This window comes from Kitasatospora sp. NBC_01266 (assembly GCF_036242395.1).
GTDB lineage: Bacteria > Actinomycetota > Actinomycetes > Streptomycetales > Streptomycetaceae > Kitasatospora.
In genome coordinates, this window is the sequence record NZ_CP108458.1 from 7,148,111 (window position 1) to 7,203,849 (window position 55,739).

General features: G+C 73.9%; 51 protein-coding genes and 1 pseudogene (1 of these 52 cut by a window edge). 30 read left to right on the forward strand and 22 right to left on the reverse strand.

Annotated features, from left to right (window positions below):
- Positions 1–680, reverse strand: the 5' portion of a protein-coding gene (locus OG403_RS30780) for an alpha/beta hydrolase (protein ID WP_329570179.1). It extends 463 nt beyond the left edge of the window; 680 of the gene's 1,143 nt are visible here — the first part of the coding sequence; the start codon lies at positions 678–680; its stop codon lies beyond the left edge, outside the window.
- A gap of 321 nt (positions 681–1,001) precedes the next feature.
- On the opposite strand from OG403_RS30780, the gene OG403_RS30785 reads away from it, so the two are divergent.
- Positions 1,002–2,063 (forward strand): ROK family glucokinase, encoded by a 1,062-nt coding sequence (locus OG403_RS30785; protein ID WP_442911097.1) that lies wholly within the window; start codon positions 1,002–1,004, stop codon positions 2,061–2,063.
- Between the two features lie 21 nt (positions 2,064–2,084).
- Here the strand turns inward: OG403_RS30785 and qcrB are convergent, their stop codons facing one another.
- Positions 2,085–3,659, reverse strand: a complete 1,575-nt coding sequence (gene qcrB, locus OG403_RS30790; protein ID WP_329570183.1) for a cytochrome bc1 complex cytochrome b subunit — start codon at positions 3,657–3,659, stop codon at positions 2,085–2,087.
- A gap of 248 nt (positions 3,660–3,907) precedes the next feature.
- On the opposite strand from qcrB, the gene OG403_RS30795 reads away from it, so the two are divergent.
- The gene (locus tag OG403_RS30795) at positions 3,908–4,711 is read left to right on the forward strand and encodes an exodeoxyribonuclease III (protein ID WP_329570184.1); all 804 of its coding nucleotides are present in this window, start codon (positions 3,908–3,910) and stop codon (positions 4,709–4,711) included.
- Between the two features lie 9 nt (positions 4,712–4,720).
- On the opposite strand, the gene OG403_RS30800 is transcribed toward OG403_RS30795, so the two are convergent.
- Positions 4,721–5,419, reverse strand: coding sequence for a lysoplasmalogenase (locus OG403_RS30800; protein ID WP_329570186.1), 699 nt, complete (start codon positions 5,417–5,419; stop codon positions 4,721–4,723).
- 100 nt (positions 5,420–5,519) lie between these two features.
- Between OG403_RS30800 and OG403_RS30805 the strand changes: the two genes are divergently transcribed.
- Complete coding sequence (locus tag OG403_RS30805; protein ID WP_329570188.1) at positions 5,520–7,190, forward strand: DUF2398 family protein; 1,671 nt, start codon at positions 5,520–5,522, stop codon at positions 7,188–7,190.
- An 81-nt stretch (positions 7,191–7,271) separates the two neighbouring features.
- Here the strand turns inward: OG403_RS30805 and OG403_RS30810 are convergent, their stop codons facing one another.
- From OG403_RS30810 to OG403_RS30825, 4 genes and pseudogenes are all read right to left on the reverse strand, one after another.
- Complete coding sequence (locus OG403_RS30810) at positions 7,272–7,517, reverse strand: hypothetical protein (RefSeq protein ID WP_329570190.1); 246 nt, start codon at positions 7,515–7,517, stop codon at positions 7,272–7,274.
- Positions 7,518–7,725: 208 nt separating this feature from the next.
- On the reverse strand, positions 7,726–8,820 hold the full coding sequence (locus tag OG403_RS30815; RefSeq protein WP_329570192.1) for a hypothetical protein: 1,095 nt from the start codon (positions 8,818–8,820) through the stop codon (positions 7,726–7,728).
- Between the two features lie 153 nt (positions 8,821–8,973).
- Positions 8,974–9,195 (reverse strand): annotated as a pseudogene (locus OG403_RS30820) (BCCT family transporter); the annotation flags it as partial.
- A 28-nt stretch (positions 9,196–9,223) separates the two neighbouring features.
- Positions 9,224–10,174, reverse strand: coding sequence for an acyl-CoA thioesterase (locus tag OG403_RS30825; protein WP_329570194.1), 951 nt, complete (start codon positions 10,172–10,174; stop codon positions 9,224–9,226).
- A 73-nt stretch (positions 10,175–10,247) separates the two neighbouring features.
- Between OG403_RS30825 and OG403_RS30830 the strand changes: the two genes are divergently transcribed.
- Complete coding sequence (locus tag OG403_RS30830) at positions 10,248–11,195, forward strand: DUF389 domain-containing protein (protein ID WP_329570196.1); 948 nt, start codon at positions 10,248–10,250, stop codon at positions 11,193–11,195.
- A gap of 3 nt (positions 11,196–11,198) precedes the next feature.
- On the opposite strand, the gene OG403_RS30835 is transcribed toward OG403_RS30830, so the two are convergent.
- From OG403_RS30835 to OG403_RS30845, 3 genes are all read right to left on the reverse strand, one after another.
- Positions 11,199–12,401 (reverse strand): MBL fold metallo-hydrolase, encoded by a 1,203-nt coding sequence (locus OG403_RS30835; protein WP_442911015.1) that lies wholly within the window; start codon positions 12,399–12,401, stop codon positions 11,199–11,201.
- Between the two features lie 217 nt (positions 12,402–12,618).
- Positions 12,619–13,071, reverse strand: a complete 453-nt coding sequence (locus tag OG403_RS30840; RefSeq protein WP_329570198.1) for a MaoC family dehydratase — start codon at positions 13,069–13,071, stop codon at positions 12,619–12,621.
- Positions 13,072–13,157: 86 nt separating this feature from the next.
- A complete protein-coding gene (locus tag OG403_RS30845; protein WP_329570199.1) occupies positions 13,158–13,628 on the reverse strand; it encodes a pyridoxamine 5'-phosphate oxidase family protein in 471 nt (156 codons plus the stop codon).
- 183 nt (positions 13,629–13,811) lie between these two features.
- Between OG403_RS30845 and OG403_RS30850 the strand changes: the two genes are divergently transcribed.
- From OG403_RS30850 to OG403_RS30915, 14 genes are all read left to right on the forward strand, one after another.
- Positions 13,812–14,693, forward strand: coding sequence for a hypothetical protein (locus OG403_RS30850; protein ID WP_329570200.1), 882 nt, complete (start codon positions 13,812–13,814; stop codon positions 14,691–14,693).
- A gap of 310 nt (positions 14,694–15,003) precedes the next feature.
- A complete protein-coding gene (locus tag OG403_RS30855) occupies positions 15,004–15,501 on the forward strand; it encodes a hypothetical protein (RefSeq protein ID WP_329570201.1) in 498 nt (165 codons plus the stop codon).
- Between the two features lie 5 nt (positions 15,502–15,506).
- Positions 15,507–16,523, forward strand: coding sequence for a hypothetical protein (locus tag OG403_RS30860; RefSeq protein ID WP_329570202.1), 1,017 nt, complete (start codon positions 15,507–15,509; stop codon positions 16,521–16,523).
- A gap of 67 nt (positions 16,524–16,590) precedes the next feature.
- Positions 16,591–17,439, forward strand: a complete 849-nt coding sequence (locus tag OG403_RS30865; RefSeq protein ID WP_329570204.1) for an SAF domain-containing protein — start codon at positions 16,591–16,593, stop codon at positions 17,437–17,439.
- A complete protein-coding gene (locus OG403_RS30870; protein ID WP_329570206.1) occupies positions 17,439–18,824 on the forward strand; it encodes a hypothetical protein in 1,386 nt (461 codons plus the stop codon). Before OG403_RS30865 ends, OG403_RS30870 begins: the two co-directional genes overlap by 1 nt.
- 4 nt (positions 18,825–18,828) lie before the next feature.
- Positions 18,829–20,625 (forward strand): CpaF family protein, encoded by a 1,797-nt coding sequence (locus tag OG403_RS30875; RefSeq protein ID WP_329570208.1) that lies wholly within the window; start codon positions 18,829–18,831, stop codon positions 20,623–20,625.
- Positions 20,625–21,650: a type II secretion system F family protein gene (locus OG403_RS30880; RefSeq protein WP_329572652.1), complete on the forward strand. Its 1,026-nt coding sequence runs from the start codon at positions 20,625–20,627 to the stop codon at positions 21,648–21,650. Before OG403_RS30875 ends, OG403_RS30880 begins: the two co-directional genes overlap by 1 nt.
- Complete coding sequence (locus tag OG403_RS30885) at positions 21,647–22,534, forward strand: type II secretion system F family protein (RefSeq protein WP_329570210.1); 888 nt, start codon at positions 21,647–21,649, stop codon at positions 22,532–22,534. Before OG403_RS30880 ends, OG403_RS30885 begins: the two co-directional genes overlap by 4 nt.
- Positions 22,535–22,581: 47 nt before the next feature.
- Complete coding sequence (locus OG403_RS30890; protein ID WP_329572742.1) at positions 22,582–22,851, forward strand: hypothetical protein; 270 nt, start codon at positions 22,582–22,584, stop codon at positions 22,849–22,851.
- A gap of 56 nt (positions 22,852–22,907) precedes the next feature.
- Entirely contained in the window at positions 22,908–23,258 is a 351-nt protein-coding gene (locus tag OG403_RS30895) for a TadE/TadG family type IV pilus assembly protein (RefSeq protein ID WP_329572654.1), read from the forward strand.
- Positions 23,255–23,719: a TadE/TadG family type IV pilus assembly protein gene (locus OG403_RS30900; RefSeq protein WP_329570211.1), complete on the forward strand. Its 465-nt coding sequence runs from the start codon at positions 23,255–23,257 to the stop codon at positions 23,717–23,719. The genes OG403_RS30895 and OG403_RS30900 overlap by 4 nt, the downstream gene beginning before the upstream one ends.
- A gap of 45 nt (positions 23,720–23,764) precedes the next feature.
- A complete protein-coding gene (locus OG403_RS30905; protein WP_329570213.1) occupies positions 23,765–24,223 on the forward strand; it encodes a hypothetical protein in 459 nt (152 codons plus the stop codon).
- A complete protein-coding gene (locus tag OG403_RS30910; protein WP_329570214.1) occupies positions 24,223–28,083 on the forward strand; it encodes a LysM peptidoglycan-binding domain-containing protein in 3,861 nt (1,286 codons plus the stop codon). Before OG403_RS30905 ends, OG403_RS30910 begins: the two co-directional genes overlap by 1 nt.
- Before the next feature lie 135 nt (positions 28,084–28,218).
- Complete coding sequence (locus tag OG403_RS30915; RefSeq protein ID WP_329570216.1) at positions 28,219–28,659, forward strand: nuclear transport factor 2 family protein; 441 nt, start codon at positions 28,219–28,221, stop codon at positions 28,657–28,659.
- A 38-nt stretch (positions 28,660–28,697) separates the two neighbouring features.
- On the opposite strand, the gene OG403_RS30920 is transcribed toward OG403_RS30915, so the two are convergent.
- On the reverse strand, positions 28,698–30,713 hold the full coding sequence (locus tag OG403_RS30920; protein WP_329570218.1) for a putative Ig domain-containing protein: 2,016 nt from the start codon (positions 30,711–30,713) through the stop codon (positions 28,698–28,700).
- A 203-nt stretch (positions 30,714–30,916) separates the two neighbouring features.
- Here OG403_RS30920 and OG403_RS30925 point away from each other — a divergent pair, with 203 nt between their 5' ends.
- Entirely contained in the window at positions 30,917–31,411 is a 495-nt protein-coding gene (locus OG403_RS30925; RefSeq protein ID WP_329570220.1) for a GNAT family N-acetyltransferase, read from the forward strand.
- Positions 31,412–31,451: 40 nt separating this feature from the next.
- On the opposite strand, the gene OG403_RS30930 is transcribed toward OG403_RS30925, so the two are convergent.
- From OG403_RS30930 to OG403_RS30945, 4 genes are all read right to left on the reverse strand, one after another.
- Entirely contained in the window at positions 31,452–32,273 is an 822-nt protein-coding gene (locus tag OG403_RS30930; protein ID WP_329570222.1) for an AfsR/SARP family transcriptional regulator, read from the reverse strand.
- A 147-nt stretch (positions 32,274–32,420) separates the two neighbouring features.
- Entirely contained in the window at positions 32,421–33,401 is a 981-nt protein-coding gene (locus tag OG403_RS30935) for an AEC family transporter (protein ID WP_329570223.1), read from the reverse strand.
- A 176-nt stretch (positions 33,402–33,577) separates the two neighbouring features.
- Positions 33,578–34,384, reverse strand: coding sequence for a hypothetical protein (locus OG403_RS30940; protein WP_329570225.1), 807 nt, complete (start codon positions 34,382–34,384; stop codon positions 33,578–33,580).
- Positions 34,385–34,418: 34 nt separating this feature from the next.
- The gene (locus tag OG403_RS30945; protein ID WP_329570226.1) at positions 34,419–35,090 is read right to left on the reverse strand and encodes an NAD(P)-dependent oxidoreductase; all 672 of its coding nucleotides are present in this window, start codon (positions 35,088–35,090) and stop codon (positions 34,419–34,421) included.
- A gap of 227 nt (positions 35,091–35,317) precedes the next feature.
- On the opposite strand from OG403_RS30945, the gene OG403_RS30950 reads away from it, so the two are divergent.
- On the forward strand, positions 35,318–37,450 hold the full coding sequence (locus tag OG403_RS30950) for a hypothetical protein (RefSeq protein WP_329570227.1): 2,133 nt from the start codon (positions 35,318–35,320) through the stop codon (positions 37,448–37,450).
- A gap of 78 nt (positions 37,451–37,528) precedes the next feature.
- On the opposite strand, the gene OG403_RS30955 is transcribed toward OG403_RS30950, so the two are convergent.
- A complete protein-coding gene (locus OG403_RS30955; RefSeq protein ID WP_329570229.1) occupies positions 37,529–38,917 on the reverse strand; it encodes a S53 family peptidase in 1,389 nt (462 codons plus the stop codon).
- A gap of 486 nt (positions 38,918–39,403) precedes the next feature.
- Here OG403_RS30955 and OG403_RS30960 point away from each other — a divergent pair, with 486 nt between their 5' ends.
- A complete protein-coding gene (locus OG403_RS30960) occupies positions 39,404–41,494 on the forward strand; it encodes a hypothetical protein (protein WP_329570231.1) in 2,091 nt (696 codons plus the stop codon).
- A 67-nt stretch (positions 41,495–41,561) separates the two neighbouring features.
- Complete coding sequence (locus OG403_RS30965; RefSeq protein WP_329570232.1) at positions 41,562–41,744, forward strand: hypothetical protein; 183 nt, start codon at positions 41,562–41,564, stop codon at positions 41,742–41,744.
- A gap of 82 nt (positions 41,745–41,826) precedes the next feature.
- Here the strand turns inward: OG403_RS30965 and fabG are convergent, their stop codons facing one another.
- The 3 genes from fabG to OG403_RS30980 are packed head-to-tail and all read right to left on the reverse strand — an operon-like array spanning position 41,827 to position 44,976.
- Positions 41,827–42,585 carry a 3-oxoacyl-ACP reductase FabG gene (gene fabG / locus OG403_RS30970; RefSeq protein WP_329570233.1) on the reverse strand — a complete coding sequence of 253 codons (759 nt, stop codon included), beginning with the start codon at positions 42,583–42,585 and terminating at the stop codon, positions 41,827–41,829.
- Positions 42,586–42,599: 14 nt separating this feature from the next.
- The gene (locus OG403_RS30975) at positions 42,600–43,787 is read right to left on the reverse strand and encodes a thiolase family protein (RefSeq protein ID WP_329570235.1); all 1,188 of its coding nucleotides are present in this window, start codon (positions 43,785–43,787) and stop codon (positions 42,600–42,602) included.
- 40 nt (positions 43,788–43,827) lie between these two features.
- Entirely contained in the window at positions 43,828–44,976 is a 1,149-nt protein-coding gene (locus tag OG403_RS30980; RefSeq protein WP_329570238.1) for an acyl-CoA dehydrogenase family protein, read from the reverse strand.
- A 152-nt stretch (positions 44,977–45,128) separates the two neighbouring features.
- Between OG403_RS30980 and OG403_RS30985 the strand changes: the two genes are divergently transcribed.
- The gene (locus OG403_RS30985) at positions 45,129–45,755 is read left to right on the forward strand and encodes a TetR/AcrR family transcriptional regulator (RefSeq protein WP_329570240.1); all 627 of its coding nucleotides are present in this window, start codon (positions 45,129–45,131) and stop codon (positions 45,753–45,755) included.
- Positions 45,756–45,771: 16 nt separating this feature from the next.
- Here OG403_RS30985 and OG403_RS30990 read toward each other — a convergent pair whose 3' ends face one another.
- Positions 45,772–46,884 carry a nitric oxide synthase oxygenase gene (locus OG403_RS30990; RefSeq protein WP_329572656.1) on the reverse strand — a complete coding sequence of 371 codons (1,113 nt, stop codon included), beginning with the start codon at positions 46,882–46,884 and terminating at the stop codon, positions 45,772–45,774.
- A gap of 352 nt (positions 46,885–47,236) precedes the next feature.
- Positions 47,237–48,043 carry a TIGR03084 family metal-binding protein gene (locus OG403_RS30995; protein ID WP_329570241.1) on the reverse strand — a complete coding sequence of 269 codons (807 nt, stop codon included), beginning with the start codon at positions 48,041–48,043 and terminating at the stop codon, positions 47,237–47,239.
- A 216-nt stretch (positions 48,044–48,259) separates the two neighbouring features.
- On the opposite strand from OG403_RS30995, the gene OG403_RS31000 reads away from it, so the two are divergent.
- The gene (locus tag OG403_RS31000; RefSeq protein WP_329570243.1) at positions 48,260–49,081 is read left to right on the forward strand and encodes an SDR family NAD(P)-dependent oxidoreductase; all 822 of its coding nucleotides are present in this window, start codon (positions 48,260–48,262) and stop codon (positions 49,079–49,081) included.
- Between the two features lies 1 nt (position 49,082).
- On the forward strand, positions 49,083–50,174 hold the full coding sequence (locus OG403_RS31005) for an S-adenosylmethionine:tRNA ribosyltransferase-isomerase (protein WP_329570245.1): 1,092 nt from the start codon (positions 49,083–49,085) through the stop codon (positions 50,172–50,174).
- A gap of 53 nt (positions 50,175–50,227) precedes the next feature.
- Here OG403_RS31005 and OG403_RS31010 read toward each other — a convergent pair whose 3' ends face one another.
- Positions 50,228–51,448, reverse strand: coding sequence for a serine hydrolase domain-containing protein (locus tag OG403_RS31010; RefSeq protein WP_329570247.1), 1,221 nt, complete (start codon positions 51,446–51,448; stop codon positions 50,228–50,230).
- 198 nt (positions 51,449–51,646) lie between these two features.
- Here OG403_RS31010 and OG403_RS31015 point away from each other — a divergent pair, with 198 nt between their 5' ends.
- The 5 genes from OG403_RS31015 to OG403_RS31035 all read left to right on the forward strand — a co-directional run bounded on the left by OG403_RS31015 (position 51,647) and on the right by OG403_RS31035 (position 55,543).
- Positions 51,647–53,038 carry a methyltransferase gene (locus tag OG403_RS31015; RefSeq protein WP_329570248.1) on the forward strand — a complete coding sequence of 464 codons (1,392 nt, stop codon included), beginning with the start codon at positions 51,647–51,649 and terminating at the stop codon, positions 53,036–53,038.
- A 367-nt stretch (positions 53,039–53,405) separates the two neighbouring features.
- Positions 53,406–53,951 carry a hypothetical protein gene (locus OG403_RS31020; protein ID WP_329570250.1) on the forward strand — a complete coding sequence of 182 codons (546 nt, stop codon included), beginning with the start codon at positions 53,406–53,408 and terminating at the stop codon, positions 53,949–53,951.
- A gap of 2 nt (positions 53,952–53,953) precedes the next feature.
- A complete protein-coding gene (locus tag OG403_RS31025) occupies positions 53,954–54,352 on the forward strand; it encodes a tail fiber domain-containing protein (RefSeq protein ID WP_329572658.1) in 399 nt (132 codons plus the stop codon).
- Positions 54,353–54,404: 52 nt separating this feature from the next.
- Positions 54,405–55,097 carry a 2OG-Fe(II) oxygenase gene (locus tag OG403_RS31030; RefSeq protein WP_329570252.1) on the forward strand — a complete coding sequence of 231 codons (693 nt, stop codon included), beginning with the start codon at positions 54,405–54,407 and terminating at the stop codon, positions 55,095–55,097.
- A gap of 65 nt (positions 55,098–55,162) precedes the next feature.
- On the forward strand, positions 55,163–55,543 hold the full coding sequence (locus tag OG403_RS31035) for a hypothetical protein (protein WP_329570255.1): 381 nt from the start codon (positions 55,163–55,165) through the stop codon (positions 55,541–55,543).
- Positions 55,544–55,739 lie beyond the last annotated feature (196 nt).

Below are 55,739 nucleotides of genomic sequence, written 5' to 3' on the forward strand. Positions count from 1 at the left end.
CAGGTGTCGGCGTTGACCTTGCCCGGCACGTTGGCGCAGCCGGTGTCGACCGTGGTGCTGATCAGCTGGGTCCGCGGCGAGACCAGGATGAACGGCGTGACCTGGCCCGACTCCATCAGCGGCTTGAGCTGCTCGGAGACCTTCAGCGAACCGAACCAGGTCTTCGAGGAGCCCGGGAAGCCGGGGAACAGCTCGACCACCGGGAACTTGGTGTTCTTGTACGCCGGGTCGTTGTACTGCGGCGGCAGCCAGACGTTGACCTCGCCGTCCACCCCGGAGACCTGCCCCTTGAGGTCGGTGGTCTGCACGTCGCTCGGCACCAGCGGGTCGTTCACGCTCTTGAACTGCTGCAGCGCCTTCGCACTGGCCGGCTTGCTGTCGTTGCCCGGCTGCCCGGCCACCCCGCCGTCGGCCGAGGCCGGGATGTTCGGCACCGACTGCACGTGGCTGTCGGAACCCAGCAGGTCGCCCCAGCTGCCGTAGATCAGGTTGGCGTTGTTCACCATCACGAAGACCATGACCACGGCTGTCGCCTGGCAGAAGAGCAGCATGATCAGCCGCACCAGGGCCCGCAGCGGCTTCGGCCCCCGGACCCGGCCCCAGAGCAGCATGGCGACCGCGATGGAGACCGGGACCAGGATGATCGTGAGAATCAGGAACGGCTGACCTGTCAGTTGCATGAATGTGTCTCGTATCCGGTTTGCTGGCTTGCCCGGACCCCGCTTGCCCGGTGCGTAACGACAATGAAGAACGACGGCATGAACACGTTCCCGGGTTCCGCCGATGCTCAGGGAAACCTGAGAGGAAGATCACCCGCAGCTGGGAGCTTGCTGAGTGTCCGCACCCTAGTGTGTCACCTGCTCGGGGGTGCCCCCGAGCACCTGCCGGAACGATCAGTGCGGCGTATCGTTCCCGTCGTGACCCAGCCCAACAGCCGCACCGGCCAACCCGTCCTGCCCGCACTCCTGGGCCTCGGCCAGCGGGGCCTCGGTCAGCGCGGCCTGGCCCCGCGCGGGGTCGACCGGTACGGCGCGGACCGGCGCCGGCGCACCCTGCCGGCCGGCGTGCTGCGGCTGCCGACGATCGGGATCGACATCGGCGGTACCAAGGTGGTCGCCGGCGTGGTGAACGGCGAGGGCCGGATCGTCGAGCAGCTGCGCACCGAGACCCCGCACAAGAGCAAGAGCCCCAAGGTGGTCGAGGACGTCATCGTCGAGCTGGTGCTGGAACTGGCCGACCGGCACGACGTGCACGCGGTGGGCATCGGCGCGGCCGGCTGGGTGGACGCCGACCGCTCCCGGGTGCTCTTCGCCCCGCACCTGAACTGGCGCGACGAGCCGCTGCGCGAGGCGCTGAGCGACCGGCTGAAGTTCCCGGTGGTGGTCGAGAACGACGCCAACGCCGCCGCCTGGGCCGAGTGGCGGTTCGGCGCGGGGCGGGGCGAGGACCTGCTGGTGATGATCACCCTGGGGACCGGGATCGGCGGCGCGGTGGTGCGCCACGGCTATGTGGACCGCGGCCGCTACGGGCTGGCCGGTGAGTTCGGCCACATGCAGGTGGTCCCCGGCGGGCACCGCTGCCCGTGCGGCAACCGCGGCTGCTGGGAGCAGTACTCCTCCGGCAACGCGCTGGTCCGCGAGGCGCGCGAGCTGGCCGTCGCCGAGTCGCCGGTGGCCCAGCCGCTGCTGGCCCGGGCCGGCGGCGAGGTGGCGGCGATCACCGGGCCGCTGGTCACCGAGGCCGCGCAGGCCGGCGACCCGATGGCGACCGAGCTGCTGCACGACATCGGCACCTGGCTGGGCGTGGGCCTGGCCAACCTGGCCGCCGCGCTCGACCCCGGGCGCTTCGTGGTCGGCGGCGGCGTCTCGGCAGCCGGCGACCTGCTGCTCGCCCCGGCGCAGGACGCCTTCCGGCGCACCCTCACCGGGCGCGGCTTCCGTCCCGAGGCGCAGATCGTGCCGGCCGCCCTGGGCAACGAGGCGGGCCTGATCGGCGCCGCCGACCTGGCCCGCGCGGTGGCCCGGCGCTTTCGCACCGTCAAGCGCAGCCGCGTCGAGCGCTGACGGCAGAGCCGCTCGCGCCCCTCAGACCTGCTCGCGCTCCTGCTCCGGGTCCGGCGCGGGCTGCGGCAGCTCGACCCGGTCGCGGTAGAACCAGCGGCTCAGCGCCGCCCGCAGCCGCTGCGCCCGTGAGCCGTTCGCGGCGGTGAGCGGTTGCGGACGGTCGTAGCGCGTCAGCACGTAGCGCCGCACCACCGGCAGCGGCTCCCGCTCACCCTGGTAGCCGCCCTCGACCGACTGGCGGACCCAGCCGGTGGGCGTCGAGCCGGCGGTGAAGCGGTCGCGGTCCCGCGCCTGCAGCGCCAGGCAGATCCGGCGGGTGAGCCAGAAGGCCAGCGCCGGGGCGACGAAGAGGGCCACCCGCAGGGTCCAGTCCAGCTGGTTCACCGAGAGGCCGAAGACCAGCGCCAGCACGTCCTGCCCGCCCGCCATCAGCAGCACCGCGTAGGCCGTCACCCCCGCCACGCCGATCGCGGTGCGCACCGGGCGGTCGCGCGGCCGGTCGCACAGGTGCCGCTCGGAGTGGTCGCCGGTGATCCACTGCTCCAGGAACGGGTAGGCGTAGAGCGCGGCGAACAGCACCATCGGGAAGAGCACCGCCGGGACCAGCGGGTTCCAGGCGATGGTGTGGCCCCACAGCCGGGTCTCGGTGCCCGGCATCAGCCGCAGGGCGCCTTCGAGGAAGCCCATGTACCAGTCCGGCTGGGCGTCGGTGGAGGCCTGGTCCGCCCGGTAGGGGCCGTACTTCCAGATCGGGTTGATCTGGGCGAGGCCCGCCAGCAGCGCGATCAGGCCGAAGACCATCCCCGCCAGGCCCGCCGTCTTGGTGATGAAGTGCGGGAACTGCGGCCGGCCGACCACGTTGCGCTGGGTGCGCCCGGGCCCGGCCCACTGGGTGTGCTTCAGGTAGTAGACCAGGATCAGATGGGCCGTCACCAGGCCCACCAGCAGGCCGGGCAGCAGCAGGATGTGGGTGGCGTACAGGCGCGGGATGATCGCGGTGCCCGGCCACTGGCCGTCGAAGGCGAAGAAGCTGAGGTAGCTGCCGACCAGCGGGACCGACAGCATGAACCCCTGGGCGGTGCGCAGCCCGGTGCCGGAGAGCAGGTCGTCGGGCAGCGAGTAGCCGGCGAAGCCCTCCACCAGGGCCAGTTGGAAGAGGGTCAGGCCGATCAGCCAGTTCACCTCGCGCGGGCGGCGGAAGGCGCCGGTGAAGAAGATCCGCAGCAGGTGCACGCCGATCGAGGAGACGAAGACCAGCGCCGCCCAGTGGTGGATCTGCCGGACCAGCAGTCCGCCGCGCACGTCGAAGCTGATCGCCAGCGTGCTGGCGTAGGCCTCGGTCATGGTCTGGCCCACCAGCGGCGCGTACGAGCCCGCGTAGACCACCTCGCTCATCGCCGGGTCGAAGAAGAAGGCCAGGTAGACGCCGGTGAGCAGGAGCAGGGTGAAGCTGTACAGGGCCAGCTCGCCGAGCAGGAAGGACCAGTGGTCGGGGAAGACCTTGCGTACCTGCCCCTTGGCGGCGTCCAGGAACGGCAGCCGGCCGTCCAGGGCGACCGCGGCCCGCTCCATCGCCGCTGCCCGCGAACGCCGCATCCGACCCGTCCCTCTCGTCCGCCGCCACTGTCGCCCCCGCACCGTCGCCCCCGTGCGGAACAGCCTTATCGCGGGCGCGCCGGGCCCGGCGCCGTACGGCCGCGCGCGGCGCCGGGGTTCACCCCCTCGCGCTAATCGGCCTCGTCGCCCGTCAGGCCGGCGCGGCCCGGAACCGTCAGTGGTGAGCGGTATCTTCGGGACGGGTGCCAGGGCCGGCATCCGTCCCCGTACCGCTGGAAGGCCTGGTCGTGACCGTCCGCATCGCCACCTGGAACATCAACTCCGTCACCGCGCGGCTGCCCAAGCTGCTGGAGTGGCTGGAGAGCGCCCAGCCCGACGTGCTCTGCCTTCAGGAGCTCAAGTGCGCCTCGGACGCCTTCCCGTACGAGGAGGTCCGCGCGCTCGGCTACGAGACCGAGGCCTACGGCACCGGCCGGTGGAACGGGGTGGCGATCCTCTCCCGGCTCGGCTTCGCCGACGTGGTGCGCGACCTGCCGGACCAGCCCGGCTACCTGGCCGACGACGCGATGCTGCCCGTCGTCGAGCCGCGCGCCATCGCCGCCACCTGCGGCCCGGTGCGGGTCTGGTCGGTCTACGTGCCCAACGGCCGCGAGGTCGGGCACGCCCACTTCCGCTACAAGCTCGACTGGCTGGCGGCGCTGCGCACCTCCGTGCTGGAGGACGCGGCCGGTGCGCGCCCGTTCGCCGTGCTCGGCGACTTCAACGTCGCGCCGACGGACGAGGACGTCTACGACGTGGCCGACTTCGTGGGCGCCACCCACGTCACCGAGGAGGAGCGGGCCGCGCTGGCCGCGCTGCGCTCGGCCGGCCTGGCGGACGTGCTGCCCCGCCCGCTCAAGTACGACCGCCCCTACACCTACTGGGACTACCGCCAGCTGGCCTTCCCGAAGAACCGCGGCATGCGGATCGACCTCGTCTACGGCAACGCGGCCTTCGAGAAGGCGGTCACCGACAGCTACGTGGACCGCGAGGCGCGCAAGGGCAAGGGCACCTCGGACCACGCGCCGGTGGTGGTGGACCTGGCGCTCTGAAGCGGCCCGCTACTCGCCCGCCGCCGCGTTCAGCGCGGCGGTGGCGAGCAGGTACTGGGCCAGCAGATAGGTCGACATGATCCAGAACTCGTGGCCCGGCAGCTGCTTCCAGCCGGCCAGCCGGGTCGCGATCAGCGTGTCGGAGAGCAGGAAGAGCGCACCGCCGAGTCCGCCGCGCCGGCCCAGTCCCGCCGAGGTCACGGCGGTGGTGGCGAGCAGCAGGCTGTAGCCGGCCACCGGCCCCTTCAACTCACCGAGTCCGGGCCAGAGCTGATGGATCATCACCGCCCAGGCCAGCGCGTACCCGGCCGCCACCAGCGCGGTGCGCCGACGGTCGGTCAGCGCGCCCTGCTTGGCGAACATCGTCACGTAGCAGATGTGGGCCGCCGCGAAGGAGCCCATGCCGGCCAGGAAGGCCCGCTCGTCGTCCACCTGGAGCAGCGCGTCGCCGGCCGCACTGGTGAGCAGCGCCGGGGTGAGCAGGCGCAGCGCGGGGCGCTCGGTGGCGGTGCTCGTGGCGCCCGCGATCCGGCCGGCGCTCGCGGCGCTGCGTACGTGCCCGGCCAGCAGCGGCATCAGGGCGGGTTTGGTGACCTGCTCGATCACCTTCGAGTCCGTCAGCAGCGAGCCCAGGTGCGTGGCGGCGGTTGCCGTGAAGGCGGTCAGCAGGCCGCGGGCCCGACGGGCGGTGGTGATCGTGTTCAGCATGTCCGGCACGATAGGCGACGGGGACGGGGGACCGGAAGGCCAGCCCCTTTTCCTCCTTTAGGCTGTCCCCGACACGGTGGGCAGCACGGCGGAGGGGTGCGTGAACGGGGGCGGAGCGCTGGGCGGCAAGCTGGCCGCGGTCGCCCTGGCCGCGGACGGCGAGGTGACGCTGACGCTGACCTCCTGGGACCCGTCGGCGGTGGTCCCGCCCGCGGAGCCCGCCACTGCTGACGGCACGACGGACGACACCGGGGCGGTCACCGCGCGCACCGTCGACCGGCTGCGCGAGCTCGCCGGCCGGTTCGCCGCGGCCACCGCGGACGAGGCGCACGACCTCTTCGCCGATGCCTTCGGCCTCTACGGCGCGCGGCACTTCGGCATCGCCCCCGAGCCGCACCGGGCCGACCTCGGCGAGGTCAGCTGGTGGCACGGGCCGACGGTCGGTCAGCGCTCGCTGCCCGGCGCGCGCCGCGCCCGGCGCGCCGCCCGCGCCGTCCGGGGCGCCGCCGCCTCCGCCGTCGCCGGGCGGCACCGCAAGCCGGAGCCGGCCGCCGCGACCGGTCCCGCCGCGCTCGCCGCCGAACGGCGCGCCGCCGCCCGGATGCTGCTCGCGCACCCGCTGGTCACCGCCACCGGCCCGCACGCGCAGGCCTTCCCGTTGATCTGCCGTCACGCCGACTGGCTCACCGGCCGGTTCGCCGAACTGCTCGGCTACCCGCTCACCGTCACCGGCACCTTCGCCCGGCTGACCAAGGCCGCGCTCGGCCCGACCGCGCCGCGCCGCCTCAGCGTGGCCGGCACCCCGTGCACCCCGGGGCAGTACGCGGCCCTGGCCGGGGCCCTGGCCACGCTGCTCACCGGGCCGATCCGCCGGCCCGGCACCGAACTGGCGGCCGAACTCACGGCCGAACTCACGGTGCGGCCGGCGGCCGAACCCGCTGACGAGGCCGAGTCGGCGGCGTCGGGGGAGCGGGCCGATGACACGGTCAGCGCGGTGCTCGAGGTACTGACGCGCTGGCAGGTGCTCACCGAGGAGGCCCCCGCCGGGGTGTTCGTGGTGGACCGGGAACTGCTCGGGGCCGTGCTGGCCGGTTGCTGCCCGGCCCGGCCGCAGGATCCACCGCCGCCGCGCACCACGATTCCGGTGGCGGTGCGGCGCCGGCTGGTCGAGACCCCGGTGGTGCTCTTCGAGGAGCTCACCGGGCTGGAGCGGGAGTGGCTCTGGGAGTCCCGCGCGCGGGAGGCGGGAGTGTTCGCGGACTTCCTCGGGCTCACCACCGAGATCCGCCGCGAGGGCATCGCGCTGCTCGACCCGGCCGGCGAGCTGACCGACCTGCGGCTGCCCGGCCCCGGCCCGCTCGCGCACGCGGCGCTGCTGCTGGTCGAACGGCTGGTCGACGAGCTCCGTCCGCTGCCCGCCGAGGAACCCGGCACGCGGGCCCAGCAGCCCACACCGCCCAGCGGCGTGCCGATCGCCGAGGCGCTGATAGACGGCATCCTCGGCGATCTGGCCGACCAGTACGACACCGACGACCGGGTCAGGGAACAGCACGTCGCCCACTGGCGCCGCGCCCACCTGGCCGACCGGGCCGCGTTCCGGCGCGAGGTGCTCGCCCTGCTGCACGCGATGCGGTTGATCGCCCCGAGCACGCCGGACGGCGGCTGCGGGACGGCCAGGGGCGGTTGGCGCCTGCTCGCCCCGGCGGCCCGCTACGCGGCGCCGCTCGAGCTGGGGGAGACCGGCGGCACCGGTCGGCACTCGCGGCGCTGACCGGGCGGGCGGCGGGGGGAAACGGCACTGACGGTCCGTCGGTCGACGAACCGTCAGGTCGGTGGAGGCCGGAGCGTCAGGTCAGTGGAGGCCGGCTTCCGCCGTGACACTGGTCCGGTGCTGGACGGTCTCCACCGTGGCGCCCACGCCGAGGCTGCCGAGCGCCACCGAGGCGGCCACGGCGGCACAGGCCAGGTAGCGGCGGTGTCGCTTGGGCAGCGGGAAGCGCGGCGCCTCCGCGGCGGGGTCCGCGAGGTCGAGCGTGCCCGGGGTTTCCGGGGTGAGGGGCTCCACCGGGCGGCGGAGCGGCGGGAGCGATTCGTCCATGATGGTCAGCATTCCAGTCAGGTGTTAAACGATGACTACACAGGGGTGAACTCCGTACCCGCGGGACACGGCGATTCGGAACGGCCCACGGGGGTCGCGACCTGGGCCGATCCGCTGCCCAGGTGCCTGGCCGAGGGTCCACCCGGGACCTAGCGTCCGGCTTGAGCGAGGCTTTGGCGCCCCTCAAGCGCTCGCCGTGGATCCGGGCTCAAGCGGTGCGCCGCCGCAGCATGGTGGGCACGGCGGCGGCCAGCAACTGCTGCGCCATGCCGTAGAAGAAGATCGGCAGCAGCACCGCCGGGTGGCCGCCGAACTGGCTGCCGGCCAGGGCCGCGGCCGCGCTGGTGTTGTTCATCCCGGTGGCCAGGGTCAGCGCCGCCGCTTCGCCGGGGCGGGGGTGCGCGCGCCGGGCCGCGAACCAGGCGCACCAGCCGACCGCGAAGGGTGCCGCGCAGACCGCCGCGCCGGCCACCAGCGCCAGCGTGACCAGGGCCGGGTCGGGCTTCACCGCGATCTCACCGAAGACACCGGCGGCGTTCAGCGCGGTCAGACCGAGCGCGTTCAGCAGGCCCAGCAGCCGCACCCAGGGCAACGCCCGGGCCCTGGGCCGCCCGCCGCGCGGCCGGCCGGTGATCCGACGGGCCGTCAGCCCGGCCAGACACGGCGCGGCCACCCACAGCAGCATGAACCGGCAGGTGCCGTCGGCGAGCGCGAGGCTGTTGAGCACCGCGCGCGGACCCGGCGTCTCCGGCTCCTCGGCCAGGGCCAGGCCGAGCGGCACGGTGAGCGGGCTGAGCAGCGTGGTGGCCAGCACCAGGCCCAGGCTCAGCGAGGCGTCGGCCGCCGCCTTGGCGCCCCAGGTCTGGGCGGCACCGGCCACCGGCATGGTGGCGGTCAGCGAGAGCCCGACCACCAGCCAGAGGGCCTGGTGCTGCTCCGGCCACCAGTCGGCGGCCCGCTCGGCGCCGAGCAGCACCACCATCCGCAGTACCAGCGCCACGCCGAGCCCGGCCATCAGCAGTCCGGGCCGCAGCAGCGCGCGGGCCAGGTCGGCCAGTCGCACCTCGAAGCCGCCGATGAACATCGCGGTCACCAGCATCAGCATCGGCGGTGTGATGCCCGGCAGCGGATGGCAGTGCCGCAGCAGCGCGACCGGGCCGTGCAGCACGCAGCCGGCCACGCAGGCCAGCACGGTGACCGGGGCGAGCCTGGCCCGCACGGCGCGGTCGGTGGCGGCTCCGCGCCGCCCGTAGGGGAGCAGCAGGGGGCGCGGGGCGGTGACGTCGACCGGCGGGACGGACATGGCTGAGGGGCCTTCGGCTGGACAGAAAAGCGTCTGCCAGCATGCCACGGATCTGACGTTGCGTGATATCTGAATGACGCTGCGTCATGGTCTGCGAGGCGCTGCCGTCCAGCGCTGCCAACGGAATCGGTGGCCGGGCGGGGCGCCGCCCTTTCACCCGGACGGTGGAGTCTCGCCGTTCGCCGCCACCGGCGCCGGTGCGCCGCCCGACGGGGGTGCCGCGTCGCCGACCGCCACCCGCACCGCCTCCCGCAGCCCGTGCGCGGAGTGGAAGCGCGGCGGCCCGGCGGCCGGGTCGGTCCGCAGCTCCTTGACCAGCGCCACGCAGAGTCCGAGCATCACCACCACGAACGGCAGCGCGACCAGGATGGTGGCGAAAGCCACCCCCGGGCCCGACGCGCCGTCAGGCGGACGGGTGCCGGGACGGGCGCCGCTCGCGCAGCAGGGTCTCCTGCACCGCCGAGGCGACCAGCTGTCCGTCCCGGCTGTAGAACTCGCCGAGCGACAGCCCCCGCCCGTCCGAGACCGACGGGCTGCGCTGGGCGAACAGCAGCCACTCGTCCGCCCGGAACGGCCGGTGGAACCACATCGCGTGGTCCAGCGAGGCCATGGTGAGCAGCGGCGGTTCGCTGCGCTGGAACCGGTGCGGCTGCAGGTGCAGCGCGCTGGTGGCGGCCAGCGTCAGGTCGGAGAGGTAGGTCAGGGCGCAGACGTGCAGCAGGCCGTCGTCGGGCAGCGGCGAGCCGGTGCGCAGCCAGACGAACTGCTGCGGCACTCCCTCGACCTCGGGCGGCAGGCCGGGGGCGTCCGGCGGGATGAAGCGGATGTCCAGCGAGTGGAAGCCGGCCGCCCGGTCGAAGTCCTCCGGTGCGGCCCGGGCCCACTCCGGCAGCGGGTCGGGCAGGTCCTCCGGGGCCGGCACCGGCGGCATGGTGCGCTGGCGCTCGCCCGACTCCTCGGCCCGCTTGACCGAGGCCGACAGGGTGAAGATCGCCTCACCGCGCTGAACCGCCGTCACCCGCCGGGTGGCGTAGGAGAGTCCGTCCCGGATCCGCTCCACCTGGTAGATGATCGGTCTGGTCGGGTCGCCGGGCCGCAGGAAGTAGCCGTGCAGCGAGTGCACCGCGCGGCCGGCGGGCAGCGTGCGGCCGCTCGCGATCAGCGCCTGGGCCGCCACCTGGCCGCCGAAGGCCCGCAGCGGGGCGCCGGCGTGGCACCGGCCCCGGTACAGGTTCTCGTCGAGCTCCTCGACCCGCAGCAGGTCGAGGAAGGAGCGGACCCCGGCGTCGGCCGGCTGCTCGCCGGCCTGCTCCGGCTGGTCCGTCCGGTGGTCCCGTGTCGGTGCGTCTGCCATCCGCTCATGGTGGCAGAACGCGCCCCGGGGCACTGTGAACGGGGTTACCCGCCGTACCTCCCGAGAGGTCCCCGTGCTGCACCTGCGCCTGATCGTCCCCACCGGCCTGCGCCGCGCCGTGCTCGACGTACTGGACGACAGCGTCGGCGTCACCCACGTCGCCCGGCTGCCCGACGCGGCGCTGCGGCCGCCCGGCGACCTGGTCCTGTGCGACGTGGCCCGGGAGGCGGCCGACGAGCTGCTCGGCCGGCTGCGCGCCACCGGGCTGGCCGAGCACGGCGCGATCGACGTGGCGCCGCTGGAGCTGACCATCTCGGCGGCGGCCCGGCAGGCCGAGCTGGCGGCCCCGGGGGAGAGCTCGGACGCGGTGGTCTGGGAGTCGGTCACCGAGATCACCAACGAGGAGTCCGCCCTCTCCTACACCTACCTCGCCTTCATCGTCACCGCGACCATGCTCGCCGCCTGCGGGGTGGTGCTGGACAGCTCGGTGCTGGTGGTCGGGGCGATGGTGGTGGGGCCCGAGTTCGGCCCGCTGGCCGGCCTGTGCGTGGCGATCGTCCAGCGCCGCGGCCGGCCCGCGCTGCGGTCGCTGGACGCGCTGATCGGCGGCTTCGTGCTGGCGATCGCGCTGACCATCCTGTTCGCGCTGATGATGGACGGCCTGGGCCTGTTCACCGAGGCGGAGTTCGCCGCCCAGCGGCCGAACACCGCCTTCATCTGGCAGCCGGACGCGCTCTCCTTCGTGGTGGCGTTCCTGGCGGGCATCGCCGGGCTGCTCTCACTCACCTCCGCCAAGTTCGGCGCGCTGGTGGGGGTGGCGATCTCGGTGACCACGGTGCCGGCGGCGGCCAACGCGGCGGTGGCGCTGGCCTACGGCAGGTTCGCGCAGGCCCGCGGGTCGAGCCTGCAGCTGCTGATCAACCTGCTGGGCATCGTGCTCGCCGGGGTGCTGACGCTGCTGGTGCAGCGGGCGGCGTGGCGGCCGGCGCGCCGCCGCCGCGCCGCCGCGCGGGCCGACTGACCGTCAGGCCGGCACCTCGTCCTCGTGGGTCGGGACGGGCTCGGCCGCCGGGGTCTGCGCGAGTTCCTCGACCGGCTCGGGCAGGGCCGCCACCGCCCGCCACCACAGGCGCGGGGCCGGCGGCTCGGCGGGCTCGAAGGGCGCGCCGGGCAGCGGCACCGCCACCGTGGCGCCGAGCTCGGCGGCGGCGGCCAGGGTGCGCTCGGCGGGCTCCTCCCAGGGGTGCGGTGCCAGGTTGAAGGTGGCCCAGTGGATCGGCAGCAGCACCCCGCCGCGCACGTCCAGGTGGGCCCGCACCCCCTCCTCGGGGGTCATGTGCACCTCGGGCCAGAACCTGCTGTAGGCGCCGACCTGGGTCATCGTCGCGTCGAACGGGCCGAGCAGCTCGCCGATCCGCTCGAAGCCGGGGAAGTAGCCGGTGTCCCCGCTGTGGAAGACCCGGTGCCCGGGGCCGGCCACCGCCCAGGAGGCCCAGAGCATCATCGGGTCGGTGCGCGGGCCGCGGCTGCAGTAGTGCCGGGCCGGGGTGGCGGTCAGCGTCAGCCCGGCCAGCTCGGCCGACTCCCACCAGTCCAGCTCGGTGATCCGCTCGGCCGGCACGCCCCAGTGCTCCAGGTGCGCGCCCACCCCGAGCGGGGCGGCGAACCGGGCGCCGGAGCCGATCAGTGACCGGATCGTCGTCATGTCCAGGTGGTCGTAGTGGTCGTGGGAGATCACCACCACATCCACCGGGCCCAGGTCGGCCAGCCGGATCGGCACCGGGTGCAGCCGCTTGGGACCGATCCCGGGGAACGGCGAGCAGCGCACCCCCCAGACCGGGTCGAAGAGCACCCGGCGGCCGTCCAGCTCCACCAGCACGGTGGCGTGGCCCAGCCAGGTCAGCCGCAGGCCCGAGGCGGGCGGGGTGGCGAGCTCGGCCGCGTTCAGCCGGTGCACCGGGATCGGGCGGGCGGGCACCCGGCGGGCCTTGTCGGCGGCGAGCTGGGCGCGGGTGATCTCCAGCGGGGAGCGCTCGTAGACCAGCCGCCGGGTCGGCACCGGGTTGCGGAAGGCGCCGTCCGTGAAGTTGGGGCTGCGCAGGATCCGCTCCAGGCGGGCGCCGGCGGGGTAGGCGCCGAAGGCGTCCGTCCGGATCCGTCGCCAGCCGGCGGCCGTCAGACCACGAAGGTCGGTGAGTCGGGACGTGCTGGGGGCGGGGCCGGGCACGGCACCTCCTAGGAGCGGGACGTCAACGGCGCCGCTGTGCCGGCGGCACCACGTCGGGCGGGCACCGGTGTGGCGTGGTGCCCGCCCGATACGATCAACACCTCATCGGGAGACTACCGGGCGCGCGGTGGGCGAGCGCGGTGGATCGCTTGAACGGCCCGCCGTTCGGGGCCGGTCGACAGTACGTCAGGTCGCCCCGGGGCCGGCGGCGGCAGTGTCAGAGGTAGAAGCGGGTGATCGCCTCCGCGACGCAGTGCGGCTTGGCGCTCGCCTCGCTGGCGATGGTGAACCGCACCACGGCCTGCTGCCCGCCGGTCACCTCGGTCACCGAGAGCAGCTCGGCGGTGGCCCGGATCGGCGTGCCGACCGGCAGCGGGGCGGGGAACCGCACCTTGTCCGAGCCGTAGTTGATGGCCATCTTGATCCCCTCCACGCCGTAGCACTCCTTGGCCAGCAGCGGGATCAGCGAGAGGGTCAGGTAGCCGTGCGCGATCGGCCCGCCGAACGGGCCCGTCTTGGCGCGCTCGGGGTCGACGTGGATCCACTGGTGGTCGCCGGTCGCCTCGGCGAACAGGTTGACCTGCTCCTGCGTGACGGTGTGCCAGGCGCTGCGGCCGAGCTCGGTGCCGACCGCCGCGGTCAGCTCGTCGAGGGTGGCGAAGATCGTCATGCTGCGCTCCTGAGGTTGGTCGGGGGCTCGGGCGGGCCGTGGCCCTGGGGCCCGGCCGCCCCCGGGAGCGTAGTCCTACCGGCCGGTCACCCGGCGTCGGGGTGGTGGTGCCCGGGCGGCGCGCTGTGCGCGTAGTGCGGCTGGCCGCCGGGCGGCGACAGGCGGCGACCGGAGACCAGCTCGGCGCTGAGCAGCACGAACATCGGCTCCTGGTCGGTCACCCAGAGTCGCGGGCCGTCGCGCAGCAGCGCGGCCCTGCGCTCGGCGTCGCGGACCAGCTCGACGGGCCCGTGCACCACCACGCTCCAGCCGGTCCGGCCCTGCGCGTCGAGGTGATCGGCCTGGAAGGCGGCCACCGTGCCGTCCAGGGCGCGGGCCAGGCTGCTGACGGGCAGCATCGCGAGCGCCAGCCGGCCGTCGGCGGCCAGCGTGAAGGGGACCGGGAGGACTCTCAGCAGCGCGTGCTCGGTGTACACCACGCGTCCGATGGGCACGGTGCTGAGCAGCCGCAGGCATTCTGCCTCGCTGAGATCCTCGATACGGTCGACCAGGTCCATACACCCGATGGTGCGCCCGTCGCGGGCCGGCCAGTAGGGCCCATGGTCCCGGAGCCGGCAGGAGAGCCCCCCCTGGAGACCAGGGGGCGGCTGGCTGTACCTCGCGGTGGACGGGTGCGGCAGAGTGGCGACCAACGGGGACGAGTACGGCGAAGAGGGGTGCGGGCAGTGACGGGTGTGGGCGTGGGTGTCACAGGGAGGGAAGCGGCCGCGACCGGGCCGGTCGGTGGAGTCGACCTGGTGGTGATCGGTGCGAACGGCGGACCGGAGCGCAGCTACGGCGGTTCCGCCCAGGCCGCGTACGGGGCGCAGGTGCTGGCCCAGGCGCTGCCGCCGGTCTGCTTCGACACCGGCAACCGGGGCTGCCGGGTGACCGTGGTGCCGCCGGAGGCCGATGCGAACGCCATGCTGACCGCGCTGCGCGAGGCGGCCCGGCAGGAGAGCCGCTGGCTGGTGGTCTGCCTGCTCGGGCAGCTGGTCGTCGATCCGCGCGGCCGGCGGCTGGCGTTGGTCACCGGCGGCAGCACCCCGGAGAACGCCTACCGGCGCGGGCTGGCCTGGGACTGGGTGGTGAGCTGCATGGTGCACGGCGCACAGGAGGAGGTCCTGCTGCTGGTCGACGCCGTGGCCGCGCCGGAGACCTGGGCCGCGATCGGGGGCCTGGACGGCGAGCAGGGGGTGGCCGAGCTGCTGGTCCACTCCCGGGTGCCGCTCTGGGGGCGGATCGGGCTCTACCCCGGCGGCAGGCGGGGGCGCTCGGCGGTGCTGCCGGGTGGTGAGGGGTCGTTCAGCTGGGCGCTCGGACGGGTCCTGGAGCGCGGGGTGCCGGCTGCGCCCCCCGCGCTCGCGCCCGCTGAGCTGCAGCCCGCCGTGGCGGCCGAGCTGGCCTGGGGTGAGTTGGCGTCAGGCGTGGAAGCACGGCTGCTCGTCCCTCCTTCGGGTGGCCGGTTGTTGCTGCGGAATCGGGCCGCCGTGCGCGGTGCGCTGGCCGGATTGTCGGTTTCCGAAGAACTGTTGGCTGTTCTGTGGCGAGAAAGTGCCCCAACGGATCCGCCTTCCGCGTAAGGTCAGGGGCCCGAGGTGTTGCCGTATGCGGTTGGGTTGGCGAAGAATCGTGCCCCACACCGCACTTCGGCAACCGGTAGGTGTTTTCTGCCAACTTCGGGGCCGGGTCGGATGGTCGCGACTAGGTGGGGCTATGCGCCGTTGCAAGGCTTTCTTACGCCCACGGGCGGTCGGGGTCGGTGCGTCGGTACTGCTCACGCTTTTCGCGGCGGGCTGTGCGGGGAGTTCACCGGGGGTGGCGCAGCGGCTTTCAACTGCTGCGCCTGGCGGGGCGGATGGGATCAGCGCGGGATTGCTGCCGAGCGCGGGGGTGAGCACCGCTCCGGCCGGGGGTTCCGATGGTTCGGCGGGCACCGCTTCGACGGCGGGTCCGGCGCCCACCACGGGGGCGCCGGGGGCGGTCGGCCGGGTGGTGCTGAGGACCTATCAGGACTGGTGGGCGGCCCAGGTGTCGGCCTACTCGGGAGCTGATCCCAACGGTGCTCAGGTCAGGGCCTATTCCAACGGAACCGCGTTGGGGAACGTCCTGCTGAGTCTCCATTCGCTGCGCGAAGCCAAGTTGGTGATGACCGGCAAGCCGGTGCTTTCCCCGGTGGTGCAGAGCCTCGAGCTGAACGGCTCGTCGCAGAGCGCGGTGATCGAGGACTGCGTGGACGTCTCCGGCTGGCACCAGAGTGATCCGAGTGACGGGTCGCTGAAGGACCCGCCGCAGCGGCTCACCCGATATCCGGCGCAGGCGGTGCTGCGGCTGGACGGCAGTATCTGGATGGTGTTCGAGTTCAATCGCGAGGCAGGCCGGACATGCTGAGCACAATGCGTCGATTCCTTGGTCAACTCCTGTTGCTGACCGGCCTGGTGGCGGCGGTGACGATCCCCGCCCAGGCCGCCACTCCCACGGGGGGGCTCAATCCCTGCGTGGTCCAGGCTATTTGCGTGGTGGTCCAGACACCCGGCAGCTCGGGTTCGCCCGGCGGTACCGGGGGGACCGGCGGCGGCACGGGGGGCGGGTCCGGCGGTGAGCCGAACTGCGGCTCGCACCCGTGCTGGGATCCGGACCTGGGGTGGTTCGACACCGACGACGGCTGCTACTACATGCAGGAGGACCCGCAGCCGCCGGCCAGCGACCCGGACTGGAAGGGGAACTCTCCCAACGACGGTGCGCTCTACCTGCTGACCTGCTACGACCCGAACGACAACGCAACCACTTCCATCCGGTTCCTGAAGAAGCCGCCGAACATCGGCGCACCACCGCCGACCCCCGCGACGGCGGGCGAGATGGCCTTCAAGAAGCTCGTGTTCACGCAGCCGACGGCGCACAGCGCGCCGAAGGGCCAGGCCCTGGTCGGGGTGCCGGTCTGGCTCTGGTACGACGCCCCGGGCGCCCCGTCGGACGAGATCGTCGGGCCGCAGACCGTCAACGTCTCGCTGAACGGCGTGTCGGTGGACGCCACCGCGACCCTCACCGACGTGGTCTGGGACCTCGGCTACCGCGACCCGGCCACCGGTCAGGAGGCGACGGTGGACTGCCAGGGCAAGGGCGCCGGGCAGCCGTACGCGACCGGGCTGGAGCAGAACCCGCCGGCGGACGCGTGCCTCGCCACCTTCAACACCATCTCCTCCGCCTCGCCGGGCGCACCCACACCGTCGGCCGCCGCCTCGCCCGCCGCCTCCGGGGCTCCGGCGGGCGGGCTCGACGTGGTCGTCACCGAGTACTGGACCGTCACCACCCAGGACATGATCAACGGTGGTGAGCCCTGGGGACCGCTCCAGGTCCAGGTCTCCAGCGCGCCGATGGCCCTCCAGGTCAACGGCTTGCAGGTCCTCAACTAGCAGCTCAGCCAGTCCCGTTCACCGTGCCCGCCGGGCCGGCGCAGTTCGTCAGGAAGGCCGAAGTCCGATGGAGAACCGCACCTTCTCGTCGCCGACCCTCGGCGCGCCGGGAGCCGTCGGCCGCGGCCAGGAGCAGGCGGCCGGCACACCCGCCACGGTGCGCGCCGAGGCCCGCTCGGGGCCCGTCGCGCCCTCGCGCTCGCTGCGGGCCCGGCGCCGCCGGCCCGCCGTGATCGCGATGGCGGCCGCGCTGATCGCGGCCGGCGGGCTCGGCGGTGCGGTGCTCTACAACAGCACCGGGCAGCGGATCGCGGTGCTGGCGCTGGCCCGGGACGTGCCGTACGGGCAGCCGCTCACCGCCGACGACCTGGTGGTGGCCCGGATCGCCAGCGACCCCGCGCTCGCGCCGGTGACCGCCGCCGACCTGGACCTGGCGGTGGGGCAGCGGGCCACCACCGACCTGCACCGGGGCGCGCTGCTGCTGGCGGCCGACCTGACCCGGGACCTGGTGGTGCAGCCCGGCATGCAGGAGGTCGGCCTGCCGGTGCGCACGTCCCAACTGCCTGCCGCAGGAGTCCAGGTGGGGCAGCAGATCGAGATCGTGCTGATCGGCGACCAGTCCGGGAGCGGCTCCGGGTCCGGGTCCGCCGGGCCGGTGACGATGGACGCGGTGGTCGCCCAGCTCGGCAAGGCCGACGGCGACGGCAGCCAGGTGATCGACGTCGCGGTGCCGCCCGGCCAGGCGGCGACGCTGGCGGTGTGGGCGGCGGGCGGGCGCTACCAGGTGATCCTGGCGCCGAAGGCCGGGGCGTCGGCCGCGCCCTCGGGCTCCTCGGGCGAGCCGTCGTCCGGCTCGTCGGCGTCGCCCTCGGGGAGCCCGTCGCCGGGTGCTTCGCGCTCCGCGGGGAGCTCCTGATGGCCGTGATCGCGGTGACCGGCGGCCTGGGCGCCCCGGGGGCCACCACCTCGGCGCTGGCCCTGCTGCTCTCCTGGCCGCTGGGGCCCGGACGCAAGGTGCTGCTGGCCGAGTGCGACCCCGACGGCGGCGCCGCGCTGGCCGGCGCCCTGGAGGGGCGGGTCGAGGCGGTCTACGGGCTGCGCAACCTGGCCGTCGCCGACCGGCGCGGGCTGCTGGAGCAGAGCCTCTGGGACCAGCTGATCGACATCTCGCCGGACGGGGAGGGCAACCGCCTGCTGCTGCCGGGGCTGACCGACCCCGCCCAGGCGGCCGGCCTGGCCTACACCTGGGAGCCGCTGGTCGAGGCGCTGCACGCGCTCGACCCGCAGGGGTACGACGTGCTGCTCGACCTCGGCCGCTCGGGCGCGAGCGGGGCCGGCGCGGTGCTGGCCCGGCGGGCGGACGCGGTGGTCGCCACCGTCCGCAGCACGCTGCGCGGCCTCAGCGCGGCCCGCCCGCGACTGGCCGCGCTGCGCGAGGACCTGGAGACCTCGGGTACCGGCGCCGACGCACTGGGGCTGCTGCTGATCGCCGAGGGGCCGTATCCGGCGGCGGACGTCACCCGGCAGCTCGGGCTGCCGGTGCTCGGTGAGCTGCCGTACGCGGTGCGCACCGCCCGGGTGCTCTCGGACGGCGGGGACAGCACCGACCGGCGGTTCATCAGGTCGGAGCTGATGCGCACCGCGCGCACGGCGGCCGACCGGATCCAGGAGCTGGTCGAGCAGCGCCGGGCGCGGCTGAGTCGCCCGACACCGCCGCCGCTGGATTCTGACGTGGCGTCAGACCGGTTCGCCGACCCGTTCGGTGAGCTTGCGGTGGCCGGCGCGGCTGCCTGGGGTGCGCCGGCCGAGCAGCGGCCGGCGAACGCCGGTGCGGCGCCGGCGGGGGCGGACCTCGGGTACGCGTACCAGCAGCCGTACGCGGCGCCGTCCGGGCAGGTCTTCCTGCCGCCGGAGTACCAGCAGCCGTACCAGCAGCCGTACCAGCCCGGCGCGCCCGCGCCCGTACCCCCCGCGCCCGCGCCGGCGGTACCCGCGCCCGCCCCGGCCCCGGCGTGGTCGGCTCCGGTGCCGCCGGCGCCTGCGCAGGCCGGGCACTTGCCAGCAGCGTATGCGCCGACGAGCTACCCCGAGCCGCAGCCCGGCGGGCAGGCGTTCGCCTCGCCGGTGGGGCAGGTGTACGTCCCGTCGGCCGGTCCGGTGCAGGTGGTGCCGGGGCCGGTGCCGCCCGGCCAGGCCTATCCGCCGCTGGCGGGGATAGCGCCGCACCCGGCGGCCCCCGAGCCGTTCCGGGCGCCGGCCGAGGATGCCGAGACCCAAGGGGAGGTGCTCCGTGCGCGGTAGCCCGATGCGTGACCGATCCACTGTGCCGGCCGCTGCGGCGGCCGAGTTCCAGCTGCAGTCGGCGCCGCAGGGCGAGGCGGGCGGTGGTCCGCTCGCACCCGGCGGCGCGGCGCAGCAGGCCCCCGCCCCGAGCTGGGCCCGCCGGCCCGCCGCCCCCGGGCCTGCCCCGGTGGTGCAGGTGGCGCCGGGCGCGGGGGCGGCCACCGCCACCGCCACCGGCGTACCGCTGCGCCTGGCCCCCGGCCCGGTGGCGCCGGGCGTCGGCGGCCTGGGGTCGGCCGCGCCCGGGGGTGGGCAGCCCTGGTCGGCCGTGCCGCCCCCGGTCGCCCCGGCGCCGGTCCCGACCCCCGCGCCCACCGCCACCGCGGCCGGTCTGCCGGCCCTGCCCGTCCCCGAGCAGTGGGGGCCGGGCACCGCGCCCGCCGTGGATCCCCGGGTGGCCCGCGAGCTCAAGCGCCAGGTGGCGGCCGAACTCCACCAGCAGCTCTCCAAGCTGACGGGTGGTCAGGGTTCCAGTGTCGACCGCGCCACCCGTCGCCAGCGCGGCCGGGCGCTGATCGAGGAGGCCGTGGCGCGCTGGTCCGACAGCTACGCGCAGACCCACGGCGTGCCCCCCACCCGGGAGCAGGACCGGGCGCTCGCCGAGGCCGTCTTCGACCTGCTCTTCCGGGCCGGGCGACTGCAGCCCTACCTGGACGACCCGGAGATCGAGAACATCCTGATCAACGGCTGCGACGACGTCTGGGTCTCCCGGGTGCACCAACCGCTGCGCCAGGTACCGCCGGTGGCCGACAGCGACGCCGAACTGGTCGAGCTGCTCCAGGACCTGGCCCGCCAGCACGGCGGCGGCGAGCGCAGCCTGAACACCGCCAACCCCACCCTGGCGCTGCGCCTGGAGGGCGGCATGCGGCTGCAGGCGCTGACCGAGGTGACCCCGCGCCCGTACGTGGCGATCCGCCGGCACCGGGTCGCCTCGGCCACCCTGGCCGACATGGTGAGCCTCGGCACCGTGGACTCGACCATCGCCGCCTTCCTGGCCTCGGCGATCCGGGCCCGGAAGAACGTCATGATCACCGGCACCCAGGGGGTCGGCAAGACCAGCCTGCTGCGCGCGATGGCCGCCGAGATCCCGCCGGACGAGCGGATCGGCACCCTGGAGTCGGAGTTCGAGCTCTGGCTGCACACCCTGGGCCACCTGCGCCAGGTGGTGCCGATGGAGGCCCGCGAGGGCAACGGCGAGCGGGTCGACGGCAAGCTTGCCGGCGAGCTGACGATCGGCGAACTCATCCCGGCCGCACTGCGGATGACGCTCTCCCGGATCATCGTCGGCGAGGTGCGCTCCGGCGAGGTGGTCCCGATGCTGCGGGTGATGACCAACGGCGAGGGCGGGTCGATGTGCACGCTGCACGCCCGCGGCCCGCACATGGTGGTGGACCGGATCGCCGAACTCTGCCTGGAGTACGGCGCGCACATGACCGACAGCCTCGCCTACCGGCTGACCGCCAACGCGCTCGACCTGATCGTGCACGTCTCGATGGTCGACGAGACGGCGGTCGGCGGCCGGCGGCACCGCTTCGTGTCGCACGTGCTGGAGGTGACCGGGCTCGGCGAGCACGGCCGGCCCGCGCTGAACACCGTCTTCGGCCCGCGCCCCGACCTGGGCGAGCCGCGCGCCGTGCCGCACACGCCGCCGAACTGCCTGGACGACCTGCGCCGGGCCGGCTTCGACGCCGGGTTGCTCCAGTCCGCGTACGGGAGTTGGAGCGCGCCGCTGCCGCTGCGGATCGGAGGCCTGCGGTGATGCTGCTCTACGCGCTGTGCGGGGTGCTGCTGATCGGCGGCCTGGTCGCGCTGCTGGCCGGGCTGACCGGCGCGGGTGGCGGCGCCGAGCGGGCCGCGGCCGGACCGCTGGCCACCCGCGCGCACGTCCTCTGGTACGGCGCGCCGGGAGCGCCCGCGGCCGGCATGGTGCGGCTGCGCCGGATCCAGCTCGCGCTCTCCCTCATCGCCGGGCCGCTGACCTGGCTGTTCAGCCGGATCGCGATCACCGTGCTGCTGGTCCCGCTGGTGATCTTCGGCCTGCCCTGGCTCTTCGCGGTCACCCGGTCCGACACCCGGCACATCGTGCGGCTGGAGGCGCTCGCCGACTGGACCCAGCGGCTGTCCGACGTCCTGCTGCTGGGCACCGGGCTGAACCAGGCGCTGATCACCAGCCGCCGCACCGCGCCCGCCGCGCTGCGGGACGAGGTGGAGGACCTGGTCGCCCGGCTGCAGGCCCGGTGGAGTGCCGAGGACGCGCTGCGCGCCTTCGCCGACAGCCTGGCCGACGCCACCGCCGACAAGGTGCTGGCCGCCCTGCTGCTGCGGGCCGGCGACAGCGGCCCCGGGCTGAGCCGGGCGCTGGCCGACATGGCGGACTCGGTGCGCGACGAGGTCCGCCAGCGGCGGGCGATCGAGGCGGACCGGGCCAAGCACCGGACCACCGTCCGCTGGCTGGTCTCGATCATCTTCCTGGTGATCCTGGCCGGTTCGTTCAACGGCCGCTACACCGCGCCGTACAGCACCGTCCAGGGGCAGCTGGTGCTGGCCGGGCTGGCCGGGCTGTTCGTCGCCGTGATCGCCTGGATGCGGTCGCTGGCCGCGCACCGACCGCTGCCGCGCCTGCTGGAGCCGGACCGCCGCAGCCGGGTCGGCGCGCTGCCCGAGCCCGCCGACCCGACCGAGGAGGCGCCCGCCGCCGACCGCCGGCAGTTGGGCGGCCGGCACGCCGCGCCGCCGCAGGCCGCGCCCGGCGCCGAGCCGCCGCTGCTGAAGGAGCCGCGATGATCTCCCCCTGGGCCGTGCTGGCCGGCTGTGTGGCGGCGGCCGGGATCGCCCTGCTGATCGCCGAACTGCGCCCGGCCCCACCGGACCTGGGACAGGCGCTGGAGCGGCTGCACCGCGCGCCGGCCGAGCAGCGGGACGGCACCGAGGCGGCCGACGGGCCCTGGTACGACCGGCTCGGCAACCGCTCGCTCGCGCTGGCCGGCTCCCGGGTGCCGTTGCAGTCACTGGCGCTGATCGGCCGCACGCCGGCCCGGTTCATGGCGCACAAGCTGCTCTTCGCGCTGATCGGCCTGCTGCTGCCCGGCTACCTCTCGGCGATGGCGCAGTTCACCGGTCTCGGGCTGCCGGTGGCGCTGCCCGCGCTGCTCGGGGTGGCGCTCGCGGTCGGCGGCTGGCTGCTGCCCGACGGGATCGTGCAGGGCGAGGCCAAGGAGGCCCGCACCGAGTACCTGCACGGCATCGCCGCCTACCTCGAACTCGTCGCGCTGGAACGGGCGGCCGACCACGGTCCGGCCGAGGCGATGCGGCGGGCGGCGGCGGTCGGGCGGGGCACGGTGTTCCGCCGGCTGCGGGACGCGCTGGAACGGGCCGCCACCGACCGGCTGCCGCCGTGGGACGGCCTGGACGCGCTGGCCGAGGAACTCGGCCTGAGCGCACTGCAGGACGTGGCCGACATCATGCGGCTCTCCGGCACCGACGGCGCCGCCGTGTACGACACCCTGCGGGCTCGCGCCAAGGGCCTGCGCGACGAACTCCTCGCCGCCGAACTGGCCGAGGCAGGTTCCACCAGTGAGCAGATGGTGGCGCCCGGCGCGGCGCTCACCCTGCTGATGACCGTCCTGATCGTCTATCCCGCGCTGTACCAGATGCTCCATGTGTTCTGAATGCCCGTCCGGCCCACCGGACTTCCGTCCCCCGAGGAGATCGAACCATGAAGAACCTGCGCTCCCTGGCACAACTGGTCCTGCTGCCACTGCTGTTGCCCCTGCAACTCGGGGGGATGCTGCTGCGGGTGCACGTCGGCCGGGCCCGGTCGGCCCGGGCCGAGGGCGATCGCGGCGCGCTGAGCATCGAGATGGCGCTGATCGTGATCGTCGTGGTGGCGATCGCCGGCGCGATCCTGGCGGCCGTGACCAGCTTCAGCAACACGGTGAAGAGCACCGTCCCGAGCACGCTGCCGAAGGACATCACGCCCAACTGACCCGGCCGACCGCACGAGGGCGGTGGGACGGGCGTGGCGAGCGGGGGGTCCTCACCCTGAGCTTCGCGCTCGTCTTCCCGCTGATCGTGCTGCTGGTGCTGCTCGTGGTCCAGGTCGCGCTGCTCTGGTACTCGGAGAGCGTGGCCTTGGCCGCGGCGCGCGAGGGCGCCGACGCCGGGCGCGCGTACGGCGGCACGGACCAGGACGCCACCGACCGGGCGAACGGCTTCCTGGCGCCGTTCGACGGGCTGCTCGGGACGCCCGCGGTGGGCGTCCAGCGGCCGGCCGGCACCGAGACGATCGTGGTGGACGTCAAGTTCACGCCGCTGTTCGTGATGCCCTGGCTGGACGGCCTGACGGTCGATCAGCGGGTCCAGGAACCGATCGAACGGTATGTCGGGCCATGAGTGAGCGGGCGGACCGAGTGGCGCCGGTTGGCGCGGACCGCGAGCGGGGCAGCCTGGCGATCGAGGCGGCGATCCTGGTCCCGGCCATCGCGGTGCTCTTCAGCCTGGTGGTGATCATCGGTCAGCTGGAGACGGCGTCCGGCAGCGTGCAGGAGGCCGCCCGGGTCGGCGCGCGCACCGTGACCCTCGACTACACGGCAGCCGAGTCCGATCAGCAACTCGACCAGGCGGCCGACGCGGCGGTCACCCAGTCGCTCGCCGAGAACGGCCTGAGCTGCCACGGGTTGACGGTCCAGGCGACCCGATCATCGCTGCAGACCGGGTTCCTGCCGCTGCGAACGGTACGGGTCGAGGTGAAGTGCACGGTTCAGGTGAATGATCTGTTCGTGACCGGGGTACCGGGCGAGATGGAGTTTGACCGGTCGTTCACCTCGGTCATCGACTACTACCGTCCGCAGTGATCCGATGACGAAGCGGAAGCGCACAACCGGCCCTGGGGAGGGGACGTGAGGGTCCATCGGGGTGGCCGCGACCGCGGCACCATCTCGATCTTCGTGGCGCTCAGCGCCAGCGTGATGATGCTCTTCATGGGCATCGTGCTGGACTGCGGCGGCCGGCTGAACGCCCTGGAGCGGGCCGACGCGCTCGCCGAGGAGGCGGCCCGGGTCGGCGGCCAGCAGATCGACCAGGGCGCGCTGCTCAGCGGCAAGGGGCCGCTGATCGACACGAACGCCGCCCTGCAGGCCGCGAACGCCTACCTGCACGCGACCTACGGGGACGGGCTGACCGCCGACTGGCCGGACCCGGGCAACCCGCCGCCGCCGGACGCCACGAGCGTCACCTTCGTCATCAACACCACGTACCGCACCACGCTGCTCGGGCTCTTCAACACACCCACCCTGCCCGTTCAGGGCATCGGCACCGCCACCCCGGTGACCGGCAACCAGAAAGCGGGAGGCGCCTGATGGCCGCGCCACGAGCCAAGGTCCGAACCCGCCAGGGGAGTTCCTCGACGGCGGGGCGTCCGGAGAGCGGCCGCAGTGCCGCTCGGGCCCGCACGGCGGCGCGGCCGCCGGGGCGCCGGCGCAGTCCGCTGCGCTCGCTCCCCGCCGCCTTCGGCGCGCTGCTGGTGCTGGCCGGACTGCTGGTCGGGGTACCCGTGCTGCTGCTCCACGGCACCCACGCGGTGGCCGCGATGGGCGGGGTGGGGACCACCGGCATCTGGCAGGAGCTCTCCAGGCCGGACAACGGGCAGCTCTTCCTCTGGGCGCTGGTCGGCATCGGCTGGCTCGGCTGGGGCTGCTTCGCGCTCTCCGTGCTGCTGGAGATCCCGGCCCAGTTGCGCGGGCGAGTGGCCCGCCGGCTCCCGGCCTTCGGCTGGAGCCAGCGGATGGCGGCCGGCCTGGTCGGCGCGGTGATCGCGCTGCTGCCGGTGGCCGGCGCCTCCTTCGCCGCCGCCGCTCCGGGGCAGCTGACCGCCGCCACCGCGCCCGCGCAGCTCACGGCCGCGCCGCGGTACGCCGCGCTGGCCGGCGCTCCGGCCACCGCGCCCACCCTCGCGCTGCCGGCCGCCGATCCGCAGCCGCAGCAGCCCGGTTACACCGTGCGGGACAGCCGGCCGGCCGACAGCCTCTGGTCGATCGCCGAGCGTCAACTCGGCTCGGGGGAGCGCTGGCAGGAGATCGCCAAGCTCAACGCGGGGCGGGTGATGGACGGTTCCGGTGAGCGCTTCGACGCGGACCGGCCGATCCAGCCCGGCTGGCAGCTGCTGATGCCGTCGGACGCCAAGCCGGACGGCTCGGGCGCGGTGGGGGCGGCTACGGCGGGGTCGGGTGCGGCGGGGTCGGGATCGGGAGCGGGATCGGCGGGGTCGGGGTCGGGGTCGGCCGGCGCCCCGGCGAGTGGGCAGCAGGGGGCGCACGACGCCACCGCGACGGTCCGGGCGGGTGACACGCTGTCCACCATCGCGCAGCGGGAGCTGGGGAGTTCGGACGACTGGCAGCAGCTGTTCGACGCCAACAAGGGGGTGCGGGCACCGGACGGCGAGACGTTGACCGATCCGAACGTGGTGGTGCCGGGGATGGTGCTGACCATCCCGGGCGCACCGACCGCGCAGCCGCCGGCCCCGGCCCCGGCCCCGGTGCCGCAGCCGGCACCCGCCGCCTCCGCACCGGTTGCCGAACAGCCGTCCGCGCACCCGTCCGCGCACCCCTCCGCCGGGCCCACCGCGCACCCGTCCGGCAGAGCGGCCGCCGACCCCGCCGCCCACCCGAGCAGCGCCGCCGCCGGAGCCCGGGAGCGGGCGGGCGGCGGCGCGCGCGAGAGCGCCCACCTGGCCAAGGCTGGGGCGGAGGAACCGGCCGGCGACTACACCGCCGCGCTCGCCGCCGCCGGGATCGGGGTGCTGCTCTCCGCCGTGCTGATCGGCTCGGTCGCGCACCGGCGCGGCGTGCAGCAGCGGGCCCGCCGCCCCCGGCACCGGATCCCGATGCCCACGCCGCCCGCCGCCGCCTTCGAGGCGGAGCTGCGGGCCCGGCAGGACAGCACCGGACTCGACCTGCTGAACCGCTCGCTGCGCACCTTGGCCCGCAACGTCAGCCGCACCGGCAAGCGCCTGCCCGCCCTCGCGGCCGTGCGGGTCACCACCGGCGGCACCGTCGAGCTGTACCTGGCCGCCGCCGCCGTCCCGATCGCGCCGTTCCGTGCCGCGCACGCGCCCAACGTGTGGTGGTGCTCGGCCGATTCCACCGAGCTGCTCTCGGTCCAGCAGGCCGCCAAGGTCCCCGCCCCCTACCCGGCGCTGGTCACCCTCGGATCGGCCACCGACGGCGCCGCCGTGCTGGCCGACCTGGAGACGGTCCGGCTGCTGCACCTGGCCGGCCATCCGGACGACGCCCGCGCGGTGCTGCGCACCATCGCGCTGGAGCTGGCCCACAGTCCGCTGGCCGACCGGCTCAGCCTGCACCTGGTCGGCTTCCCCGAGGACCTGCCGGTCTCCGACACCGTCGCCGACCGGGTGCACCGCTACCCGTCCCTGGAGACCGCGCTCGCCGCGCTCGAACCCAGGATCGCCAAGGCCCGCGCCTCGCTGGTCGACGTCGGCGCGACGCACCCGCGCGACGCCCGCAGCCAGGGGCACGCCGACGATGCCTGGGTGCCGGAGATCGTGCTCTCCGCGCAGCCGCCCATCGGTGACGTGCCGTCAGAACTCGGTCGGCTGCTCGACGGCAGGCCGCGCACCTGCCTGGCCGTGGTCGCCCGGGCTCCGGAGCGGGGCGCCGGTCCGGTGGCCCGCTGGACGCTGCCGAGCACCGGACCGGCCACCCTGCCCGGCCTGCAGCTCTCCTTCCAGCTGCAGCGACTCTCCGACGAACAGTTCGGACACTGGGGCGAGTTGGTGAGCACCAGCGAGTCCACAGCGCAACACCCGGCGCCGTCCTGGACCTTCGAGGGCGAGGAGCTGGAGCCGGCCGATCTGCCGAAGCCGGTCCCGGTGTTGGCGGGCGTCGGCGCCGGCACCGCCTGCTTCGTCGGTGAGGCACTGCCCGACGGGCCGCCGGAGGACGGCCCGCGCCTGATCGGTCGGCTGATCGGGACGGGCAGCAGTCCGTTCGCGAGCATCAACCCGGCTGCGGCGCCGGTTGGTTCGGCCAGGCACAGCAGCAACGGCCGCGGGCTGCGGGCGATCAGCGGCCAGGGGGTGCCGCCCCGGTCCGTCGTCATGCCGGTCGAGCCGGTCGAACCGGCCGTCGCGGCCGCCGAGCCGCCGGTGGCACCCGACCCGGCGGTTGCCCCGGAGCCGCCGGCCGTTCCGGAGCCCTCGGCGGCCGGCGAACCCCCGGTCACCCCCGAGCCTCCCGCCGCACCCGAGCCCGCACCCGAGCCCGCACCCGAGCCCGCCCCCATCCACGACGCCGCCCCCGCGCCGACCCCCGTGCTGCCCGACCCGCGTGTCCCGTTCCGCCCCGAGCCCGTCCCGGCCACCGCCACGCCGGCCGCCGGCACCCCGTTCCCGGGCCCGGTGACGGCTCGCACCGACGCCGACGACCTGCTCGCGATCCTCCGCTCCCCGGAGGCGCACGCGATCCGCACCACCCCCCGGGTGCGGCTGCTCGGCCCGGTCGACGTGCTCGGCGCCTGCGGCCCGACGGAGTCGGCCACCGTGCCCGGCCTCACCGAACTCGCCGCCTACCTGGCGCTGAACCCCGGCGCCGACCCCGCCGCGGCCGACCGCGCCCTGCATCCGGGCGACCACGCCCGCCCGGACCAGGCGCTGCCCGCCACCTTCGCCGCCCTGGCCGACTGGATCGGGAGCGACCCGGACGGCCGCGCGTTCCTGCGCCAGGAAGGCGCCGACCGCTTCACCTTCGCCCCGACCGTCACCTGCGACTGGGACGAGTTCCGCAGCCTCTACCGCCGCGGCATGCGCAGCACCAGCACCACCGCCGACGCCGCCCTCGCCCACGCCCTGGCCCTGGTCCGGGGCGCCCCGTTCGCCGAGACCCCCGACGGCGGTTACGGCTGGGCCGAGGCGGCCCGGCAGGACATGCTCGCCGCCATCGTCGACACCGCCCACGAACTCGCCGCCCGCCGCCTGCAGTACGGCGACCACCGCAGCGCCGAGGCCGCCGTCTTCCGCGGCCTGGCCGTCGCCCCGGACGTCGAGCTCCTGCACCGGGACCTGTTCTACGCCTACGCCTCGGCCGGCGCCCGCGACCAGCTCCTCAAGGCCGTCAACCGCCTGGACGCGCTGAGCCGCCGCACCGGCCGCAGCCTCGCCCCCGACACCGTCGCCCTGCTGCGCGACCTGCTCGCCAGCCCCTGAGCCGAAGGGCCACCGCCATCACGAATCGTGATCGCAGGGCACCCGGATCACGTCTGGGTCGCGGCCGCTGAACAGGCTTGACTGGTACTCGGGGCGGACGGGCCGCCCCGAGTACCGGAAGGGCGGAACCCCGACATGACCAGCACCGAGTCGACCGTCAGCGGACCCAAGGACGTGGTCCGCCGCTACTTCGCCGCGCTGGCGGCGGGTGACCAGCAGATGGTCCGGGACTCCTGGGCACCGGACGGGAGTTGCTGGTACGGCGGCGAGCTGCCGATCTCCGGGACCTGGCAGGGGCGCGACCAGGTGATCGACGGGTTCCTGGCCACCGCGTTCGCGCACCTCGATCCGGAGCGGGAGATCGGGATCCGGGTCACCAACCTCTTCGGCGAGGGCGAGCAGGTGTTCGTCGAGTGGGACTCCTGGGCGACCGGCCGGACCGGGCGGCCCTACCAGCAGAAGAACAGCGGCGTCTTCGCCGTCCGGGACGGACAGATCGTCAGCATGCGCGAGTACGCCGACACGCAGGGCTGGGAGCGCGCGTTGATCGACAATGCTCCCGCCCCGCTTCGGTAGCGGGACGGGAGCATCGGTCGGTCAGAGTTGACGAGCCGTCAGCTGACGTTGATCGCCGTGTCGTCGAGCACGAACGAGGCGTTGTACTCGCTGCTCTCGGTGCCGGTGAACTTCAGCGTGACGGTCTGCCCGGCGTAGGGCGACAGGTCGAAGGTGTGCTGGGCGTAGCCGGTGGCCGCGTCCAGGTTGGAGTAGGTGTGCAGGGTGCCGAGCACCGTGCCGGAGCTGTTCAGCACCTGGACCTTGAGGGTGTCGTAGGCGGTGGTGGTGCTGGGGTCGGTGGTGTCCACGTGCAGCCAGAAGCTCAGCTGGTAGCTGGAGCAGCCGCTCGGGACACTGACCGTCTGGGCCAGGGTGTCGGTGTGCGTGGTGCCGTAACCGTCCAGCCAGGCATCCCAGTTACCGCTGTGCGGCGGCTCGTCGCTGCTGTCGCTGACCACGCCGGACGAGGTGCTCCACGGCGAGGCGGTGCCGGTCTCGAAGCCGGGGTTGCCGAGCAGCTGTGCGGCGGTGCAGCCGCTGCCGGAACCGGGGTTGACGGTCCAGCTGAAGCTGGTGGAGCCGCTGGCGCCGGTGGTGTCCTTGGCGGTCACCGTCACGGCGGCGGTGCCGGCGGTGGTGGGGGTGCCGGTGATCTGACCGGTGGTGGAGCTGATCGACAGTCCGGCGGGCAGGCCGGTGGCGGCGTAGCTCAGGGTCTGGCCGGAGGCCGAGTCACTGGCGGCGATCTGCAGGCTGGCGGCGGTGCCCACGGTGGCGGTCTGGGTGCCCGGGTTGGTCACCGTCACGGTGTTGCTGCCGGTGACCGGGTTCACGGTCCAGCTGAAGGAGGCCGAACCGGAGGGGCCGGTCGAATCGGTGGCCGTCACGGTGACGCTCGAGGTCCCCGAGGCGGTCGGGGTGCCGGAGATCAGCCCCGTCGAGGAGTTGATCGACAGTCCGGCCGGCAGCCCGGTGGCCGCGTAGGAGAGGGTGCCGCTCGCGGTGTCGGTGGCCGAGACCTGCAGGCTGGCGGCGGAGCCGACGGTGCTGGTCTGGGTGCCCGGGTTGGCCACGGTCACGCCGGCGCTGCTGGTCTGGTTGAAGTCGGCGGTGATCGTCGACTCCAGGCCGCTGACCACGCCGGGGTCGCTGACGATCAGGCCCAGCTCGCGGTTGTCGTTCAGCGAGTTGTCGGAGAAGTTCTCCGAGCCCGCGAACGCCTTGGCGGTGGAGGTGCCGTAGTCGGCCACGATCGCCTTGGCGTGGATGTAGAAGCCGGTCGAGCTGGTGTAGGTGGTCACCTTGCCGCCCGCGGCGGTGATCTGGTTCAGGTCGGAGGTGTAGGTGTTGCTCTCGTTCTCCGCCACCACCCGGACCGTGACGCCGCGCTGCTCGTCCGCGACGATCGCGTTGATCAGGGCGGTGTCGCCGAACTCCTCCTCCTCGATGTCCAGGGAGTGCTGGGCCCCGTTGATCAGGTTCAGCAGCTGGGTCTGCGAGTCGGTCGGCGACCAGACCAGGTCGTCGCCGTCGGAGGGGGTGATCGAGGTCTTCGCGTAGTCGGCGGCGAAGACCTGCTCGATCGCGTTGACGTCGTTCGCGTCGGTGTCGAAGACCCCGTAGTCACGCGAGGTCGCGTAGTACACGGTGTCGAAGTTGCCGGTGCTGATGTAGGACTTGGCGCCGTCGACGGTGATCGTCTTCTGGTGCGTGTAGACGAAGGCCGAGGAGGAGTAGGTGACTCCGACGCCGCCGGCCTGCAGGGCGCTGTAGGCGGCGCTGTTCACCGAGGTCTGCTTGGCGTCCATGATGACGCGGACGGGGATGCCCGCCTTCTCCTTGGCCACCAGGTCGTTGACCAGCGTGGTGTCGCGCAGCTCGTAGATCGTCACATCGATCGACTTCGTCGCGGAGTTGACGAAGTTGTAGATCGCGCTCTCGCCCTGGTCCGGCAGGATCACCAGGGAGTAGGTGCCGGTCGCCGCGTGTGCGGCGGCCACGGGCGCCAGCACACTGGCGGCGGCCGTGGCCCCGGCAGCGAGGCTGATCAAGGCGCGACGGGTGAGTCTCATTCAAGTCTCCGTGGGGGTAGACGGGGAGAGGCGACGCGCGTAGCTCCGACGTGCAACGCGCGTAGCTCCCCAAGTAAGGCACAGCGCCGATGGCCGGTGAAGTCTGCGCACATGACAAGTGGCTTAACAGCAAGGCGACAGTTGACGGTCCGTTCCGATAATCGGAGCATGGTGAAGTACGGCTTGCGGCAGAGGAGTTGAACGTGTGGTTGCGTGATGTCGAACTCGGGGACCTGCCCGCCTACTTGAGGATGCGATGTGACCCGGTGATGATGGCCGAGCTCGGTGGGCCGCTGCCGGCCGACGGCATGGCGGAGAAGGTTCGCCGCGATGTGGCGGGGGTCCTGACGGACGATCACTGGATCAAGATGATCGTGCCGGACGGACCGGAGCCCGGCGCGGTCGCCGGAACCGTCACCCTGTGGACCCACGAGGAGCCCGGTGCTTCGTACTCGGAGATCGGCTGGATGGTACTGCCGGAGTTCCAGGGTCAGGGGCTCGGCAAGCGCGCGGTCCGCGAACTGCTTCGACTGGCCCGCGCGGACGGCCGCTGGGGCGTGGTGCACGCCTTCCCGGCCACCACCAACGCCGCGTCGAACGGGATCTGTCGCTCGCTCGAATTCACCCTCAGGGGTGAGCGGCGCACGGAGTTCGCGGGGTGCTCGCTGCTGACCAACCACTGGACGGTCGAGACCTGAGCCGATCCGGTGGTCGGTCGGCGCACCGCCCGGACGGGCCCTAGCGGACCAGCTCGCGCGGCTGGCGCAGTGCGGCCCGGGGAATGCGCTGGGCGGGTACCCGGGCGGCGAGGGGGGCGGGGAAGGGGCGGTCGGCGCGCAGGATCCGGTGGTGCAGCTCGCGCAGTTCGGGGCCGGGGTGGACGCCGAGCTGTTCGTCGAGCAGCCGTTGGACCCGGCCGTAGGCGCTGAGCGCTTCCGCCGGGCGGTCCTCGCGGGTCAGGGCGGTCATCAGCTGGGCCCAGAACCGCTCGCGCCCGGGGTGGGCGGCGGTCAGCTCCTGCAGTTCGGGGACCACCGAACGACGCCCGAGCTGGAGTTCGGCCTCCACCCGGGCCTCGAGGGCGCAGAGCCGCTCGTCGGCGAGCCGGCCGCTCTCCTCGCGGTGCAGCGCCTCCGAGGGCACGTCCAGCAGGGCCTCGCCGCGCCAGACGCTCAGGGCGGCGTCGAGCAGCACGAGGGCGCGTTCGTACCCGCGGTCGCGCAGTGCGGCCGTACCCTCGGCGCGCAGCTCGGTGAAGCGGTGGACGTCGAACTCGTCGGGTGCCACCACCAGCCGGTAGCCGCCCGCGCAGGTCTCGATCCGGTCGCCGGCCTGAACCAGGCAGCGCCGCAGCCGCAGCACCGCGTTGTGCAGCGCGGCCGTCTCGCCGCGTGGTGGGCTGCCGTCCCAGAGGCGTTCGGCGAGCAGCGCCGGCGAGCAGACCTGGTTCCGCCGCAGCAGCAGGGTCGCCAGCAGCACCCGCTGCTTGGGTGCCGGCACGGCGCGCGACCGACCGGCGTCGTCCCGTACCAGCAGCGGTCCCAGGATCCCGAACTCCATTGCGGTGCCCTCTCCAGACAGTTGACATCGAGTGACATCAGCCGTTCTAGTCGGGCTCGGGGTTGTCCACGACCCTTGGCGCCGCCGGTCAATCAACTTCGGACAATGGGCCGCCGACCAGGCCTGATGGCTCCGGCCGGGCGGGCGTCAGTGCGAGGTCGGCGCCAGGGTCCAGTCGATCGCGGAGAGGGTGACCATCGACAGCAGGGTCGAGAAGAGCACCGAGTCGCGCGGCAGCGCCGTGTTCAGCCCGTACTGGCGGGCGTAGATGAAGACGTTCTGCGCGGTCGGCAGGGCCGAGCAGATCACCACGGCGAGCAGCTGGTGGGCGGTCAGGTGCAGCAGCAGGCTGCCCACGGCGAAGGCGACCAGCGGCTGTATCAGGTTCTTGGTGACCACGGCGAGGCCGACCTCCGCGCGCAGCGAGCCGCCTCGGGCGGACGGGCGGCCGTGCAGGGACATGCCGAGGGTGATCAGCGCGGTCGGCACGCCGGCGTTGCCGAGCAGCTGGCAGGACTGGCCGAGCGCGGCCGGCGGGTGCCAGCCGACGGCCGAGCAGATCGCGCCGAGCGCCGAGGCCAGGATGATCGGGTTGCGCAGCGGCAGCCGCAACAGCCGCCCGAGCCGCGCGGACCGGGCCGACCCGCCGGTGCCCGCCGTGCCGTCCGCCGTGCCGTCCGTGCCGGCGTCGAGCAGGCCGAGGATCACCGGCGTGACCAGCAGCACCTGGAAGAGCAGCACCGGGCCGACGAACGAGGCGTCGCCCAGCACCTGGACCGCGACCGGAATGCCCAGGTTGGCCGAGTTGACATAGCCGGCCGCCATCGCGCTGATCGCCCGGTCGGCGGGAGCCCGCCCGAACAGCCAGCGGCCGCCGCCCCAGCCGAGCAGTGAGGCCGCCGCGGTGCCGGCGGCGAAGGCGAGCATCGAGGCGTTGGCGAAGGTTCCGAGCGGTGCCTTGGAGAGCATCATGAAGAGCGCGGCCGGCATCGCGACGTGGAAGACGAAGCGGCCGAGGACCAGTTCCGCCTGCTCACCCAACAGGCCGGTGCGGCTGACCAGGTAGCCGACGGCGGTCAGGGCCCAGATCGGGACGAAGGCGGCCAGCAGCGGTTGCAGTGAGTGCATGGTTCCTCGAAAGGTGCGTCAAGTCCCGTTTCCGCGGTGGCCGGAGGGTGTGGGCGACCGTGTCAGGACCGGCTGGTGACCGGACCGGGTACAGTCAACCAGGCTTCCGGAAGCCCCCGTTCCGCACCCCCGGGATCAGGCCGCGCCACCCCGTCGCGAGCTGCCGCCGGTGCCCGTCATCTGCTCCGATGCCCTGGTGCGAGCAGCGGAGCAGCTGTCCGTTCCGTCCCCCGCGCCGCCGCCGCGACGCTGAGTTCCAGCTCCGCCACGCAGTGCGGCGCGCCGCATTCGCAGGCGAAGGACTGGACGCTGTGCCGGGGATCGCCCGGCGCCCACGGGCGGGCGAAGAAGGCGAGGCACTGGTCGACCACCGAGCGGTTGCCCGCCCGCAGCAGGGCCTGCCGCTCGGCCCGGGTGCGGGCCGCGGGGGCACCGGGCAAGGTGTCCGCGAACGCCTCCTCGACCAGCGCGAGCGTCGCCGCGGCATCCCGTCCGCCGTCCACCAGCAGGGTTTTCACCCCGCCGGCCGCGACCTCGGCGGCGATCTCCTCGGTGAGCGCCGCGTAGAGGCGGTGCACTCCCTCCGGGAGGTCGCGAGCGGCCAGCCGGGCCCGCTGGACGGCGGGTGTGGGCAGCAGCCAGAGGGCGTGGGTCGGCGGCGCGACGGACGGGGTGATCGGCGTGCCCTCGGCGATGATCGAGCAGTCGGTGGGCAGCGCGCGCAGATCGGCCTCGATCATCGGCCCGCGCTCGCGGTGCAGCGACATCGCGAGCAGCTCGGGCGTCGGCGCCGCCCAGCGTTCGGCGGGGGAGAGCGCCTCCCACCGGATCGCCGCCCGGTGCCCGGCGGCGATCGCCTGGTCGCGGTGCGCCCAGGTGCGGGTGTCCGCGCCGTACCAGCGCAGGCCGTGTCTGCGGGCGAGCAGCCGGGCGACCGTGGTCTTCCCGGCACCCGGCGGGCCACCGATCCACCAGACCGTCATCTCCGGCTTGCCCCTGTTCGTATGGCCTGGGATCTCAGGCGGGTCCGACCGCGACCAGCGCGCGGTGGTGCTTCGGTGTCTCGATCTCGTCGATCAGGGCGATCGCCAGATCGGCGTAGGCGAACAGCGGCGCGTCCGCCGGGGCCGGGAGCACGGCGGAGCCGCCGAGCCGGTAGCGGCCGGTGCCCGGTCCCTCGGCGTCGAGGTAGCTGGGCGGCGGGGCCAGCACCGCCCAGTCCAGCTCGGGGTCCGCCGCCCGCAGCAGCTCCAGCTCGGCGGCGTGTCCCAGCGAGAACGCCCTGGCCTCGGCGGGGAAGCCGGGTGTGTCGTGGAGCGGGACGCCCGGCGCGGCCTCCAGCACGGTGCCCAGCCCGACCACCAGCAGCCGGGTCACCCCCGCCCGCGGCAGACCGGCCAGCAGGGCGCGGGTGGCGGCCGGGAAGAACTCCCCTGACGGCAGGTCAGCCCGGTAGGCCGCGCTGATCACGGCATCCCGTCCGGCGCTGACGGCGGCGACGCTCGCCGGATCGGTGACATCGCCCGCGACCAGTGCCACGCCGGGACCGGACAGCTCCGGGTACTCGCTGGAGCTGTACTTCGCCGGGTCCCGCACCACCGCGGTGACCTGGTGCCCGCGTGCCACCGCCCGCGCCACCACGCGCCGCCCCGCGTTCCCGCCCGCGCCGAAGACCACGACTGCGCTCATCGTCCACTCCCGTTTCTCGGTGCCCCGGACTCCTCGGCCCGGCCGACGCCCCGAACGGTAGAGCGGCACCCCCCGGTTACTTCAACGATACCGGCCGGGGCCGGTGGCCCCGGCCTGGAACGGGAGGTCGGGCACCCCGTAAGGTGGCGCGGAAGGGGGATCGGTGGAGCCAGCCGTGACCTGCGGACCGAGAGCGCCCACGGTGGCGGGCGGGGTGGTGACCGGCTTTGGCGGACAGTGCATCGATCTCCGGGGCTGCGGTGCCGCCGCCGGATGCTCCGCTGGACAGCCGGCCGGGTTCCGTCGGCGGGCAGGCGGGTTATGACGCGGAACGGACCGCGCCGCTGCCGAGGCCGGAGGTCGAGGACGTGATCCCCGCGCCGTACCGGACCGGGGCCCAGCCCGCTGAGCACTCGCAGTACGCGGAGCAGGCGATGGGTGAGGCGCCGCCGCGAGGCGGATCGGCCGAGCTGGCCGAGACCCGGGTGCTGCCGGTGATCGAGGACGCGATCCCGGAGGCGTACCGACGAGGTGGCAGCGAAGGCACCGCGGTGCTGCGTGCGGTGATGCCGAGTCAGGCGACGGCGGTGCTGCGCGTGCTGCCGGTGCCCGAGCCCCAGGCCGCGCCCGAGCCCGCTGACGCCGCGCCCGCTGATGCGGTGCCGGTACCGGTGCCGGTGCCGCCGCCCGCGCCGGCGCCGGTCTCGGCCGCCGCGCCGCAGCCCCGGGTCTCCACCGGGTGGACCGGCACCGTTCCGCTCCCGCCGCTTGCCGCCACGCTGCCGCTGCCCTCGCCCGACGGGCCCAACCTGCCTGCCGCGCCCGCGGCGTGGCCCGACGCGCCGGCTTCGGCGCCCACCGCCGCGAACCGGGCCGCCACCGTCGGCGGTGGCCTGCGGGGGCGGCTCCTCGCGGTCGAGGGCGGCTACGGCAGCGGCGGTCGTCGCCCCTGGGCGCGCGGCGGCTCGGGGCAGCCGCAGGTGCTCTCGGCGATGCTCGCCGCCGTCGCCCCGCAGACGTTGCTCGCCGCCGAGGCGGTCGACGCCGTCCACCTGCCGGCGGCCAGCGACCCGCAGACCGTGCTCGCGCACCTGCGCGCCGCCGCTCGGCACCCGGGGCCGCTGCTGGTCCACCTCGGCGGCCAGCTGGTGGCCGACAAGCGCGGTGGCGGGCTGCATCTGACGCTGCGTGACTCGAAGTCCGCCACGATCCGCCAGGACGGCGTGGCGTGGGCGGCGATCGTCGGCGAGCTGCGGACCCGGCCGGCCGACTGGGACACCCTGGTGATCGCCGACCTCAGCGCCGACCCGGGCGCCTGGCCGCTGCTGCAGGGTGGTGGCGGCCCGGCGCTGTTCAGCGAGGAGATCCCGCTCTGGGCGGTGATCGGACCGGACGCGGAGCAGATCGGCACCTTCACCCGGGCCCTGATCGAGGCACTGCACGGCGGCCGCCCGGGTGCCGGGCCGCTGCTGACGCCGGAGCAGCTCCGCGCGCAGGTGCACTCGGTGCTCCGGCCGAACGTGCTGGTCCTCGGCTCCTACGGTCCGGACCGTCCGATCTTCCGCAACACGGCACGCCAGCAGGCCGCCGCGGCAGCCCAGGCGCAGGCTCAGGTCCAGGCTCAGGTTCAGGCCCAGCCTGCGGCGATCACGGAGACGGCGGTGGTGAATGCGACCGCGACGGCGGTGACGGTCCCGCTGCCCCGGCCCGACGCGGAGCGCGCACCGGTATCGCTGCTGAAGCCGGGCGTGCCGCCGACGGTCCGGCCGAGCCGCCCGGTGTCGTTGCTGAAGGCGGCGGCCACGGCCGACCCGCCACCGCCGGTCGACGCGCCGCCCGCCGCACCCGCACCCGCACCCGCACCCGCACCCGCACCCGCACCTGAGCCGCCCGCTCCCGCCGCGCCCCCCGAGGACTACCGCGAGGCGATCGGCCGGATCGTGCGCACCGCCGACGCGGGCGCGCACGCCGCCGCCGCCGAACTCGCCCTCACCCTGGAGGAGCAGGTGGTGGCCGGGCACGGCGCCATCGCCCCAGCGGTCCTGATGGTCCGTCAAGTCCGGGCCCACGTGGCCAGGTTGGCGGGCGATCCGGTGCTGGCGGCCGAACTCTACCGCCAGGTGGCCTTGGTGCTGCTGAGCGTGGAGGGTCCGGATGACCCGGAGGTGCAGCGGGTGGCGACCAACGCCGAGGCGTGCTGGCGGGCCATCCCGGATCCTCGACGGGCGCTGCAGGTCGGCTCGTTCATCCTCGAGCTGCGGGCCCAACTGCCCGGCGAGGACGGCCGCAAGCTCCGTTCGGCCGAGCGCTACCTGGCCAGGCTCACGGCCGCCGCCGAGCAGGCCGAGCGGGCTGAGTAAGCGCCCGGGGGAGGGAAACGCGAAACGGGGCACCCGCCGCACAGCGGCGAGTGCCCCGAACTGCTTAGCTGTCAGGGGTCAGCGACCCGCGAGCGCGTGCACGAAGGTGTAGGCGTCGACGGTGCCCAGGCCCGACGCGAGGTCGTAGCCGTTGGTCGCCTGGTAGCCCGCGACGTTGTTCCAGCCGTTGTCGCCCTTGGTCACGTCGGTGATGCCGCTCCACTTTGAGGGCAGCATCGCCAGGCCGTAGAGCCGCCAGTTGATCTGGCCGAGGCGGTGGCCCGCGGCCTGGTCGGCGAGCGCGACGACGCCGGAGAAGATCGGCGAGGCCTCGCTGGTGCCACCGGTCAGGTGCCAGCCGACGGCGGTCGGGTCGTACGAGTCGTACGTCCAGGCCGAGCCGTCCACCGCGGCGCTCATGCTGATGTCGGGCGTGCCGCGGTGGTCGCCCACCACGTTCGCCACGCCGGTCTGGTACCACGGGCGGTCGAAGATGGCGGAGACGCCACCGCCGCCGGCGCCGTAGGCGTCGTGCCAGACCTGGTCGGGCGCGGTGCGGTTGCCGTTGTTGTCCAGGGTCAGCTGGGTGCCGCCGACCGAGGTGACCAGCGGGTCCGAGGACGGCCAGGAGTTGACCTTGTACGGGTACAGGTTGTTGTTGTTGTCCGAGTCCACCACACCGTTGTCACCCGAGGAGGCGAGCACGGTGACGTTCTTCGCGGCGGCCTCCTGGAAGGCGTAACGCAGGCTGGTGAGCGAGGAGTAGTCGCCCTTGTCGAAGCCGGGGAAGGTGTTCTCGGTGGCCCCGAAGCTCTGCGTGATGACGTCGCCCTTGCCCTGCTTGATCAGGGACTGCTCGGCGGACATCATCTCGGGCAGGCCGCTGGTGCCCTCGTTCTCCGAGACCGCGGTCTCCACCAGCACGATGTGCGCGTCGGGGGCGATCGCGTGCGCGTACTCGACGTCGAGGGTGGTCTCACCGGCCCAGTTGACCTGGTCGGCGTTCTTCGGGTCGAAGGTCGGGACGTTGCCCCACTTGACGACCTCGACGTTGGTGTCCTGGATGCCCCACTGCTTGTCGAAGGTCTCCAGGTCGTGCTGGATCGTCGGCGAGCCGAACGAGTCCACGATGACGATGGTCCGGCCCTTGCCGGTGATGCCCTGCTTGTACAGCGGGTTCAGGTTGTACGCGGTGCGGTACTGCAGCGGCGAGTAGCAGTGGATCCCGATCTGCGTCACGCAGTCGCTGGTGCTGATCGGTGCCGTCCGCGCGGTCGCGTCCATGTGCCCCTCGGAGGCGGGGTGCAGCTTGAACGCGGCCTGGACCGGGGCGCCGGCCGCGAAGGCCACGGTGCTCTGCGCGGTGACCGTGCCCGCGGTCAGGGCGGTGGCCCCGACGGCGAGGAAGGTCAGTGCGCGAGCGGTCGCAGAGCGGCGGGGGCCCGCGGTGACCGGGGAGGTGCCCATGGAACTCCTTCGAAGGGGGAGGGTCGTGCCGAAACCAGATCGGCCCGGTTATCCCATCGTGTGTAGAGCCGATGGAGCTATAGTCATTTCGGACCCTTGACATGCGCCGTGAACATGCCGAAGAAATCCGGGTGAGTCTTCGTCTTGGTCCGATTGGCCCAGGCCAGCGGGCTGATGCGGGGCTTTGCGAGGCCTTGCCACAAGGTGGGAATGTTCCGATGGACCGTCAAGTCATGGTCAAGAAGAGCCGAGTTGAGGCGACCGGACACCGCTGAGCGGACGCGGTGGCGGTCCCTGCGGTGCACCGGGTCCGCCGCTGGGCCGACCGGCGGACCCTCGGGGAACGGCCGGTGAACTCTCGTTCGATCCACTCCCGGCGGCCCGTGCATGTGTGCAGGATCTCGGCTGACCCGTGCAACTCCCCGCACGGACGCATCCGCCCGGGCCGTCTTCCTCCGCTCGGGCGCCATCGGGAGGAAACGCTTCATGCCACGTCGCCGCACCGCGACCGCCGCCGCCCTCGCGGTCACCACGATCGCCGCCATCACCGCCACCGCCGGCCCCGCACTGGCCGACGCCAACTCCTCCGACGGCCAGGGCCTCTGGGGCTGGGGCGGGCACCACCGCCAGCACGGCTCACTGACCTACAGCGTCGGCGCGCCGGTGGTCGACAAGGTCAAGGGCGGCCCGTGGACGCTCGCCCAGGGCGACCCCACCCTCGGCGCGTCCTACGGCAGCAGCCTGCCGGTCTACGCCGGCGGCGGCAGCGGCACCGTCACGGTGGGCGGGGTGAGCTACCCGAACCTGGCGGTCGACCCGGCCGGCTCCGGCAGCGTCCCGGCGGCCAGCGGCTTCACCGGCACGCCCGGCCCGCTCGACGGCTACTGCTCCAGCGGTGGCGCCACGCCCGAGACCGGCACCGTGCTGCGCCAGCCCAAGGGCAGCGTGCTGCCGATGCAGCCGTACTACTTCCCCTTCGTCACCAGCCAGGACGGCGGCCACACCCTCTCCGGCCTCTTCGACTACCGCCCCAAGGACGGTGACGAGGCGGTGGTCGCGGCCACCTCCACCGACCACGGCAAGACCTGGAAGTACGCGGGCGAGGCGCTGGAGCAGAACGCCGGCCTGTGCCCGGACGGCAACACCAACGACGACGGCCAGGGCCACGCCTTCGTGCTGACCGTGCCGGACTACAACGGCACCGGCCATCGCGGCCAGGTGCTCTACACGCTCTCCCGCCCCTCGGGCGACGCGCTGGGCGTCAACCTGATCGTCCATCACCTGTCGCCCAAGGGCGGCGACCCGCTGGCCGGCCTGCCGGCCGCCGAGCCGGTCGGCATGGGTGGCAGCACCAGCGCGACCGGCGCCGTGAGCGTCCCGGCCGGCCCCGCCGGCGCGGGCGTCACCATCAACGTCGGCAACACCGCGAACTTCGAGCAGCCGGGCCACTTCACGGTCGACGGCGTCACGGTGGACTGCAACGACGACAACGCCACCGCGACCGCCTTCACCGGCTGCACCACCCGGACCCCGGGCGGGGTGGACGTCAAGGCGGGCGACGCGGTCACCGCCGACGCCGTGATCCCGGCCACCGCCCAGCAGACCAGCGGTCTGGTAGCCCCCGACGGCATCATCAGCACCGTGCCGAGCTACCCGGGCGCGCCCAAGGGCAGCGTCGCGGTCCTCTACACCGAGAAGATCGTCAACTACTTCACGCCGACCACCACCACGGCCGCCGTCACGCTGCCGGCCGCCACCCTCCCGGTGGCCGACAGCTCCGCGCTGAAGCCCGCCGCCGGCGGCTCGGTCACCGTGAGCCTGGGCACCGCGGCCGGCATCGTCCAGGTCAGCTGCACCGGCGCCGACGCCACCCACCTGACCGGCTGCACCGGCGGCACGGGCGCGGTCGCCAAGGGCAGCGACGTGGGCGCCCCCGGCGCGGCCGTCGCCCCGTACGCGCAGCTGGCGCTGACCGGCGAGGGCAAGGACAAGCCCAAGTCGCTCTTCGGCAACAACGAGGACTACACCGTGGTCCGCGCCGCCTACACCACCGACGGCCTGCACTTCACCGATCTCGGCCAGGTGAACGGCCTGAGCGACCCGACCAGCAACAGCGACTCGGTGCTGCGCTGGACCGGCTCGCGCGGCACCGTGGTCAGCAACCCGGACGGCAGCTACGGCCTCTTCCTGTCCGGCGCCTACGCCTCGGACGGTGACAGCGACGCGTTCAACCAGATCTTCTACTCCTCCTCCGAGGACGGGAAGACCTGGTCGGCCCCGCAGCGGCTGCTCTCCACCGACTACAGCTTCTCGGCCCTCGCCCAGCAGGCGGCCACCGGGGGAGCGCTCGGCGTCTCGGGCTACTACAGCGGCCGGGTCTACGACCCGACCGTGGTGCAGAACGACAACGGCAGCCTCACCATGGTCTTCGCCGGCTACTCCACCCCCAAGCCGCTGCCCGGCACCGGCAGCGTCTACGGCACCGACCCGGCGGCCCGGTTCACGGTCCCGAACGTCGAGCCCGCCGAGTACCGCACCATCCTGAGCGTCACGCTGAAGCCGCACTGGACCAACTGACGGTCCGTAAGCCAGAATGGAACCTATCGGGCAAAGCGTCAACGGGTGTGAATCCCAGGAGGTTTGCGTGACGAGGACTCCGGTCCGACTCGCGGCCGCCGTGCTGCTGGGCGCGGCTGCGTTCGCCGCCCTGGGATCTGTGGCGCACCTCGCGAACGCCTCGCTCGAGAAGAAGGCGCGCGGCGGCGCGGCGACGGCGTCCGCCGCCGGCGCGCCGACCGTCGCCGAGCTCGTCGTCAAGGTCTCTTAGCCGATCCGCCCCGTCCGGCGCCCTGATACACCGGACGGGGCGGATCCATGCCTGCCGCCGCCCCACCGGATTCGCTCCTGCCCTACCGCGCTCCGCCGTTCACGTACAGCGTCTGCCCGCTGACGTATGACGCCTCCTCGCTGGCCAGGAACGCCACCACCGCGGCGATCTCCTCCGGCCGGCCGGCGCGGCGCAGCGGCGTGCGGGCGGCGACCTCGGCCTGGTGCTCCTCGGGGGTCGCGCCGACCCGCTCGGCGGTGGCGGCCGTCATCGAGGTGACGATGTAGCCGGGGGCCACCGCGTTGACGTTGATGTTGAAGGGGCCCAGCTCGATCGCCAGCGTCGCGGTCAGGCCCTGGATCCCGGCCTTGGCGGCCGCGTAGTTGGCCTGGCCCCGGTTGCCCAGCGCGGAGCGCGAGCTGAGCGAGACGATCTTCCCGTACTTCTGCGCGACCAGGTACTTCTGCGCCACGTGGCTGCAGTTGTAGGCGCTGGTCAGGTTGACCGTCAGGACGGCGTCCCAGTCGGCCTTGGGCATCTTGAAGAAGAGGTTGTCCCGGGTGATCCCGGCGTTGTTGACCAGGATGTGCAGGCCGCCCAACTCCTCGACCACCTGGGCGAAGACCCGCTCCACGGCGTCGTAGTCGCTGACGTCGCAACCGTAGGCGCGGGCGGTGCCGCCCTTGGCGGTGATCGCGTCGGCGGTCTGCTGAGCGCGCTCGGCGGTCAGGTCGAGGACGGCGACGGTGGCGCCGTCCTCGGCCAGCAACTGGGCGGTGGCGGCGCCGATGCCCTGGGCGGCGCCGGTGACGATGGCGACCTTGCCGGTGAAACGTGACATCTCTTCAGGCTCCTTCAGCTGTTCTCGATCAGGACGGCGGTGCCCTGGCCCACGCCGACGCACATGGTGGCCAGGCCCCGGCGCGCGCCGGTGCGGCGCATCCGGTGCAGCAGGGTGGTGAGGATCCGGGCGCCCGAGCCGCCCAGCGGGTGGCCCAGCGCGATCGCGCCGCCGCTCGGGTTGACCAGCTCCGGGTCGATGCCCAACTGGTCGATGCTGGCCAGCGCCTGGGCGGCGAAGGCCTCGTTCAGCTCGGCCTCCTCCAGCTCGCCGATCGCCCAGCCGAGCCGGGCCAGCGCCTTCCGGGTGGCCGGCACCGGGCCGATGCCCATCACGTCCGGGTGGACGCCGGCCGAGGCACCGGCGGCGTAGCGGCCCAGCGGCTCCAGGCCGAGTTCGCCCAGCGCCTGCTCGCTGACCAGCAGCAGACCGGCCGCGCCGTCGTTCATCGGGGAGGCGTTGCCGGCGGTCACCGTGCCGCCGGGGCGGAAGGCGGGCTTCAGCTGGGCCAGCCGCTCCAGGCTGGTGTCCTCCCGGATGCCCTCGTCCTGAGTGACCGTCACCCCGTCGGGGCGGGTGACCGGCAGCAGCTCGGCGTCGAAGTGGCCGTCCTTGCGGGCGGCGGCGGCGCGCTGGTGGCTGCGCAGCGCGAAGGCGTCCTGCCGCGCGCGCGTGACGCCGAAGCGGTCGGCCACCTCCTCGGCCGTCTCGCCCATGCTGAGCACCCCGTGCAGCTCCTTCATCAGCGGGTTGGTCAGCCGCCAGCCGAGCCGGGTGTCGTAGGTCTGCATGGTGTGCGGCAGCGCCTCGTCCGGGCGGGGCAGCACGAACGGCGCGCGGCTCATCGACTCGCAGCCGCCGGCCAGCACGATCTCCGCCTCGCCGGCCGCGATGGTCCGGGCGGCCATGGTGACGGCCTCCAGACCCGAGGCGCAGAGCCGGTTGACGGTGGCGCCGGGCACGCTCTCCGGCAGTCCGGCGAGCAGCACGGCCATCCGGGCGGCGTTGCGGTTGTCCTCGCCGGCCTGGTTGGCGGCGCCCCAGTAGACGTCGTCGATCCGGGCCGGGTCCAGGCTCGGGACGTCGGCGAGCAGGCCGCGCAGCACCGCGGCCGACAGGTCGTCGGGTCGGACGGTGGACAGTGCGCCGCGCAGCCGGCCGATCGGGGTCCGGCGGGCGGCGGCGAAGTAGACGGGACGCACTTCGTTGGGCTCCTCTACTCGAATACTCGAAAGGGGTGGGTCAGAACGCGTTGACACCGGTCAGCGACCGGCCGATGAGCAGCTTCTGGATCTGGCTGGTCCCCTCGTAGAGGGTCATCACGCGCGCGTCGCGCAGCAGCTTGCCCACGGGGTACTCGTCGATGAACCCGTAGCCGCCGAACACCTGCAGCGCGTTGTTGGCCGCCCGGACGGCGGCCTCGCTGGCGAAGAGCTTGGCCACCGAGGACTCGGTGGCGAACGGCAGCCCGCGCTCGATGTGGTCGGCGACCCGCCAGGTGAGCAGCCGGGCGGCGGCCAGGTCGACCGCGATGTCCGAGATCAGCTCCTGCACCAACTGGTAGGAGGCGATCGGCTTTCCGAACTGCTCACGCTCGCCCGCGTAGCGGACGGCGACGTCCAGCGCGGCCTGGATGATCCCGACGCACCCGGCGGCCACCGACATCCGGCCCTTGGCGAGCGCGGCCATCGCCACCGAGAAGCCCTTGCCCTCGGCGCCGAGCCGGGCGCTGTCCGGCACCCGGACCCCCTCGAAGCTCAGCTCCGCGGTGGCCTGGCCGCGCAGGCCGAGCTTGCCGTGGATCTCCCGCCGCTCCAGCCCCGGGGTGTCGGTGGGGACCAGGAAGGCGCTGACCCCCCGGTGGCCCGCCTCGCCGGTGCGCGCGAAGACCAGCGCGACCTCGGCCCAGGTCCCGTTCGTGATGAACATCTTGGCGCCGCTGATCAGCCAGCCCGCGCCGTCCCGCACCGCGCGGGTGGTCAGGTTGGCGGCGTCCGAGCCGGTGCCGGGCTCGGTGAGCGCGAAGCAGGCCAGCGCCTGCCCGGAGCAGAGCCGGGGCAGCCAGTGGCGCTTCTGCTCCTCGGTGCCGTAGCTGTTGATCGACTTGGCCACCAGGCCGAGCGAGACCGAGACGATCCCGCGCACCGCGGAGTCGCCGCGCCCCAGCTCCTCCAGCACCAGGCAGTACGCCAGGTGGTCGCCGCCGCTGCCGCCGTACTCCTCGGGGATGGTCAGGCCCAGGAAGCCGAGCTTGCCCAGCTTGCCGACCACGGCCCGGTCCACGGACTCGGCGCGGTCCCAGGCGGCGGCGTACGGGGCGATCTCGCGATCGGTGAACTCGGCGGCGAGCGCGCGGACCGCGGCCTGTTCCTCGGAGAGCTCCAAGTCCATCGTCAGGTCCCTTCCTCGGATCGGTCCGGGGTCCGTAAACTAGCGCTGCAAGTTTTTTGGACTCTAGCCCGGCCGCGCCCCCGCTGGGAAGGGGCCGCTGCGACACCCTGCGAGAATTGCCGCCCCACCACCCGACCGGAGGAGCCCACCCCATGGCCCGTCCCCGCACCCCGCTGCTCAGTCGCGAGCGGATCGTCGGGGCAGCCCTCGCGCTGGTGGACGCCGAGGGGCTGGAGGCGCTCTCCACCCGGCGCCTGGCCACCGAACTCTCGGTCAGCGGCCCCTCGCTCTACAACCACTTCGCCACCAAGGACGAACTGCTCGACGCGGTGGTGGACAGCGTGATGGGCGAGGTGGACCTGGCCATGTTCGCGGCCGGCCTCGACTGGCGCACCGCGCTGCGCGACTGGGCCCGCTCCTACCGGGCCGCGCTCGCCGCGCACCCGCACATCGTCCCGGTGCTGGCCCAGGGCCCGGGCCGGCGCCCGAACGCGCTGCGGCTGGCCGACGCGGTCTACGGCTGCCTGGTCGAGGCGGGCTGGCCGCGCGGGCAGGCCACCCGGATCGGCGCCCTGATGCGCTACTTCATCACCGGCTCGGCGCTCGGCTCCTTCGCGGCCGGGTTCCCCGAGGACGCCCAGCTCTACGCGGGCGACTATCCGCACCTCGGCGAGGCGCACCGGCTGGCCGAGCACCGGCGCGCGGTGGACGAGGGGGCCTTCGAGACGGGGCTGGAGGCGCTGCTGGACGGGCTGGCGCTGCGCTTCGAACGCGGATAGCCGGGCCGCCGCTGCCTCACCAGGGCTCGCGTGCCAGGAAGGCGGGCCTGGTGGCGGGGTCCACCGGGTCGTAGTAGCGGTGGAACACCGGCGTCACCCCGCCCGACACCGGCGGCACGATCCAGCTCCAGTCCGCCGGTGTGGGCCGGCCGAGCCGCTCCTCCTGGGCGATGTGCTTCAGGAAGCGCTCCGACTCGGTGTGGTGGTCGGTCATCGTCACGCCCGCCACCTCGTAGGAGTGCAGCACCGCCCGGTTGAGCTCGATCAGCGCGCGGTCCTTCCACAGCGTGCGCTCGCTGGAGGTGTCCAGCTCAAGCCGTTCGGCGACCTCGGCCAGCAGGTTGTAGCGGTCGGCGTCGGCCAGGTTGCGGGCGCCGATCTCGGTGCCCATGTACCAGCCGTTGAACGGAGCGGCGGGGTAGCGGATGCCGCCGATCTCCAGGGTCTGGTCGCTGATCGCGGGCACGGCGTACCAGCGCAGGCCCAGGCCGGCGAACCAGGCGTACTCGGGGTGGCTGAGCGGGACCTCCAGGGTGGTGTCGTCCGGCAGTTCGTACCAGCGCGGCTGCTCGCCGGGGCGCTCCTGGATCAGCAGGGGCAGCACGTCGAACCGGCCCTCGGCCGGCTTCCAGCCCAGCTCGGCCGCGCGGGCGGCGAGTTGGCCGCCCGCCGGGTCGCCGGTCCAGCGGCCGTCGTCGTCCTGGTAGCCGGCGTAGCGCACCAGCTGGGAGTTGGCGATCCGGGGGGCCGGACGGCCGGGGCGGTCCGGGGCGAAGATGGTGATCATCGGGCGGATCCGGCCGCCGTTGGTGGCCAGCCGCAGATGCTCGAAGCACTCCTCGGCCAGGTCGTCGGCCGCGGAGACCTCGCGCAGGTCGCGCACCACCAGACTGCGCCAGTAGAGGCGGCCGATGCAGCGTGCGGAGTTGCGCCAGGCCACCTTGGCCCCGAAGGCCAGCTCCTCGGCGGTGTGCCGGTAGGTGCCGGTCCGCGCGATCTCGTCCAGCACCTCCTCGACCCGTCGCACCGGATCGCCCGCGCCCGGCACCTCGGCGTGGAACTGCCGGATGAAGTCGCTCGCCTGGTCGGGATCGGTGAACGCCGGAGTGAAGAGGCTCGGCGGCGGCATCCGGCGGAGCTGTTCGGGCACCGTCGAGGCGTCGGTGGCCGAACGGTCGTAGCCCATCGGGCAACCGGGCGCGGCTGGGGTGGGGCTGGCCTTGCGGGCGAGTATCCGCTCGAAGATCACAGAGACGTCCTTTCCGCACCTATGGATACCCGAAGCGGCAGCTCAGCGGCCCAATGCGGGCGAATCCCGCACACAGTCCCCCCGCGACACGCTAGGCTACCCCTCCTCGAGTAGATCTTGTGATGATCAGGTCAACTTTCTGCCATGTCAAGGCCCCTGGCCCGTGGGTGCGGCCCGGTGCCGCCCGCCGCGATGGTGGCGGGCAGGCCGCCGAGCATTGGCTGATGCTCCGTCAGTTCCCTTGCATCCCTTGCGGTGCACGGCCGACGCCGGGCGGGCCGGCGAAGACCTGGGCGATCGGCAGCCAGCCGGTGGCCACCGGGCCGGTCACCGTCAGTGCCAGATCGTCCGGATGCCGCCGCTGGGTCACCAGCAGGCAGAAGTCCAGCGCGGGCCCGGCGACCCGGTCCGCCGCCTCCTCGGGGCCCCAGGTCCACGCCTCGCCGCCGGGTCCGGCCAGTTCGACCCGCACCGGCTCGGTCGGCACCGGCAGGCCGTGCGCGGAGAACGCGAAACCCAGGGTCCGCACGCCCAGGTGCGCGATGTGCCGCAGCCGGGCGCTGGGCTTGCGCTCGACGCCGAGTGCCTCGGCCACGTCCTCGCCGTGCGCCCAGGTCTCCATGATCCGTGCGGTGGCCATCGAGGCGGCCTTCATCGGCGGGCCGAACCACGGCAGCCGGCTGCCCGGCGGCACCTCGGCCAGCGCCGCCAGCACGTCGGCGCAGCCGGTCCGCCACCGCCGCAGCAGCTCGGCCGGCGGCAGGGCCGCGCCCTCGGCCGCGCCCCGGTCCACGATCCCGTCGAACTCGGCCGCACCGGTGAGCAGTTCGGCCGCCGCCGGATGGAACCCGGCCGGATCGTGCACCGACCGCAGGGTCCAGGCGTCCGTCCAGGCCAGGTGGGCGAGCTGGTGGGCGATGGTCCAGCCCGGCGCGGGCGTCGGGGTCATCCAGCGGTCCTCGTCCAACGGCGCCACCAGGGCGGCCAGGTCATCGTTCTCGGCCCGCAGGTCCGCCAGCAGTGCGGCGATCTCGGTCATCGGTCACCCCTTCGTCGGTTGACGCCACTGTGGCGCGACTGATCGCCCGCGCGCCAGACCCCATGCCGGAAGGACCGGCCACTGCCCCGTGGTCGCCGACCCGGTGCAGGGCCGTGGCCGGACCCGGGACCGTCGAAGTTCGTAGGACCAACGAACCAACCCCGACCCCGCCCAGGGCCCGATTCCCGCCGGGGCGGCCGGCGGGAGAGTTTCCTCATGGACACCACGGCTCCGAACACCACATCCCCGAACGCGACCGCCCCAGACGCGACCGCCACGGCTCCCGCGACCTCCCCCCGCCCACCCGTTGCCGTCATCACCGGCGCCTCGCGCGGGCTGGGCCTGGAACTCGCCCGCGCGCTGGCCGCCGACGGCCGGCAGCTGGTGATCACCGCCCGCAACCCCGAGGAACTCGCGCTCGCCGAGGCGGCCCTGCGCCCGCTCACCACGGTGGTCGCGCTGGCCGGCTCGGTGGTGGACGACGAGCACCGCGCCCAGGTCGCGGCGGCCGCCGCCCGGCTCGGCGGGGCCGCGCTGCTGATCAACAACGCCTCCACGCTGAACGGTTCGGCGGACGAGGGCGCCGACCCGCTGCCCACCCTGGCCGCTGTCCCGCTGCCCGACCTGCTGGAGACCTTCGAGGTCAACGCGCTGGCCCCGATCGCCCTCACCCAGCTGCTGCTGCCGCAACTGCGGCGGCACGCGGGCGCGGTGCTCAACATCAGCTCGGACGCCGCCGTCGAGGCCTACCCGGGCTGGGGCGGTTACGGTGCCGCCAAGGCCGCGCTCGACCACGCCTCCGCGGTGCTGGCCGAGGAGGAGCCGCGGTTGCGGGTCTGGGCCGTCGACCCCGGCGACCTGCGGACCCGGCTGCATCAGCAGGCCTTCCCGGACGCCGACCTCTCCGAACTGCCGTTGCCCAGCAGCGTGATCCCGGCCTTCCGCACCCTGTGGCGCGACCGCCCGGCCTCCGGCCGCTACCGGGCCGCCGACCTGCTCGCCGACACCGCCGACGCGGCCGTCAGCACCGGAGTCTGACATGACGTCAGATCTGCTGTCCGGCCTGGTGTCCGGCCTGGACTTCACCGTCCCGCCCGAACTCTCCGCCCACGCCCCGGCCGAGGCGCGCGGCCTGCGCCGGGACGCCGTGCGGCTGCTGGTCGGCCGGGGCGGTCGCCAGGCGCCGCCGAGCGCCGAACACCACCGTTTCACCCAGCTGCCGCAGGTGCTGCGTCCGGGCGATCTGCTGGTGGTCAACAACTCGGCCACGCTGCCCGCCGCACTGCCCGCCCGGCTCCCCGACGGTGGCGAGATCACCCTGCACCTCTCGGCGGCCCACCCCGACCCGCGCGGCGCCCACCTGGTCGAGCTGCGCCGCCCCGGCCGCGACGGCGCCGCCGCCGAGTACCTGGCGCCGGCCGACAACCCGGCCCGCCCCGGCCTGCTGCTGAGCCTGCCGGCCGGCGGCGCGGCCGTGCTCCGCTCCCCGTACACGCCGCGGCTCTGGTACGCCCAACTCACCCTGCCCGGCCCGGTCCCCGGCTACCTGGCCGACCACGGCAAGGCGATCCGCTACGGCTACGTGGACCGCGACTGGCCCCTCAACGCCTACCAGACGGTCTTCGCCGTCGAACCGGGCAGCAGCGAAATGCCCAGCGCGGCCCGCCCGTTCACCGCCGCCCTGGTCAGCGCCCTGGTCGCGCGCGGCATCCTGATCGCCCCGATCACGCTGCACACCGGCGTGGCCTCCCCGGAGGCGCACGAGGCGCCCTACCCCGAGCGCTTCCGGGTCCCCGCCGCCACCGCCGCCCTGGTCAACCACGTCCGCGCGACCGGCGGCCGGGTGATCGCGGTCGGCACCACCGCCGTCCGCGCCCTCGAATCCGCCACCGCCCCCGACGGCCGAACCCGGCCCGCGGACGGCTGGACCGACCTGGTCATCACCCCCGGCCGTGGCGTGCGCGCCGTGGACGGCCTGCTCACCGGCTGGCACGAACCGCGCGCCTCGCACCTGCTGATGCTCGAAGCCGTCGCCGGCCGCCCGCTGCTGGAACTCTGCTACCGCGAGGCGTTGGCGGGGCGCTACCTCTGGCACGAGTTCGGCGACGTGAACCTGCTGCTGCCCGAGTGAGGCGCGGAGCGGCTCCCGTCGTCCCCGCCGGAGTCCGCGCCCGGAGTCCGCGTTCAGTCCGCCAGCGCCTGGTACGCCGAGGTCCAGAAGTCCTGGACCACCGGCGGTGGGACCGGCGAGGTGAACGCCCGACCGGTGAGCAGCACGCCGGTCACCCGGTCCTTCGGGTCCACACCCCAGACGGTGCCCAGCCCGCCGGTCCAGCCGTACTGGCCGACCGGGTGGCCGAGTTCGGTGTGCCGGGTGACGACCGAGCAGCCGAAGCCCCAGCCGTTGGTGTCGAAGAAGCCGGGGACGAGGTTGGACAGCGTCTTCTGCTCCGGTGTCAGCTGGTCGGTGGTGAGCAGTTCGACCGAGGCGCGGGAGAGGATCCGCTCACCGTCGGACCGGCCGCCGTCCAGCAGCATCCGGCTGAACGCGTAGAAGTCGTCCACGGTGGAGACCAGGCCCGCGGCGCCCGCCGGGAAGGCCGGGGGAGTGGCCCACTCGCCGCCGTCCGCCTCGTCGTAGACGGCGCGGGCGCCGGTGGCCGGGTCGGTCCAGTAGGAGGTGGTGAACCGGTCCAGTTGCTCGGGCGCGACCGAGAAGCCGGTACTGGTCATGCCCAGCGGCTCGAAGAGGCGCTCGCGCAGGAACTCCTCGAAGGGCCGGCCGGCGGCACGGGCGATCAGCACGCCCAGCACGTCGGAGCCGGTGCTGTAGACCCAGCGCTCGCCCGGCTGGTACATCAGCGGCAGGGTGCCGAGCCGGCGCAGCCACTCGTCCGGCTCGGGCACCACGGAGGGGCGCGGCATCCCCTGGCCGAGCTGGAGCGCGTCCATCGCCTGCTGGATCGGATAGCTGCCGGGCGGGGCCATCAGGATGCCCGTCCCCATCCGGAAGGTGAGCAGGTCGCGCACCGTGATCGGGCGGCGGGCCGGGACCGTGTCGTCCAGCGGGCCGTCCAGGTGGCGCAGCACCCGGCGGTCGGCCAGCTCCGGCAGCAACTCGTCGACCGGGTCGTCCAGGCGCAGCCGGCACTCCTCGACCAGGATCATGGTGGCGACGGCGGTGACCGGCTTGCTCATCGAGGCGACCCGGAAGAGCGTGTCCCGGGCCACCGGGCCGCCGCCGACCGACCGCGCGCCGATCGCCTCGACGTGTGCGTCGTCACCTCGCGCGACCAGGGCGACCAGCCCGGGGACCCCGCCGTGCTCGACGTGCCCGGTCAGGGTGGCCCGCAGGCGGTCGAGGCGGCTCTTGACGAAGCCCTTGCTCTGCTCGGCGGGGATCATGTCGGCCTCTCTGTCGTACTGGTGACGGTCCGTCAGGGCGATGCACGCCGATCCTCGCAGCCGGGTCCGACATTCCGCCGCAAGCACACCGGGCCCGCACCGCTGCGACGCCACTGCGACGCCGCCGCGGCACCGCTCCCGCGCTCGGGGCACCGGGGTGCGCCGCGGCCCGGCGCGAACGGCTAGCCTGGGCGGACAATGAACCGTTTCACCACGTCATGGGGCGACTTCCAGCTCACCCGCTTCCCCGAGGAGCCGCGCGAGCAGCTGCGCGCCTGGGACGCCGCCGACGAGTACCTGCTGCGCCACCTGCACGGCGACCCGGAGCTGCCAGCCGCTCCCGCCACAGCTCCCGCTCCCGCTGCCGCTCCCGCCACAGCTCCCGCTCCCGCTGCCGCTCCCGCCACAGCTCCCGCTCCCGCTGCCGCTCCCGCCACAGCTCCCGCTCCCGCTCCCGCTGCCGCTCCCGCCACAGCTCCCGCTGCCGCTCCCGCCACAGCTCCCGCTCCCGCTGCCGCTCCCGCCACAGCTCCCGCTCCCGCTGCCGCTCCCGGCATCGGCGGGTTGCGCGGCAGCGTGGTCGTGCTCGGCGACCGCTGGGGCGCCCTGGTCACCGCGCTGGCCGCGGCGCAGCCGTCGGCCGCCCTGACGCAGCTCGGCGACTCCTACCTCGCCCGCGAGGCGACCCGCGCCAACCTCGCCCGAAACGGCCTCGACCCGGACGCCGTCCGGCTGCTGGCCGGCACCGACGCCCCGCCGGAGCGGATCGACGTCCTGCTGATCCGGGTCCCCAAGAGCCTGGCCTTCCTCGAGGACCAGCTGCACCGCCTCGCCCCCGCGCTCCACCCGCAGACCGTGGTGATCGGCACCGGGATGGTCACCGAGATCCACACCTCCACCCTCCAGCTCTTCGAGCGGATCATCGGCCCCACCCGCACCTCGCTCGCGGTGAAGAAGGCGCGGCTGATCTTCAGCACCGTGGACCCGGCGCTCGCCCGCACCGCCAGCCCCTGGCCGCTCAGCTACGCCCTGCCCGCCGACCTCGGCCCGGTCTCCGGGCGCACCGTGGTCAACCACGCCGGCATCTTCTGCGCGGACCGCCTGGACATCGGCACCCGGTTCCTCCTCCAGCACCTGCCCGCCCGCCAGGGCCACGAGCAGGTGGTCGACCTCGGCTGCGGCAACGGCGTGGTCGGCACGGCCGCCGCGCTGGCCAACCCGGCGGCCGAAGTCACCTTCATCGACGAGTCCTTCGCCGCCGTCGCCGCCGCCGAGGCCACCTTCCGGGCCAACACCCCACCGGACACCGTCGCCCACTTCCAGGCCGGCGACGCACTCGCCGCCGTGTCGCCCGGTTCGGTCGACCTGGTCCTCAACAACCCGCCGTTCCACTCCCACCAGGCCACCACCGACGCCACCGCCTGGCGCATGTTCACCGGCGCCCGGCGGGCCCTGCGCCCGGGCGGCGAACTCTGGGTGGTCGGGAACCGGCACCTGGCGTACCACGTCAAGCTCCGCAAGCTCTTCGGCAACTGCCAGACCGTCGCCGGGAACCCGAAGTTCGTGATCCTGCGAGCGGTGAAGCGGTAACGGCCGACCCTCGCCAGGGGGTTGCCCGTGCGGAGAGGGGCTTTCCGCACGGGCGCGCCCACTGGGACACCCCAGGCCGGTGAACTGTGACAGGCCGCCGCTCTGTTGCGGCCCGCGGCGCCGGCCGGGACCTCGGCGATCGCTCATTGGTTTGCATGCGTCGATCGCTTTCGTCATCGCCGTGCTGACGGTTCATCAGATGGTGCGAACTCGCGCTTGTCGGCTGGTTGGGCCAGACGGGCGTGGATACGCTCGGGCACGTCGTCCGAAGGCGGGCGGCACCCGTAGCGTGCTGCACCTGCCCAGGTCGTCCCTGCTGTCCTGGGTCGGCCGACAGCCCGCTCGGGCGGTTCCCATGGGAGTGGACATGAGCTCTGTAGGCCGTACGACCGTCGCGGTGCTGGCCGCCGCTCTGGCATCGCTGGGCGCGGGGAGCGGTGTCACCGCGTCTGCCGCGACCACCCCGTCGGCCACCTCGTGCAGCAGCGGGGCGGAATGCCCCAGCCTGAAGCCGACCAGGCTGACGGCCAGTCAGGCCACCCTGAACGTCACCCAGATGCAACTGGAGAACATCGACGCGATGGCGTCCGACGCGGTGACCGGGGAGCCCATCCGCGGCGCCAAGATCGTGTTCGCCACCATGGGCGGCCGGACGCTGGGGATGGCCTACACGGACGACACCGGCATCGCCGCGATCGCCGCTCCGGAGGACCTGGGCCCCGGCACCCTCCAGGAACTGCTGGGCGGCTACGAGGCCGCGATGGTCGGCGACGGCGTCCACGCCCCGGCCGGGGCCCACGGAGCGATCACCGTCGGAACCGACCAGGGCCCCGGGGTCCCGGCCAACCCGTGCGCCGTCTGCAGCGACCGGGGGCTCAAGCAGGACGTGGTCCCGGTGGACTGGAGCCGGTGAGGATGCGGATCCTGCGCCGATGGTCCCGTGCGGCCGACCGCACCGTCCCGGCCGGTTCTCCGGCCGACGCGCGGGAGAGCGGCGCGGTGGCCCCGGTGGGTGCGGTGGCCCCGGTCGGTGCGGTCAACGGCTACGCCATCCTGGAGACGGTGGCGGAGCTGCCGGTCAGCACCTGGCGCTACCTCTGGGAGCCCGAGGACGTGCGCCACCTGGGGCCGATGGCCCAGGACTGGCAGGCCGCCTTCGGCTTCAACCAGGACGACACCAGGATCCCCGTCGTCGACGGCCTCGGCGTCGCCCTGGTCTGCGTCCAGGCGCTGCACCGCCGCGTGGCCGACCTCACGGCCGAGGTGGAGCGGCTGCGGGGAGCCGCGGGTGCGAACCCGCCCGAGACCGCATGATGGCGCCGGACGGCCCGCGGAACACCCATCGTGATCCAGGAGGCAGCACATCATGACGAGCCAGGGCACCTCGGTGGGAGCAGCGCAGGCGGCGGATCAGCCAACGCCGGTGTGCACGGACGCGATCTGGCGGCTCCCGGTGACGGTCTGCCGGATCACCCAGTTCCTCGGCGACCGGACGGCTGACGCCCTGCTGGAGCGCGCCGTCGCCGCCACCGGTGACACGTTGAAGCCCTCCATGATCCGCGACCGGGAGCTGGTCCCCGACATCCGCCGGTCCCGGTCCTGCCAGGACTTCGCCGCGCCCGAGTTGCTGGCGGCCATCGATGAGGTGCTGGACGCGGTCGAGCACACGCTGGGGGTCTCCTGCCGGCACACCGAACCCGACTACAGCCTCAACGTGCACAACGACGGCGACTTCTACCGGCCGCACCAGGACACCAGCGCCGAGTTCGCCCCCCGGCGGCTGCTCACCTTCGTGTACTACCTGCACCGCACGCCCCGGCCCTTCGACGGGGGCGAGTTGCGCATGTTCGACGCCGCCCTGCCGCTGCACACCCGGACCACCGGAAAGTGGCAGGAGCGCACCTGGCGGGACTGGGAGCCCGAGCACGACAGCATCGTGTTCTTCCGGCCCACCGCCTGGCACGAGGTGCGGCCGGTCAGCTGCCCGAGCGGGCAGCACGCGGACAGCCGCTTCGCCGTCAACGGCTGGCTGTGCAGCCCCGATCCCGCGAACCGGTGAGACTCCCCGTCCCCGATGCCGACTGACGGTCGGGGACGGGGACGGTGACGGGACATCATGGGGGCATGCCACCAGTGCCCGTTGTCCCGCGCCCGCTGAACGCAGCCGAGCAGGCCGTGCTGGAACACCTGCTGGCCGGTGACTTCCCCGGTGCGCCGGAGCTGCGGAGCCAGCTCGAGCAGGCGGAGGTCATCGCCACCTGGACGCCCGATTCGGTCAGCGTCGACCTGCGGGTGCTCGCCGCCGAGCGTCGGGCCCCGCTGGCCGCCGGTCTCGTCCCGGTGGACGCGCAGGTGCTGGACGAGCGCGGCGAGTACGTCGGTGAGCTGCTCGTCTGGGTCGAGGACGGTGGCGTCCTGGCCGGCCTGGAATACGCCTGGGTCACCGACGAGATGCCGACCGCCCTGCCGCCCGTCGAGCGAATCCGGCGCACTCCTGGTCCGTGACCGGACGAGCACCGGACGGCACCGGGCGACAAAAGACAGCCGACAAAAGACAGAGGCAAGGAGATCTCCCACTCCTTGCCACTCTCAAGATATAGCGCACCGGGGGCCTTGCGGCAAGGCCCTGGTCGTGCTCCAGAATGGTCGGCCACGGCCACCGCCTGCGCAAATGACCGATTCGCGAAGTGACGCGCGGCGC

Excerpts from the sequence above, each read along its gene's own strand:
- OG403_RS31035 (WP_329570255.1), top strand. The coding sequence starts at position 55,163 with ATGCCACCAGTGCCCGTTGTCCCGCGCCCGCTGAACGCAGCCGAGCAG.
- OG403_RS30910 (WP_329570214.1), top strand. The coding sequence starts at position 24,223 with ATGGCCGCGCCACGAGCCAAGGTCCGAACCCGCCAGGGGAGTTCCTCG.
- OG403_RS30815 (WP_329570192.1), bottom strand. The coding sequence starts at position 8,820 with ATGTCCGTCCCGCCGGTCGACGTCACCGCCCCGCGCCCCCTGCTGCTC.
- OG403_RS31015 (WP_329570248.1), top strand. The coding sequence starts at position 51,647 with ATGAACCGTTTCACCACGTCATGGGGCGACTTCCAGCTCACCCGCTTC.
- OG403_RS30985 (WP_329570240.1), top strand. The coding sequence starts at position 45,129 with ATGGCCCGTCCCCGCACCCCGCTGCTCAGTCGCGAGCGGATCGTCGGG.
- OG403_RS30920 (WP_329570218.1), bottom strand. The coding sequence starts at position 30,713 with ATGAGACTCACCCGTCGCGCCTTGATCAGCCTCGCTGCCGGGGCCACG.
- fabG (WP_329570233.1), bottom strand. The coding sequence starts at position 42,585 with ATGTCACGTTTCACCGGCAAGGTCGCCATCGTCACCGGCGCCGCCCAG.
- OG403_RS30915 (WP_329570216.1), top strand. The coding sequence starts at position 28,219 with ATGACCAGCACCGAGTCGACCGTCAGCGGACCCAAGGACGTGGTCCGC.
- OG403_RS30930 (WP_329570222.1), bottom strand. The coding sequence starts at position 32,273 with ATGGAGTTCGGGATCCTGGGACCGCTGCTGGTACGGGACGACGCCGGT.
- OG403_RS30980 (WP_329570238.1), bottom strand. The coding sequence starts at position 44,976 with ATGGACTTGGAGCTCTCCGAGGAACAGGCCGCGGTCCGCGCGCTCGCC.
- OG403_RS31030 (WP_329570252.1), top strand. The coding sequence starts at position 54,405 with ATGACGAGCCAGGGCACCTCGGTGGGAGCAGCGCAGGCGGCGGATCAG.
- OG403_RS30935 (WP_329570223.1), bottom strand. The coding sequence starts at position 33,401 with ATGCACTCACTGCAACCGCTGCTGGCCGCCTTCGTCCCGATCTGGGCC.
- OG403_RS30840 (WP_329570198.1), bottom strand. The coding sequence starts at position 13,071 with ATGACGATCTTCGCCACCCTCGACGAGCTGACCGCGGCGGTCGGCACC.
- OG403_RS30945 (WP_329570226.1), bottom strand. The coding sequence starts at position 35,090 with ATGAGCGCAGTCGTGGTCTTCGGCGCGGGCGGGAACGCGGGGCGGCGC.
- OG403_RS30810 (WP_329570190.1), bottom strand. The coding sequence starts at position 7,517 with ATGGACGAATCGCTCCCGCCGCTCCGCCGCCCGGTGGAGCCCCTCACC.
- OG403_RS30995 (WP_329570241.1), bottom strand. The coding sequence starts at position 48,043 with ATGACCGAGATCGCCGCACTGCTGGCGGACCTGCGGGCCGAGAACGAT.
- OG403_RS30940 (WP_329570225.1), bottom strand. The coding sequence starts at position 34,384 with ATGACGGTCTGGTGGATCGGTGGCCCGCCGGGTGCCGGGAAGACCACG.
- OG403_RS31005 (WP_329570245.1), top strand. The coding sequence starts at position 49,083 with ATGACGTCAGATCTGCTGTCCGGCCTGGTGTCCGGCCTGGACTTCACC.
- OG403_RS30990 (WP_329572656.1), bottom strand. The coding sequence starts at position 46,884 with ATGCCGCCGCCGAGCCTCTTCACTCCGGCGTTCACCGATCCCGACCAG.
- OG403_RS30875 (WP_329570208.1), top strand. The coding sequence starts at position 18,829 with ATGCGTGACCGATCCACTGTGCCGGCCGCTGCGGCGGCCGAGTTCCAG.
- qcrB (WP_329570183.1), bottom strand. The coding sequence starts at position 3,659 with ATGCGGCGTTCGCGGGCAGCGGCGATGGAGCGGGCCGCGGTCGCCCTG.
- OG403_RS31000 (WP_329570243.1), top strand. The coding sequence starts at position 48,260 with ATGGACACCACGGCTCCGAACACCACATCCCCGAACGCGACCGCCCCA.
- OG403_RS31020 (WP_329570250.1), top strand. The coding sequence starts at position 53,406 with ATGAGCTCTGTAGGCCGTACGACCGTCGCGGTGCTGGCCGCCGCTCTG.
- OG403_RS31025 (WP_329572658.1), top strand. The coding sequence starts at position 53,954 with ATGCGGATCCTGCGCCGATGGTCCCGTGCGGCCGACCGCACCGTCCCG.
- OG403_RS30960 (WP_329570231.1), top strand. The coding sequence starts at position 39,404 with ATGCCACGTCGCCGCACCGCGACCGCCGCCGCCCTCGCGGTCACCACG.
- OG403_RS30885 (WP_329570210.1), top strand. The coding sequence starts at position 21,647 with ATGATCTCCCCCTGGGCCGTGCTGGCCGGCTGTGTGGCGGCGGCCGGG.
- OG403_RS30900 (WP_329570211.1), top strand. The coding sequence starts at position 23,255 with ATGAGTGAGCGGGCGGACCGAGTGGCGCCGGTTGGCGCGGACCGCGAG.
- OG403_RS30880 (WP_329572652.1), top strand. The coding sequence starts at position 20,625 with ATGCTGCTCTACGCGCTGTGCGGGGTGCTGCTGATCGGCGGCCTGGTC.
- OG403_RS30865 (WP_329570204.1), top strand. The coding sequence starts at position 16,591 with ATGGAGAACCGCACCTTCTCGTCGCCGACCCTCGGCGCGCCGGGAGCC.
- OG403_RS30845 (WP_329570199.1), bottom strand. The coding sequence starts at position 13,628 with ATGGACCTGGTCGACCGTATCGAGGATCTCAGCGAGGCAGAATGCCTG.
- OG403_RS31010 (WP_329570247.1), bottom strand. The coding sequence starts at position 51,448 with ATGATCCCCGCCGAGCAGAGCAAGGGCTTCGTCAAGAGCCGCCTCGAC.
- OG403_RS30955 (WP_329570229.1), bottom strand. The coding sequence starts at position 38,917 with ATGGGCACCTCCCCGGTCACCGCGGGCCCCCGCCGCTCTGCGACCGCT.
- OG403_RS30860 (WP_329570202.1), top strand. The coding sequence starts at position 15,507 with ATGCGTCGATTCCTTGGTCAACTCCTGTTGCTGACCGGCCTGGTGGCG.
- OG403_RS30870 (WP_329570206.1), top strand. The coding sequence starts at position 17,439 with ATGGCCGTGATCGCGGTGACCGGCGGCCTGGGCGCCCCGGGGGCCACC.
- OG403_RS30825 (WP_329570194.1), bottom strand. The coding sequence starts at position 10,174 with ATGGCAGACGCACCGACACGGGACCACCGGACGGACCAGCCGGAGCAG.
- OG403_RS30890 (WP_329572742.1), top strand. The coding sequence starts at position 22,582 with ATGAAGAACCTGCGCTCCCTGGCACAACTGGTCCTGCTGCCACTGCTG.
- OG403_RS30800 (WP_329570186.1), bottom strand. The coding sequence starts at position 5,419 with ATGCTGAACACGATCACCACCGCCCGTCGGGCCCGCGGCCTGCTGACC.